At 57.7% G+C, this 57,671-nt stretch carries 53 protein-coding genes (2 of these 53 cut by a window edge); 29 read left to right on the top strand and 24 right to left on the bottom strand.

The genetic code is table 11. The annotated features are described in order from the left end of the window. The 3 genes in view from AF70_RS21040 to AF70_RS21030 are tightly spaced (each overlapping or abutting the next) and all read left to right on the top strand, a layout consistent with a single transcriptional unit that may run on beyond the window. Window positions 1-310, top strand: partial view of a DsbA family oxidoreductase gene (locus AF70_RS21040; protein WP_028939799.1) — the final stretch only. Its footprint begins 371 nt before the window's first position; only the last 310 of its 681 coding nucleotides appear in the window; the start codon falls outside the window, past its left edge; it ends in the stop codon at window positions 308-310. Then, window positions 307-633: a Rieske 2Fe-2S domain-containing protein gene (locus AF70_RS21035; RefSeq protein ID WP_026286598.1), complete on the top strand. Its 327-nt coding sequence runs from the start codon at window positions 307-309 to the stop codon at window positions 631-633. Before AF70_RS21040 ends, AF70_RS21035 begins: the two co-directional genes overlap by 4 nt. Beyond that, window positions 630-1,640 (top strand): YeiH family protein, encoded by a 1,011-nt coding sequence (locus AF70_RS21030; protein WP_028939798.1) that lies wholly within the window; start codon window positions 630-632, stop codon window positions 1,638-1,640. Before AF70_RS21035 ends, AF70_RS21030 begins: the two co-directional genes overlap by 4 nt. A gap of 158 nt (window positions 1,641-1,798) precedes the next feature. Here the strand turns inward: AF70_RS21030 and AF70_RS21025 are convergent, their stop codons facing one another. From AF70_RS21025 to AF70_RS21015, 3 genes are all read right to left on the bottom strand, one after another. Then, complete coding sequence (locus AF70_RS21025) at window positions 1,799-2,452, bottom strand: DUF2931 family protein (protein WP_028939797.1); 654 nt, start codon at window positions 2,450-2,452, stop codon at window positions 1,799-1,801. Window positions 2,453-2,454: 2 nt separating this feature from the next. Beyond that, a complete protein-coding gene (locus AF70_RS21020) occupies window positions 2,455-4,056 on the bottom strand; it encodes a DUF2235 domain-containing protein (protein ID WP_028939796.1) in 1,602 nt (533 codons plus the stop codon). A gap of 254 nt (window positions 4,057-4,310) precedes the next feature. Continuing rightward, window positions 4,311-5,348 carry an AraC family transcriptional regulator gene (locus tag AF70_RS21015; protein ID WP_028939795.1) on the bottom strand — a complete coding sequence of 346 codons (1,038 nt, stop codon included), beginning with the start codon at window positions 5,346-5,348 and terminating at the stop codon, window positions 4,311-4,313. Window positions 5,349-5,704: 356 nt separating this feature from the next. On the opposite strand from AF70_RS21015, the gene AF70_RS21010 reads away from it, so the two are divergent. The 7 genes from AF70_RS21010 (at window position 5,705) to AF70_RS20980 (ending at window position 16,480) form a co-directional block, all read left to right on the top strand. After that, window positions 5,705-6,271, top strand: a complete 567-nt coding sequence (locus AF70_RS21010; RefSeq protein WP_028939794.1) for an alpha/beta hydrolase — start codon at window positions 5,705-5,707, stop codon at window positions 6,269-6,271. Between the two features lie 127 nt (window positions 6,272-6,398). Beyond that, window positions 6,399-8,411 (top strand): DUF1302 domain-containing protein, encoded by a 2,013-nt coding sequence (locus tag AF70_RS21005; RefSeq protein WP_028939793.1) that lies wholly within the window; start codon window positions 6,399-6,401, stop codon window positions 8,409-8,411. Window positions 8,412-8,452: 41 nt separating this feature from the next. Continuing rightward, complete coding sequence (locus AF70_RS21000) at window positions 8,453-9,811, top strand: DUF1329 domain-containing protein (protein ID WP_028939792.1); 1,359 nt, start codon at window positions 8,453-8,455, stop codon at window positions 9,809-9,811. Window positions 9,812-9,961: 150 nt separating this feature from the next. Continuing rightward, window positions 9,962-11,035 carry a YCF48-related protein gene (locus AF70_RS20995; protein WP_028939791.1) on the top strand — a complete coding sequence of 358 codons (1,074 nt, stop codon included), beginning with the start codon at window positions 9,962-9,964 and terminating at the stop codon, window positions 11,033-11,035. Between the two features lie 31 nt (window positions 11,036-11,066). Further along, on the top strand, window positions 11,067-13,583 hold the full coding sequence (locus tag AF70_RS20990) for an RND family transporter (protein WP_028939790.1): 2,517 nt from the start codon (window positions 11,067-11,069) through the stop codon (window positions 13,581-13,583). Between the two features lie 7 nt (window positions 13,584-13,590). Beyond that, window positions 13,591-15,369 (top strand): acyl-CoA dehydrogenase C-terminal domain-containing protein, encoded by a 1,779-nt coding sequence (locus AF70_RS20985; protein WP_028939789.1) that lies wholly within the window; start codon window positions 13,591-13,593, stop codon window positions 15,367-15,369. 103 nt (window positions 15,370-15,472) lie between these two features. Beyond that, window positions 15,473-16,480 carry an Ldh family oxidoreductase gene (locus tag AF70_RS20980; RefSeq protein WP_019581946.1) on the top strand — a complete coding sequence of 336 codons (1,008 nt, stop codon included), beginning with the start codon at window positions 15,473-15,475 and terminating at the stop codon, window positions 16,478-16,480. Between the two features lie 195 nt (window positions 16,481-16,675). Here the strand turns inward: AF70_RS20980 and AF70_RS20975 are convergent, their stop codons facing one another. The 16 genes from AF70_RS20975 to AF70_RS20900 form a co-directional block, all read right to left on the bottom strand. Further along, on the bottom strand, window positions 16,676-18,256 hold the full coding sequence (locus AF70_RS20975) for an aldehyde dehydrogenase (NADP(+)) (RefSeq protein ID WP_028939788.1): 1,581 nt from the start codon (window positions 18,254-18,256) through the stop codon (window positions 16,676-16,678). Window positions 18,257-18,456: 200 nt separating this feature from the next. Beyond that, a complete protein-coding gene (gene abaF, locus AF70_RS20970; RefSeq protein WP_028939787.1) occupies window positions 18,457-19,854 on the bottom strand; it encodes a fosfomycin efflux MFS transporter AbaF in 1,398 nt (465 codons plus the stop codon). A 71-nt stretch (window positions 19,855-19,925) separates the two neighbouring features. Further along, window positions 19,926-20,843 (bottom strand): dihydrodipicolinate synthase family protein, encoded by a 918-nt coding sequence (locus tag AF70_RS20965; protein WP_018928306.1) that lies wholly within the window; start codon window positions 20,841-20,843, stop codon window positions 19,926-19,928. 114 nt (window positions 20,844-20,957) lie between these two features. Next, window positions 20,958-21,986 (bottom strand): proline racemase family protein, encoded by a 1,029-nt coding sequence (locus AF70_RS20960; RefSeq protein WP_028939786.1) that lies wholly within the window; start codon window positions 21,984-21,986, stop codon window positions 20,958-20,960. 25 nt (window positions 21,987-22,011) lie between these two features. Beyond that, window positions 22,012-22,734, bottom strand: a complete 723-nt coding sequence (locus AF70_RS20955) for an amino acid ABC transporter ATP-binding protein (protein WP_028939785.1) — start codon at window positions 22,732-22,734, stop codon at window positions 22,012-22,014. Then, entirely contained in the window at window positions 22,727-23,377 is a 651-nt protein-coding gene (locus AF70_RS20950; RefSeq protein ID WP_028939784.1) for an amino acid ABC transporter permease, read from the bottom strand. The genes AF70_RS20955 and AF70_RS20950 overlap by 8 nt, the downstream gene beginning before the upstream one ends. Before the next feature lie 10 nt (window positions 23,378-23,387). Next, the gene (locus tag AF70_RS20945) at window positions 23,388-24,053 is read right to left on the bottom strand and encodes an amino acid ABC transporter permease (RefSeq protein WP_018928302.1); all 666 of its coding nucleotides are present in this window, start codon (window positions 24,051-24,053) and stop codon (window positions 23,388-23,390) included. Further along, window positions 24,046-25,824, bottom strand: coding sequence for an aconitase X (locus AF70_RS20940; protein ID WP_028939783.1), 1,779 nt, complete (start codon window positions 25,822-25,824; stop codon window positions 24,046-24,048). The genes AF70_RS20945 and AF70_RS20940 overlap by 8 nt, the downstream gene beginning before the upstream one ends. 10 nt (window positions 25,825-25,834) lie before the next feature. Further along, complete coding sequence (locus AF70_RS20935; RefSeq protein ID WP_019581953.1) at window positions 25,835-26,653, bottom strand: transporter substrate-binding domain-containing protein; 819 nt, start codon at window positions 26,651-26,653, stop codon at window positions 25,835-25,837. A gap of 429 nt (window positions 26,654-27,082) precedes the next feature. Then, window positions 27,083-27,442: a DUF6124 family protein gene (locus tag AF70_RS20930; RefSeq protein ID WP_028939782.1), complete on the bottom strand. Its 360-nt coding sequence runs from the start codon at window positions 27,440-27,442 to the stop codon at window positions 27,083-27,085. A gap of 406 nt (window positions 27,443-27,848) precedes the next feature. Further along, complete coding sequence (locus tag AF70_RS20925) at window positions 27,849-28,598, bottom strand: AraC family transcriptional regulator (protein WP_028939781.1); 750 nt, start codon at window positions 28,596-28,598, stop codon at window positions 27,849-27,851. A 71-nt stretch (window positions 28,599-28,669) separates the two neighbouring features. Then, window positions 28,670-29,923, bottom strand: coding sequence for an FAD/NAD(P)-binding oxidoreductase (locus tag AF70_RS20920; protein WP_028939780.1), 1,254 nt, complete (start codon window positions 29,921-29,923; stop codon window positions 28,670-28,672). Continuing rightward, window positions 29,920-30,156 carry a (2Fe-2S)-binding protein gene (locus AF70_RS20915; protein ID WP_028939779.1) on the bottom strand — a complete coding sequence of 79 codons (237 nt, stop codon included), beginning with the start codon at window positions 30,154-30,156 and terminating at the stop codon, window positions 29,920-29,922. The genes AF70_RS20920 and AF70_RS20915 overlap by 4 nt, the downstream gene beginning before the upstream one ends. After that, entirely contained in the window at window positions 30,149-31,264 is a 1,116-nt protein-coding gene (locus tag AF70_RS20910; protein ID WP_028939778.1) for an FAD-binding oxidoreductase, read from the bottom strand. The genes AF70_RS20915 and AF70_RS20910 overlap by 8 nt, the downstream gene beginning before the upstream one ends. Then, on the bottom strand, window positions 31,261-32,193 hold the full coding sequence (locus AF70_RS20905) for a 4-hydroxyproline epimerase (protein ID WP_028939777.1): 933 nt from the start codon (window positions 32,191-32,193) through the stop codon (window positions 31,261-31,263). The genes AF70_RS20910 and AF70_RS20905 overlap by 4 nt, the downstream gene beginning before the upstream one ends. Window positions 32,194-32,298: 105 nt before the next feature. Further along, the gene (locus AF70_RS20900) at window positions 32,299-32,970 is read right to left on the bottom strand and encodes a GntR family transcriptional regulator (RefSeq protein ID WP_007935506.1); all 672 of its coding nucleotides are present in this window, start codon (window positions 32,968-32,970) and stop codon (window positions 32,299-32,301) included. A 150-nt stretch (window positions 32,971-33,120) separates the two neighbouring features. Between AF70_RS20900 and AF70_RS20895 the strand changes: the two genes are divergently transcribed. Next, on the top strand, window positions 33,121-33,468 hold the full coding sequence (locus tag AF70_RS20895; RefSeq protein WP_019581959.1) for a hypothetical protein: 348 nt from the start codon (window positions 33,121-33,123) through the stop codon (window positions 33,466-33,468). A gap of 109 nt (window positions 33,469-33,577) precedes the next feature. Here AF70_RS20895 and AF70_RS20890 read toward each other — a convergent pair whose 3' ends face one another. Next, window positions 33,578-35,701 (bottom strand): TonB-dependent siderophore receptor, encoded by a 2,124-nt coding sequence (locus AF70_RS20890; RefSeq protein ID WP_032831009.1) that lies wholly within the window; start codon window positions 35,699-35,701, stop codon window positions 33,578-33,580. Window positions 35,702-35,890: 189 nt separating this feature from the next. Between AF70_RS20890 and AF70_RS20885 the strand changes: the two genes are divergently transcribed. The 5 genes from AF70_RS20885 (at window position 35,891) to AF70_RS20865 (ending at window position 40,514) form a co-directional block, all read left to right on the top strand. After that, the gene (locus tag AF70_RS20885; RefSeq protein WP_028939775.1) at window positions 35,891-36,253 is read left to right on the top strand and encodes a metalloregulator ArsR/SmtB family transcription factor; all 363 of its coding nucleotides are present in this window, start codon (window positions 35,891-35,893) and stop codon (window positions 36,251-36,253) included. Window positions 36,254-36,300: 47 nt separating this feature from the next. Next, window positions 36,301-37,305 (top strand): ArsJ-associated glyceraldehyde-3-phosphate dehydrogenase, encoded by a 1,005-nt coding sequence (locus AF70_RS20880; protein WP_019581962.1) that lies wholly within the window; start codon window positions 36,301-36,303, stop codon window positions 37,303-37,305. Window positions 37,306-37,314: 9 nt separating this feature from the next. Further along, window positions 37,315-38,535 (top strand): organoarsenical effux MFS transporter ArsJ, encoded by a 1,221-nt coding sequence (arsJ, locus tag AF70_RS20875; RefSeq protein WP_018928291.1) that lies wholly within the window; start codon window positions 37,315-37,317, stop codon window positions 38,533-38,535. A gap of 338 nt (window positions 38,536-38,873) precedes the next feature. Continuing rightward, complete coding sequence (locus AF70_RS20870; protein ID WP_028939774.1) at window positions 38,874-39,473, top strand: trypsin-like peptidase domain-containing protein; 600 nt, start codon at window positions 38,874-38,876, stop codon at window positions 39,471-39,473. 138 nt (window positions 39,474-39,611) lie between these two features. Beyond that, window positions 39,612-40,514 carry a universal stress protein gene (locus AF70_RS20865; protein WP_028939773.1) on the top strand — a complete coding sequence of 301 codons (903 nt, stop codon included), beginning with the start codon at window positions 39,612-39,614 and terminating at the stop codon, window positions 40,512-40,514. Here AF70_RS20865 and AF70_RS20860 read toward each other — a convergent pair. After that, complete coding sequence (locus tag AF70_RS20860) at window positions 40,508-40,924, bottom strand: hypothetical protein (RefSeq protein WP_018928288.1); 417 nt, start codon at window positions 40,922-40,924, stop codon at window positions 40,508-40,510. The genes AF70_RS20865 and AF70_RS20860 overlap by 7 nt on opposite strands. A gap of 380 nt (window positions 40,925-41,304) precedes the next feature. Between AF70_RS20860 and AF70_RS20855 the strand changes: the two genes are divergently transcribed. Further along, complete coding sequence (locus AF70_RS20855; protein WP_019581965.1) at window positions 41,305-42,141, top strand: undecaprenyl-diphosphate phosphatase; 837 nt, start codon at window positions 41,305-41,307, stop codon at window positions 42,139-42,141. A 69-nt stretch (window positions 42,142-42,210) separates the two neighbouring features. On the opposite strand, the gene rfaH is transcribed toward AF70_RS20855, so the two are convergent. Genes rfaH through galU form a run of 3 tightly spaced genes read right to left on the bottom strand, consistent with a single transcriptional unit; the run spans window position 42,211 to window position 44,028 of the window. Next, window positions 42,211-42,717 carry a transcription/translation regulatory transformer protein RfaH gene (gene rfaH, locus AF70_RS20850; RefSeq protein WP_019581966.1) on the bottom strand — a complete coding sequence of 169 codons (507 nt, stop codon included), beginning with the start codon at window positions 42,715-42,717 and terminating at the stop codon, window positions 42,211-42,213. Next, a complete protein-coding gene (locus AF70_RS20845; RefSeq protein ID WP_028939772.1) occupies window positions 42,714-43,145 on the bottom strand; it encodes a hypothetical protein in 432 nt (143 codons plus the stop codon). The genes rfaH and AF70_RS20845 overlap by 4 nt, the downstream gene beginning before the upstream one ends. Before the next feature lie 49 nt (window positions 43,146-43,194). Next, a complete protein-coding gene (galU, locus tag AF70_RS20840; protein WP_018928284.1) occupies window positions 43,195-44,028 on the bottom strand; it encodes a UTP--glucose-1-phosphate uridylyltransferase GalU in 834 nt (277 codons plus the stop codon). Window positions 44,029-44,687: 659 nt separating this feature from the next. Between galU and AF70_RS20835 the strand changes: the two genes are divergently transcribed. The 12 genes from AF70_RS20835 to AF70_RS20780 form a co-directional block, all read left to right on the top strand. Next, entirely contained in the window at window positions 44,688-45,128 is a 441-nt protein-coding gene (locus tag AF70_RS20835) for a low molecular weight protein-tyrosine-phosphatase (protein ID WP_172901207.1), read from the top strand. A 46-nt stretch (window positions 45,129-45,174) separates the two neighbouring features. Next, window positions 45,175-47,400, top strand: a complete 2,226-nt coding sequence (locus tag AF70_RS20830; protein ID WP_028939771.1) for a polysaccharide biosynthesis tyrosine autokinase — start codon at window positions 45,175-45,177, stop codon at window positions 47,398-47,400. A 211-nt stretch (window positions 47,401-47,611) separates the two neighbouring features. Then, complete coding sequence (locus AF70_RS20825; RefSeq protein ID WP_028939770.1) at window positions 47,612-48,883, top strand: DUF6369 family protein; 1,272 nt, start codon at window positions 47,612-47,614, stop codon at window positions 48,881-48,883. After that, window positions 48,880-50,340 (top strand): oligosaccharide flippase family protein, encoded by a 1,461-nt coding sequence (locus AF70_RS20820; protein WP_028939769.1) that lies wholly within the window; start codon window positions 48,880-48,882, stop codon window positions 50,338-50,340. Before AF70_RS20825 ends, AF70_RS20820 begins: the two co-directional genes overlap by 4 nt. Then, window positions 50,337-51,488 (top strand): polysaccharide pyruvyl transferase family protein, encoded by a 1,152-nt coding sequence (locus AF70_RS20815; RefSeq protein ID WP_019581974.1) that lies wholly within the window; start codon window positions 50,337-50,339, stop codon window positions 51,486-51,488. Before AF70_RS20820 ends, AF70_RS20815 begins: the two co-directional genes overlap by 4 nt. A gap of 19 nt (window positions 51,489-51,507) precedes the next feature. Next, window positions 51,508-52,371: a polysaccharide lyase gene (locus AF70_RS20810; protein ID WP_026331906.1), complete on the top strand. Its 864-nt coding sequence runs from the start codon at window positions 51,508-51,510 to the stop codon at window positions 52,369-52,371. Next, entirely contained in the window at window positions 52,372-52,914 is a 543-nt protein-coding gene (locus AF70_RS20805; protein ID WP_019581976.1) for a DapH/DapD/GlmU-related protein, read from the top strand. A gap of 39 nt (window positions 52,915-52,953) precedes the next feature. Next, complete coding sequence (locus AF70_RS20800; protein ID WP_032831008.1) at window positions 52,954-53,928, top strand: hypothetical protein; 975 nt, start codon at window positions 52,954-52,956, stop codon at window positions 53,926-53,928. A gap of 35 nt (window positions 53,929-53,963) precedes the next feature. Further along, window positions 53,964-54,419, top strand: a complete 456-nt coding sequence (locus AF70_RS20795; RefSeq protein ID WP_230172850.1) for a polysaccharide biosynthesis protein — start codon at window positions 53,964-53,966, stop codon at window positions 54,417-54,419. After that, entirely contained in the window at window positions 54,420-54,896 is a 477-nt protein-coding gene (locus AF70_RS20790; RefSeq protein ID WP_028939767.1) for a glycosyltransferase, read from the top strand. A 54-nt stretch (window positions 54,897-54,950) separates the two neighbouring features. Then, on the top strand, window positions 54,951-56,378 hold the full coding sequence (locus AF70_RS20785; protein WP_019581980.1) for a mannose-1-phosphate guanylyltransferase/mannose-6-phosphate isomerase: 1,428 nt from the start codon (window positions 54,951-54,953) through the stop codon (window positions 56,376-56,378). Window positions 56,379-56,390: 12 nt separating this feature from the next. Continuing rightward, window positions 56,391-57,671, top strand: the 5' portion of a protein-coding gene (locus AF70_RS20780; RefSeq protein ID WP_019581981.1) for a UDP-glucose/GDP-mannose dehydrogenase family protein. Its footprint extends 63 nt past the window's final position; only the first 1,281 of its 1,344 coding nucleotides appear in the window; it begins with the start codon at window positions 56,391-56,393; its stop codon lies off the right edge, out of view.

The following is a 57,671-nucleotide window of genomic DNA, read 5'->3' as shown; positions in this document are numbered from 1 at the left end:
TGTTTTGCTTGAGCGTTTGTTCGCAGCCTATTTCCAGCTTCAGGGATCAGAGAGCGGTGAGGATCTGGGCAGCCAGGAGACCTTGCTTGCCATCACCCGGTCGTGTGGTTTCGACCCTGATGCCATGGCCTCCTGCCTGCAAGGCGACGGCGATCCTTACATTGGCAACGAGGCGGGAGCCGCCAGTGGCGTGCCCAGTTTTCAGTTCGACGGTCGCCTGACGGTGGTGGGCGCGCAGCCTGCCGAGGCGCTATTTGACGCCATGTGCGAAGCCTTGCTCGACAGTCATCGCGCGCGGCAACCTGCATGAGTCTTCGAATCCCCGTGCCCGCTGGAAAACTCCCGCCGGCAGGCGGTCGTGCGCTGTTCGAATGCGATGGTAAAAGCCTGGCGTTATTCAACATCGAAGGTGACCTGTTCGCCATTGACGACAGTTGTCCACACCAGGGCGCCTCGTTGTGTGGCGGGCGCCTTGAGGGGCGGGTGATCCAGTGCTGCGCCCATGGCCTGCGCTTCGATCTGCGCAGCGGTTACTTGCTCAATTCAACCCAGGTCAAAGTTGCCAACTATCCGGTCGAGACAATAGACGGCCAGGCATTCATCGTCATCGCTTGCGAGGAGCCCGCGCCATGAACGCTATCGCACTTACCCGTATCCACAGCCGAACGCGCGAATTGGCGCCAGGCTTTGTCGTCAGCTTGATCGTGGCGGCAGCCGCGTCCTTTTTGTCCGAGCATTACGGTGCGCCGGTGATGCTGTTTGCCTTGCTGTTGGGCATGGCGCTGAACTTCCTGGCCAGTGAGGGTGCCTGCAAGGCTGGCATCGAATTCACTGCACGTACTGTGTTGCGCATTGGCGTGGCCTTGCTCGGCATGCGCATCACCCTCGAACAGATTGCCGCGCTGGGCTGGAAGCCTGTGGCGCTGGTGGTGATCCTGGTGGTGGTGACAATCGGCGTCTCGGTGATCGCGGCCAAGGCGATGGGATTTCAGCGCTTGTTCGGCATGCTCACCGGCGGGGCCACTGCGATTTGTGGTGCGTCGGCGGCGCTGGCGCTGGCGGCGGCGTTGCCCAATCATCCACAGAAAGAACGTGCGACGTTGTTCACGGTGATTGGGGTGTCGGCGCTGTCGACCCTGGCAATGATCGTGTACCCGATGATTGCCAATTGGCTGTCGTTGTCGCCGCAAGTGGCGGGGGTGTTCCTGGGGGCGACCATCCACGATGTCGCCCAGGTCGTCGGCGCTGGTTACAGCCTGTCGACCGAAACTGGCGATACCGCAACAGTGGTCAAGTTGATGCGGGTGGCGATGCTGCTGCCGGTGATCGTGTGTGCGGCGATGGTCACGCGCATGCAGGGTGCCGATCCGACCGGCAAGCGACCACCGCTGCTACCGTGGTTCGCCGTCGGTTTTCTGCTGCTGGCCTGTATCAACAGCACCGGCTGGGTTGCCCCGGTGGTGCAAGGTTCGGTCAATGAACTGTCGCGTTGGTGCCTGGTGGTGTCCATCAGCGCCCTGGGCATGAAGACTCAGCTCAAGGAGCTGGCGGCGGTCGGTATCAAACCCATTCTGCTGATGGTGGGGGAGACGGTGTTCCTGGTCGTGCTGGTGTTGCTGTTGCTGCGCTGGGGGCTGTAGACACGCGACAACCTCATTCACGAGCGGCGTTGCACTGCGTTGCCTCCATGGCGCGGTGGGACTCTCGGCCGGTGTCCCTGACACCGGTTCTTTTGCGGCGACTGTGCCAGCAGTCGCCGTTTTTTTTGTTTGACCGGTTCTGGAACAACGATACGTCGTCACCAACTGCCATAGGGAATGCCAAAGCGTTCGATGTAGCGTTTGGAAGAGTCTTTGATCTTTCCGTGGTAGCCGTTGTACTTGCCTTGATAGGGGCCTAACGGCTCGATGCCGACTTGGCCACGGTCGACTTTGTGGGCACGGAAACAATCGTCCCAGACCCAGACCTGAATGATGCCGCCCGGCGCCAATCCCAGATTCAGGGCCGCACTCGGGTTGGCGGTGAACTCTGGGGTCTCGTGGCAACGTTGGGCTGTCGAGTTGCGCATGATATCGCGGGTGGACTCGGAGATATCGATCCAGCCCGCGTAGGTCTTGCGCTCGACAATCGATTGCCAGCGCACATAGAGGCGCTTCGGCAGGTCGGCGCCTGTGACGGGCTTGCCGGCCCCGCCAATACCTACCCAGCCCCGCGCATTTTCAGTTCCATTCTCGTGGTCGCTGCTACCCGCTACCCCCGCAGCGATATTGTAAAAAATTCGCCCGTTTATATCCTCGACAGCGGAGGTCTCGACCCATACCGTCATATGAGCGGGCTCGGTGAAGCCGATGTACCACCAGGATGTCCTGTAGTCGTTTTTGGCCGACAGCGGATCGACGGGTTGGCAGGCACCTATCGATATAAGCGCCAATAACAGGATCAGAATTTTCATGGTTACAGTGTCCATTCCGGTACATGAGGGTGGTGCACCCTTGCGGCATCTGCCGTTGGGATATGGGCATAGGCCAGTTCGAATCGGGTGATGCGAGGCCCCGAAAGGAAAGTCGGGGTCCAGTGCGCTGACTGGTGGATGTAGTGCAGCTTCAGCAATTGCTCCTCTGCGGCGGTAACGCGGTAATCACCGGCGACAAACCGCTCGCACATTGGCTCAAGTTCCGCGGGTGGTGCTAATTCGGGATCTTCCTGAGGATCGTCAAATTCAACCCCATGCTTTTTGGCAGCTTCATACATCACCCGCAGGTACACCCGCGACAGCCCGGCACCGATCTTACGTCGTAGCTGTAAACCGACAAATACCCGCTTTTGTTTTGGCGCGTTCTGCTCTCTTGGTTCAGGCAGCAGCTTTACCGGATCTGGGGTGATCAGTTCCAGCATCTCCATGGGCCAGCCCTTGGCGTGCCATTTCGCCCGTTCCTGTTGGGCATCGCGGTAGATCGAGGTGGTTTTTACGTCGGTGAACTCACCAACTTCCAAGGCCTGCATGGGGTTGAGTAACACGCACTCTTCGATGTCTTCGCGGTAACCACCGCCGATATCCGAGTGAGCACCCGGCAGGCTGATTTCCAGATGGTCCGGACCGACGCTGTTGAGGGCGAAGTTCGCGCGGTACTCGTCCCGTGCCACCAGTTGCAGAACATTGGGAAAGAAGCGCGGCATCAAATACAACTTGACCCCGGGGGCTACCGGGCTGCGCACATAACCCAGGTTACTCAGGCCACCCACGGAAGCGACGGTGTCGAACAGGCCGACAAACCCGATGTTGACCCCTTCACCAAAGACCTTGCTGAAGCCCCGGGCGAACAGGCTATTCGGCAAGTACAGCGTTTCCCTGAGCGGACTGTTGGTCCCTGACAGGCACAAACAGGCGAAATGTCGGGCGGCGGCCGCACCACGGCTGAAGCCGAACACGTCGAAGGTCAAGGAGCTGATCTGGATGTCCGGGAAGACCTGATGAAAGTTGCGTAACCGCCGTTTGATCTGGCCGAATGCGTCAAATACCCGAGCTTCGATACCGGTCTCACCCCGGCCCCAAGCCATGCCCAGCAGACTGTCTTGCCCGCCTGCGGTCGTGCCAATACCTTCGACATAGACTTTATCGAATGCCTTTTTTTGCTGGATGATTTTTCCCCGGTCGGTAGATGTCATGTACAAATCATGTAACCGCGCAACATTCGTCACCTCACCCCCATAGCTGCCGTCAGGGTCCTGCATATACGGCTTGCAACTCCCATCCATATCCTCCGTCGACACCGGATGATGAGCCCCGCACTTGCGCCCCATCTCCACGTTGAACGGATTATTGCCGGTGCCATCGAAAAACACCCCGATACGCAGGGTGACATTCGCGAGAGCGGCTTCCTCGCGTTTTTCCTTGGCTTCCCACTCAGCGTTGTGGTGCTCCTCCCGCGCCCGCTGTCGGGCCATCATTTCATCGTATTGAGCCTGGTTCGGTCGGTGCACGGGCCGTCGGGCACGCTCTGCCAGAGCTCGCTCGCGGCAGACGGCACAGTGGTAACCCACAAAGTCCTTTTCCATGGATGCATCCCTTTTGCGCAAAGCCCGTCCCCGGGCGCCAAATCAGTGATCGGTTTCCTGGGAACAACGGTGCGCGTTGGGGAATAGGTGACGCTGCCAGTCGCGGCTTGATCGCTTGTAGGATCGAGATGGGATGGTTGAAGCCTGAGGCTGTCAGAAAAGCCTTCAGGCAATGAATGCAGGGTATGAGGTGTGGAATGGCAGCGGACTTTTTTGCCCGCGCCAGCCATAGATGACTCGAAGGTGCGGCTAGCTCAGGACTCTTTGGAGCCAGAGAGCGGTCTTGAGATGGTTTGTTTTTGTGCGCTGCGCCATGTAGCGGGCGGCATGCCGAACTGGGTGATGAACCAGCGTGTGAAGGAGCTCGCCATGGAGTAGCCGAGCATGTCGGCGATCCGGCCCAGCGAGTAATTCGGATTGTCCAGGTAGCGCAGCACCAGGTCGCGGCGCACGTCGTTGATCAGGTCGTTGAAGGCGCAGCCGTCGTCTTTGAGGCGACGCTGCAGAGTCCGGACATTCATGCCCTGGGTCTGGGCGATCTGCTCGATGGTGGCGCGTCCCATCGGCAGCAGCAGGTAGATGGCTTTGCGCACCTCGAACAGTATCGACGGGCCTTCGTGGTTGAGCAGCGAGTCGAGGTAACTCTGGGCGTAGCGCGCCATGGCCGGGTCGGCATTGGGGTTGGTCATGTCGAGGCTGGCGTCGGAGCAGACAATGCCATTGAACTCACTGCCGAACTCCAGCGTGCAGCCGAACAGACGGCGATGCAGTTGCAGGTTGTCCGGGGGCTGGTGCGTGAAGTTGACGCTGTAGGGGTGCCAGTGGGTGCCGAGCAAGGCAGCGCACAGACGGAACATGACCCCGATGGCCAGCTCAGTGGCCTGGCGGGAAGGCATGGGCGATTCAGTGACTACCTCCTCGCGAATGATCACCATCTTGTCGGCCTCTTCAATGAAGATGGCCAGCGAATCATTCATCAGGTGACGGTAATTCACCACGACCTGCAAGGCATCACGCAGCGTACGTTGGTGGCTGAGGAGCAGGCTGACCACTCCGAAGTCCGAGAGTTGGCGCGACTCGGCCATGCTCAGGCCGAAATTCTGGCAGCCGCTGGCGGCGGCCGAGTCTTCCAGCAGGCGTACGGCGGCATCAATGGGAATGCGGTGTTCGGGCGCTTGCAGCAGGGCTTTGCTCAGGCCGACGCTGGCCAGTACATCGCGCGGGTTGAACCCCAGGTACTGAGTGACCTCCAGGTAGTTGGTCAAGACGGCGGCGCGAACAAGCTTGGGCATGCGAAAGTCTTTCCTGGGCCGGTTGCGATTCAAATGAGCGTGGCGACTATATCCAGCGCATCAGCAATTGAACAGTTGCGAGGTTGTCGAGGGCGCTCGCTCAAATCTGTCCAGGATCACCTCCGTTATCGTGGCGCAATCGACGCTCACCCGTTGATTACAGTGACCCGCAGAGAACCTGCGGGGATTTACGACCAATGGTCGCCGCGTGCCGATCCCTGGAAATTTGTCATGAAAAGAAAAGTGCCTGACGTCCAATGAAAAGCGCTTCGGGTGGGCGCTCTTTAATGTCAGTCCTACAAAAAGCCCCTGGCCAATAGAGCCAGTCGAGTCATCGAGAAAGCGAAGGTGTTGACGTGGACAAACTGCAAACTGCCGCAACCGTTCTGATCGTACCGGGCCTGCGCGAGCACGTTGCCGAGCATTGGCAAACGCTGCTTGAAGCCAGGTTGTGCAAGGTGCGCAGTGTGCCGCCGCAGGCAACCGACAAGCTCGATTGCGCCAAGCGGGTCGAAGCGATTCAACACCAGATGGAGCAGATCGATGGGCCGGTGATTCTGGTGGCCCACAGCGCGGGCGTGTTGATGGTCGCGCACTGGGCTGCGCAACACAGCCGGCCGATCAAGGGCGCGCTGCTGGCCACTCCTCCGGATCTCGATGCTGATTGGCCGCAAGGCTACCCATCCGCTGAAACCCTGCGTACCCAGGGTTGGAACCCTCTGCCAAAAGGGCCGCTGCCGTTCCGCAGTCTGGTGGCCGCCAGTACCAACGACCATCTCGCCAGCCTGGCCGCCGTCACTCAGCTGGCTGAAGGCTGGGGCAGTGAACTGCTCAACGTGGGCGATGCAGGTCATCTCAATCCGGCTGCAGGCTTTGGCCACTGGCCTCAAGCCGAAGCTCTCATCCTGGAGCTGGACCGCTAGTTCAGGCGCCGGGTGGCCCTCAGTCATCCGGCATTTGCCCTCATTCCTGAAAAACGCAACCCCCTGGAACAAGGGGGGGTGAGGGCGGCTGCGCTTAAAACAAATACAAAAAGGCGGAGACAACGCAATGCACAACAATAAGAGTCACGGGTTCGCCCCCTCGCGATGCACCTTATTGGCCTCGGCCATGCTGGCCGCAGCCGTGCCGGTTGCCTATGCGGTCGAACTGGACACAGGTAACCCGGACTGGACCGCGCGCCTGGATAACACCGTCAAGTACAACTACGGTGTGCGCACCGAAAGCGCCGACAAGCGCCTGTTGGCGACGCCGAACAACAACGATGGCGACTACAACTTCCGCAAGGCCGGAACCAACATCACCAACCGCGTTGACCTGTTGACCGAAATGGATGTGGTCTACAAGGACCACATGGGCTTTCGCGTCAGCGCCGCCAGTTGGTATGACAAGGCCTACGAGAACACCGGTTCCAATTCCAACCCCTTCGTCAATGGCAATGACGCAAGGTCGGGTCTGGTCGCCAACGATCCGCGCCTGGCCGGGGTCACGGGCGACAATGTCGGCAATGGCAGCCCCCACCTGAGCCACTACGCCGAGCGTTACTACACCGGTCCTTCCGGCGAAATCCTCGACGCCTTCGTGTTCTACAGCACCGAAGTGGGCGAGGAGTCGCTGTTGAGCGTCAAGGCCGGTCAGCACAACGTGTTCTGGGGCGAGACCATTCTCAACCCGGTGCACTCGATCAGCTACGGCCAGTCCGGGCTGGACCTGGCCAAACTGGCCGCCTCGCCGGGAACCGAAGCCAAGGAACTGTTCGTTCCGCGTAACCAGCTGTCGATGTCGTTCACCGTCAATCCCGAGTTGACCGTGGCCGCTCAGTATTTCCTCGATTGGGATGCCGCCCGCCTGCCTGAAGCCGGTACTTACTATGGCGGCTCCGATCTGGTCGGCTTCGGTGCGCAGTCGTTCCTGCTGGGCAACACCAATGGCGTGGTGCCGGGTAGCCCGTTGGGTTGTGGTCTGGCGCCCTGCAACAGTTTGACCAATGTGCGTCGCGGTCATGACCTGACGCCGGACAAGCGCGGCGACTGGGGGGTAATGGCCAAGTGGTCGCCGGCCTGGCTGGATGGCACCCTCGGTGTTTACTACCGCAATACCTCGGAAATCCTGCCGCAAGCCTGGCTGAACGCCACCGGGCTGACGTCGGCCAATCCCAACGGCACCCCGCCTGCCGGCATGGTGCCGGCGGTGGTCAACACCCTCAATTCGTTGAGCACCAGCACCTATCAACTGGCCTATGCCGACAACATTCAGATCTTTGGCCTGAGCCTGTCCAAGGATGTGGGCGGTATCAGTGTGGGTTCGGACCTGAACATTCGTCACAACATGCCGCTGGCCAGTATTCCGGCGATTGTCAGCTCGACCGGGCCGCAGGGTTTCGGTGCCGGTCTGGGCCTGCTACCGGCCCGTACGGCGGCCACCGGTGTGATCTATGACACCCCGCAAAAGGGCGACAGCCTGAGTGCCACCGGTGACACGTTGCACTGGACGCTCAACGGCCTGATGACATTCCCGAAAACACCGGTGTTCGATTCGGCCAGCCTGCTCGCCGAGTTGTACTACAGCAACCTGCTCAAGCTCGATAGCAAGAACGAAGCGCTCTACAAGGGCCAGGACACCTATCGCGGCATCGACCAGCCGACCCGGGACAACTGGGGCATCGCGGTCAACTTCACACCGACCTGGTACCAGGTATTCCCGGGGGTCGATCTCAACGCCCCGATGTCCATCAACGTCGGCCTCGCCGGCGTGTCACCGGTGTCCGGTGGCGGTGCCAAAGACACCGGCAACTATGCCTTGGGCGTGGGTGCCGTTGTGTACAACAAATACTTCATCGACCTGAAGTACGTGGATTCCTTCGGCAAGACAGACAAGTGCGACGTCAGTGGTTCGAGCACCGGCGCGGCCAATGCCGGTAGCGGAGATGGCTCCACACCCAATGCCTTTAGCGGCAATGAAAACTACGCATGTTACGGCGGTGGCTACTCGGCCTTCTCCGGTGGTGGTGCCACGACTGAGGACCGTGGCGCCGTTTACCTGACGATGAAAACCACTTTTTGATTCACCACTGGCTTACGCAAAGTAAGCAGGAGAATAACAAGATGAAATGTGTGCAAACCGTGTTAGCCGCCTCGTTTGCGATGGTTATTGCCAGCCAGGCACAGGCCGCTGTATCGACTCAGGAAGCCGCCAGGCTCGGCACCAGCCTGACCCTGGTCGGGGCTGAAAAGGCCGGGAATGCCGACGGATCCATCCCCGCCTATGACGGTGGCCTGACCACGCCGCCGGCCAGCTTCAAATCCGGTGACAGCATGCGCCCGGATCCCTTCGCCAACGAAAAGCCGCTGCTGGTGATCGACGGCAAGAACGTCGATCAGTACAAGGACCTGCTCAGTGCAACCACCGCGGAACTGGCCAAGCGTTTCCCAAGCTTCCACGTCAATGTCTACCCGACCCACCGTACCGTCTCTTTGCCCAAGGCGGTGCTGGACAACGGGGTGAAAAATGCCACCGGCGCCAAGTCCCTCGAAGGCGGGTTGGCCGTCGATAACGTGCTGCCCGGCGTGCCGTTCCCGATTCCGCAGACGGGTAACGAGGCAATGTGGAACTTCCTGTTGCGTTATCAGGGCGTCAGCATCAACTCCAAGTACGACTCCTGGAACGTCGACTCCGCAGGCATTCCGAGCCTGGCGACCACCGGGCAGGCGTTCATTTCCTATCCGATCTACGAGAACCTGGCGCAGCCGATCAGCAGCGCCGACGTGTACTACCAGATGAAGCTGTCCTACACCGGCCCTGCGCGCCGGGCCGGTGAAGCGGTGATGCTCAAGGATGCCGCCAACCCGCTGCAGCAACCGCGCCGTGCCTGGCAATACTTGCCTGGCCAGCGTCGGGTCAAGCTGGCACCGAACCTGGCTTACGACACGCCTAACCCTGGCACCGCCGGTGCCGGCACCTACGACGATGTTTTCGTGTTCAACGGTGCACTGGACCGCTACGACTGGAAGCTGGTGGGCAAGCAGGAAATGATCGTGCCCTACAACACCTACAAGCTGACCTACGCCCAGGACCCCAAGTCCCTGACCACTGCCAATCACCTGGCACCCGATTATGTGCGTTGGGAAAAACATCGCGTCTGGGTGGTGGAGGGCAATCTCAAGGCTGGCGCCCGACACATCTATCAGAAGCGTCGCTTCTACCTCGATGAAGACAGTTGGACCGCTCTGGCCTCTGACCAGTACGACGCCCGTGGTCAGCTGTACCGTGGCTCCTTCGCGTTCCTCAGCCAGAGCTACGACAAGCAAGTCCCGGACTCCACGCCCTTCATGATCTACGACCTGGTGGGTGGCTCCTACAACATCAATGGCGTGGTCGGGCCTTACGGCGGGATCAAGTACATCGAGCCGCTTTCCAAGGCGCAGTGGTCGTCGGAATCCCTGGCAGGCAGCGGGATTCGCTAAGCAAACCGTGACAACGCGTCCGAGCGTTCCGTTGCCCGCAAGGCAAGGGACCGCACGACGGTCGGCGTATGCCGATCGTTTCGGGCGCCAGGTTTGAAAGTCAGGCACACGGATGTGTGTCCCGGCGCGGTTATCCGAAGAGGACGCGGTATGTGTTCGTACAAAAATTATCTGCGGCTGGCGCTCGGCGCACTGCTTGCAATGTTGCAGGGCTTGAGCCAGGCCTCCGGTTATGTCGACGTGCTGGATCTGCCGGCCAGGGTCAGCGCCCTGGCTGTCAACAGCCCGCTATCGGGCATGGCCCGCGTCGGCGACCGTCTGGTCGCCGTCGGGCAGCGTGGCCACATTCTGTATTCCGATGATGCCGGCAAACACTGGCAGCAGGCCGCCGTGCCGGTCAGTGCCGACCTCAATGCCGTCAGTTTTCCTTCCACTACCCAAGGCTGGGCGGTGGGCGGTGACGGCGTGGTGTTGCACAGCAGTGACGCGGGTGCGACCTGGCGCAAGCAACTGGATGGCCGCGAGATCGGCGCCTTGCTGGTCAAGCATTACGGCGCGTTGGCCAGTGCAGAGCCCGGCAACGAGCAATGGCCACTGCTGGTCGCCGAAGGTGAGCGCCTGATTGCGCAGGGCGCCGACAAACCCTTGCTCGATGTCTGGTTCGCCAACGACCGCCTCGGTTATGTGGTCGGTGTGTTCAACCTGATCCTGCGCACCGAGGATGGCGGCCAGAGCTGGACACCGTTCCAGGACCGCACCGACAACCCGCAGGGCTTTCACCTCAACGCCATCGCCTCCACCGGCGATGGGCTGTACATCGCCGGTGAACAGGGCCTGTTGCTCAAATGGAACAACGCCGATCAGCGCTTCGCCGCCGTACCGACACCCTATCAGGGCAGTTTTTTCGGCGTGCTCGGTAAACCCGGCGAAGTGATTGCCTACGGCCTGCGCGGCAACGTGCTGCGCAGCACCGACGGCGGCCTCCACTGGACCCCGCTGGACAGTGGCCTGCACGTCAGCATCACCGCCGGCCTCGTCGATAACCGTGGCAACTATCGCTTGTTCACCCAGGGCGGGCAGATGCTGGTCAGCCAGGGCACAGGCGCGCAATTGCACCTGGTTCAGCAACCGGCACCGACCCCGGTGACCGGCGCCACTCAGTCCGCCGACGGTGCGCTGGTGCTGGTTGGCAGCCGTGGTGCACGGACGCTGTCCGTTGAATAAGTCCTCGAACCCTTAGAGCGAGAACCCAGACATGGGCCATACCAAACAAGAAACCATGCCGGTGATCCGCGATCTGCGGGATTTCGACCGCCATTCCGGCAATCGGCTGGAGCGGCTGGTGTTCAACTACCGTCCGCTGTTCATGCTGCTGATGGCGCTGGTCACCCTGATGCTGGGCTACATGGCCGCGACTCGCCTGGAGCTGCGTCCAAGCTTCGAAAAGATGATTCCGCAGAGCCAGCCGTACATCCAGAACTTCCTGGAAAACCGCCAGTCGCTGCGCGGTTTGGGTAACTCGGTACGGGTAGTGGTGGAGAACACTCAGGGCGATATCTTCGACCCCGGTTACCTGGACGTGCTCAAACAGGTCAACGACCGGTTGTTCCTTGCCGATGGTGTCGACCGTGCCTGGATGAAGTCGTTGTGGAGCCCGGCGGTGCGCTGGACCGAAGTCACCGAGGAAGGTTTCCAGGGCGGCCCGGTGATGCCCGATACCTACCAGGGGAAGCCGGCAGAAATAGAACAGCTGCGCCAGAACATTTCCCGCGCCGGTATCGTCGGCAGTCTGGTGGCCAGCGACTACAAATCGAGCATGCTGATCGTGCCGCTGCTGGACAAGGCCACGGCCAGCGGTCAGCGCATCGACTACCACGCCTTTTCGCAAATGCTCGAAGAACAGTTGCGCGACCAGATCGAGTTTGCCGGTGACAGTGCTGCACGCAAGGCCGGGGAGGAGGGCAAGGGCCCGTACAAAGTCCGGGTGATCGGTTTCGCCAAACTGATGGGCGACCTGATCGACGGGTTGATCCAGGTGATGATGTTCTTTGGCCTGGCCGTCGTCACTTCGCTGATCATCATTTACGCCTACACCCGATGCGTGCGCAGCACCTTGCTGGTGGTCGGCTGCTCGCTGATCGCGGTGGTCTGGCAGCTGGGCATCGTCGCCTGGCTCGGCTATGCCATCGACCCGTACTCGGTGCTCGTGCCTTTCCTGATCTTCGCCATCGGCGTGTCCCACGCGGCGCAGAAGATGAACGGCATCATGCAAGACATCGCCCGTGGCACCCACAAACTGATCGCCGCACGCTACACCTTCCGCCGCCTGTTCATTGCCGGCGTTACCGCGCTGCTGGCCGACGCCGTCGGCTTCGCGGTGCTGATGCTGATCGATATTCCGGTGATCCGGGATCTGGCAATCACCGCCAGTATCGGTGTGGCGGTGCTGATTTTCACTTCGCTGTTGCTGATGCCGGTGGCGCTGTCCTATGTCGGCGTGGGCGCCAGGGCTGCCGAGCGTGCGCTGAACATCGACACGCGCGCCGAAGGGCACAAAGGCTTCGGCAAACTGTGGGACTTGCTCGACCGCTTCACCACGGCCAAATGGGCCACGGGGGCGGTGGTGGTCGCGGTACTGCTGGGCATCGGCGGTTTCATGATCAGCCAGCAGCTGAAGATCGGCGATCTGGAAAGTGGCGCACCGGAGTTGCGTGCCGACTCTCGCTATAACCGTGATAACGCCTACATCACCAGCCACTACGCGCTGTCCAGCGACCTGTTCGCGGTGATGATCAAGACCGCGCCGGAAGGCTGCCTGAGCTACAAGACGCTGATTCTCGCCGATCGCCTGGCCTGGGAGCTGCAGCAGTATCCGGGCGTACAGGCCACGACTTCGCTGGTTAACGCGGTGCGCCAGATCACCGCCGGTACTTATGAAGGCAACCCCAAGCTCAACAGCATCCAGCGCAATCAGGACGTGCTGAACTACGCCGCGCAGCAAGCCTCGGTCAACTCCCCGGAGTTGTTCAACACCGATTGTTCGCTGATGCCAGTGATCACTTTCCTCAAGGATCACAAGGCCGAGACCCTCGATGCCGTGGTGGGCATCGCCGAAAAATTTGCCCTGGAGAACAACAGCGACGATCGCCAGTTCCTGCTGGCGGCCGGGTCGGCCGGGATTGAGGCGGCGACCAACATTGTGGTGCGCGAGGCCAATCGCACCATGCTGCTTTATGTCTATGCGGCGGTGACGCTGTTCTGTCTGATCACCTTCCGCAGTTGGCGCGCCACCCTGGTCGCCCTGTTGCCATTGGTCCTGACCTCGATCCTGTGCGAGGCGCTGATGGTGGCCATGGGTATAGGCGTGAAGGTTGCAACCCTGCCGGTGATCGCACTGGGCGTGGGCATCGGCGTGGATTACGCCTTGTACCTGCTCAGCGTGCAGTTGCATTACCAGCGTCAGGGCCTGCCGCTGAGCCAGGCCTACCGCAGCGCCGTGTCGTTTACCGGCCGGGTGGTGGGCCTGGTGGGCATCACCCTGGCGGCGGGCGTGGTGTGCTGGGTCTGGTCGCCGATCAAGTTCCAGGCCGACATGGGCATCCTGCTGACCTTCATGTTCCTGTGGAACATGCTCGGCGCGCTGATCCTGATCCCGGCCCTGTCGTACTTCTTGCTGCGTCACCCCGTTGCGCAAGCTGATGTGGCGCAAACCGCTGAAACCGATACAACCCAACGTCAGGCCATGTCGCATGCCCTGACCACTTCTGAGTAAGCCAACTATGTCTGATTACAAAGCTCCCTTGCGCGACATGCGCTTCGTACTCAACGAGGTCTTCGAGGTGTCCCGGCTCTGGGCCAGATTGCCTGGCCTGGCCGAGGTGATCGATGAAGAAACGGCCGCCGCGATCCTTGAAGAGGCCGGCAAGATCAGCGCCGAGGTGGTCGCACCGCTGAACCGCAGCAGCGACGAGCAGGGCTGCACCTGGAGCAATGGCATCGTCATCGCTCCTGAAGGTTTTGTCGCGGCTTACCAAGCGTTCGCCGCGGGCGGTTGGGTGGGTGTCGGCGGTGACCCACAGTTCGGTGGCATGGGCATGCCCAAGGCCATTTCGGCTCAGGTCGAGGAGATGGTCAACTCGGCGAGTCTGTCGTTCGGCCTGTACCCGATGCTGACCGCCGGGGCGTGCCTGTCGATCAATGCCCACGCCAGCCAGGAACTCAAGGAGCGTTATCTGCCGAACATGTATGCCGGCACCTGGACCGGTTCCATGTGCCTGACCGAGGCGCATGCCGGCACGGACCTGGGCCTGATTCGCACCCGAGCCGAGCCTCAGGCCGACGGCAGTTTCAAGATCAGTGGCAGCAAGATTTTCATCACCGGCGGCGAGCACGACCTGACCGAAAACATCATTCACCTGGTGCTGGCCAGACTGCCCGATGCCCCCGCCGGCCCCAAGGGCATTTCACTGTTTCTGGTGCCCAAGGCGCTGGTGAATGCCGACGGCTCACTGGGTGAACGCAACGCGCTGTCCTGCGGTTCAATCGAACACAAGATGGGCATCAAGGCGTCCGCGACCTGCGTGATGAACTTTGACGGCGCCACTGGCTGGATCGTCGATGCGCCGAACAAGGGGCTGGCGGCGATGTTCACCATGATGAACTACGAACGTCTGGGCGTGGGTATCCAGGGCCTGGCGTTGGGTGAGCGCTCGTACCAGAACGCCGTCGCATACGCCCGTGACCGTCTGCAAAGCCGTTCGCCGACGGGCGCGCAGAGCAAGGACAAGGCTGCCGATCCGATCATCGTGCATCCGGATGTACGGCGGATGCTGTTGACCATGAAGGCCTTGAACGAAGGCGGGCGGGCGTTTTCCAGCTACGTGGCCCTGCAACTGGATACCGCCAGGTACAGCGATGACGCGCCAACCCGCACCCGCGCCCAGGAACTGGTGTCGCTGCTGACCCCTGTGGCCAAGGCGTTCCTCACTGACATGGGGCTGGAAACCACGGTGCACGGCCAGCAGATCTTCGGCGGCCACGGATACATCCGGGAATGGGGCCAGGAGCAATTGGTTCGCGATGTGCGTATCACTCAGATCTACGAAGGCACCAACGGCATTCAGTCGCTGGACCTGGCCGGGCGCAAAATAGTCGCCAGCGGCGGGGCGCTCTACCGCTTGTTCGCCGCCGAAGTTCGCCACTACACCGCCAACGCCTGCGCTGACCTGGGTGAGTTCACCAAACCGTTGAATGCCGCGATGGACACCCTTGACGAACTGACCGCGTGGCTGCTGGATCGAGCCCAGAGCAACCCGAATGAAATCGGCGCGGCCTCGGTCGAGTACCTGCATGTGTTCGGCTATACCGCGTACGCCTACATGTGGACGCGAATGGCCAAGACTGCGATGAGTACGCACTCCAAGGACGCTTTCTATGCCAGTAAACTGGCCACCGCGCGCTTCTACTTCGCCCGCCTGCTGCCGCGCATCCACTCGCTGAGTGCATCGGCCAGGGCCGGTAGCGAATGCCTCTTTGAACTGGAAGCAGCGCAGTTTTGATCGAAAGGGCACTGTGCCCATTTCGTCACCCTCCGTCCCTAAACCGATCAAGCCACCGCTCCTTGGATAGACCACGCTGAACGGTCTGTCCAAGGAGATGACCATGATTCGACTGACCCTGATCGAAGCCCGTGAATTGGCCGAAGCGATCCTGTTGCACAACGGTTTTAACCTGGCCCATGCGCAAGCGGTGGCGGCGACGGTGATCGCCGGCGAGCGCGATGGCTGCGCCTCCCACGGTTTGTACCGGATTCTGGGCTGCGTGAATTCCCTGCGGGCCGGCAAGGTGTCGGCCAACGCCGAGCCACGGGTGATCGACCAGGCACCGTCGATTGTGCGGGTGGATGCCGGGGGTGGTTTTTCGCAGTTGGCGTTCCAGGCAGGTTTGCCGCTACTGGCGGAGAAAACCCGGGCCAACGGGATTGCGGCGTTGGCGATCAATCGCTGCGTGCATTTCTCGGCGCTGTGGGTGGAGATCGAGCAGTTGACCGCCGCCGGGCTGGTGGCGCTGGCGTGTAATCCGAGCCATGCCTGGGTGGCGCCGGCCGGGGGACGGGTGCCGGTGTTCGGCACCAATCCCATTGCCTTTGGCTGGCCACGCGTGGGGCAGGATCCGTTTGTGTTCGACTTCGCCACCAGTGCAATTGCCCGTGGCGATATCGAGTTGCATCGGCGTGCCGGCAAGGCGATTCCCGAGGGCTGGGGCGTAGACGCCGAGGGGCGGCCGAGCACCGATGCCAACGTGGTGCTCGATAGCGGCGCGATGCTGACGTTCGGTGGGCACAAGGGCTCGGCGCTGGCGGCAATGGTGGAGTTGATTGCCGGGCCTTTGATCGGTGACCTGACCAGCGCCGAGTCACTGGCTTACGACGCGGGCAGCAAGTCATCGCCCTACCATGGCGAGTTGATCATCGCGCTGGATCCGCGACGCTTTCTGGGAGCGGCCACTGAAGAGCACTTGGCCCGGGCCGAGGTGTTGTTTCAGGGGATTGAAGGGCAGGGGGCGCGCTTGCCGTCGCAACGGCGTTATGCGGCACGGGCGCACAGTTTGGTGGAGGGCGTGCAGATTCCCGAGGCGCTGTACAACGATCTGAAAGTGCTGCTGACTTGATAATCCGAACTCCTGTGGAAGCGAGCCTGTGTGGCGAGGGGGCTTGTGTGGTGAGGGGGCTTGCCCCCGTTCGGCTGCGTAGCAGTCGTAAAACCATTACATGCGGTGTACCTGATACACCGCGATTGCAGGTTTTGGGGCCGCTTCGCAACCCAACGGGGGCAAGCCCCCTCACCACACAGGAGCGTTGTGTTGTCAGACCGGTTCGCGGTGGCTGGCGCCATCGACCAGGCGGGCAATGCCCAGCGGGTTGGCGTTTTTCAGGGCGTCGGGCAGCAAGGCATCCGGGCAGTTCTGGTAGCACACCGGGCGCAGGAAACGCTCGATGGCCAGGCTGCCGACCGACGTGCCACGGGCGTCGGAGGTCGCCGGGTAAGGGCCGCCATGCACCATCGCATCGCACACTTCAACGCCGGTGGGGTAGCCATTGAACAGCACCCGGCCGGCCTTTTGTTCCAGCAGCACCAGCAGATCGGCGTGTTCGTGCAGGTCCTGCGTTTCGCCAATCAAAGTGGCGGTGAGTTGACCGTGCAAACTGTTCAGCGCTTGTTGTAACTCGGCTTTATCGGCCACTTCGACGACGAGGGTGGTCGGGCCGAACACTTCTTCCTGCAACAGCGGATCACCCTTGAGCAACAGACTGACGTCGGCCTTGAACAGTTGCGGCCGCGCTTGATTGCCGTGCTGCTCCTGGCCTGCCAGATGGCTTATCCCTGGATGGTCGACTAACGCCTGCACACCTTTTTCGTAGCTGGCGAGGGTGCCGGCGTTGAGCATGGTTTGCGCCGGCTGTTCGGCCATCAAGGCACTGAGCCGAGCGGTGAACGCGCTGAACTGTGGTGAGCGGATACCGATCACCAACCCTGGATTGGTGCAGAACTGACCGCACCCCTGAACCACCGACGCCACCAGTTCACCGGCGATTTTTTCGCCCCGTGCGCGCAGGGCTTCAGGCAATACGAGCACCGGGTTGATGCTGCTCATTTCGGCGAATACGGGAATCGGTTGTGGCCGTGCGGCGGCCATGTCACACAGGGCGCGACCGCCTTTGAGCGAGCCGGTGAAACCGACGGCCTGGATCGCCGGATGCTTGACCAGCGTTTCACCGACGCCCGCGCCGTAGATCATGTTGAACACGCCTTTAGGCATGTCGGTTTGCTCGGCGGCGCGGATGATTGCGTCGGCCACGCGTTCGGCGGTCGCCATGTGTCCGCTGTGGGCCTTGAACACCACTGGGCAACCGGCGGCCAAGGCAGCAGCGGTATCACCGCCGGCGGTGGAAAAGGCCAGCGGGAAGTTGCTGGCGCCGAACACCGCCACCGGGCCGACGCCGATCCGGTATTGACGCAGGTCGACCCGTGGCAGTGGCTGACGTTCGGGCAATGCGCGGTCGATGCGCGCACCATAGAAATCGCCCCGGCGCAGCACCTGAGCGAACAGGCGCATCTGGCCGCTGGTGCGGCTGCGTTCGCCCTGGATGCGTCCGGTTGGCAGGGCGGTTTCGCGAGTGACCAGGGCGACGAATTCGTCATCCAGGGCATCCAGTTGCGCGGCGATGGCCTCGAGAAACTCTGCACGGCGCGTCGCCGGCAAGTTACGAAAGGCGGGGTAAGCGGCAGCGGCGGCTTGGGCTGCGGCGTGCACTTCCTCGACGGTGGCTTGCATGAACGAATAGGGCAGTACTGCGCCGGTGCTGGCGTCATGGCTCTGCATCGCGATGTTGCCAGCGGCGCTGCGGGCACCGCCGATGTAGTTGTGGCCGATGATCTCGGGCATGGAAAACTCCTGTCGAAAAAGGGCAGTTTTGATTGAGGAAAAGGCGCGTCGAACACAAAACCCGTGGCGAGGGGGCTTGCCCCCGTTGGGTCGCGAAGCGGCCCTGAAAGGGATTTGCGACCGCTGCGCGGTCGAACGGGGCGATGCGGCGTTCCGACAAGCCCCCTCGCCACAAATGTTTGCCGGACTAAAGATCCGGTTCAGGCCAGCGAATCACCCCGGCGCGCAGCGGCCGGCACGGCGTTGTCCAGCGCAGCAATACGCGCAGCAGATTCGGCATCCACCTGGTGCAACGACTTGCCACGGGTTTCCCGGGTCAGGCCGACAGCCACGATAGAGACCAACGCGGCGCCCACCAGGTACCAGGCGATCGGTGTCGAGCTGTGGTACTTGTTGAGCAGGGTGATGGCGATCAGCGGCGCGAGGGATCCGGCGAAGATCGGCGCCACCTGGTAGCACAGCGAAAGGGCGGTGTAGCGCACATGGGTCGGGAACATTTCGGCCATCAGCGCCGAGTAGGGCGCATAGGTCATCGACTCGATGGCCAGGCCCAGGGTGATGGCGCTGATGATCAGCCAATTGTTGCCGGTGTCCATCATCGGGAAGCCGATGAAGCCCCAGAACGCAGTGAGCACCGCGCCGATCAGGTACACCGGTTTGCGGCCCACGATATCCGACAGATAGCCCATCAACGGGATCAGGAAAAAGTGCAGCAGGTGCGCGCCGAACATCAAAAACAGAATCTCTGAAGTGTCCTTGTGCACCACCAGTTTCAGGTAGGTGATCGAAAAGGTGACCACCGTGTAATAGAGGATGTTCTCGGCAAACCGCGCGCCGATCCCCACCAGCACCGCGCGCCAGTGATGACGCAACACTTCCACCACGCCCAGTTGTTGCTGTTTGGTCTGCGCTTGCCGGGCCTGGGCCTCCTTGAAAATCGGCGCGTCATCGACGCTGGTGCGAATCCAGTAGCCGATCAGCACCACCACCGCCGAGAACCAGAACGCCACGCGCCAGCCCCAGGCGAGGAATTGTTGCTCTGACAGGTTCGACGACAACAGCAGCAAGGCAACGGTCGCCACCAGGTTACCGGCCGGCACCCCGGCTTGCGGCCAACTGGCCCAGAAGCCTCGGCGATTGTCCGGGCAGTGCTCGGACACCAGCAGAATCGCGCCACCCCATTCGCCACCGAAGGCAAAGCCCTGGATCAGCCGCAGCAGCACCAATAACACCGGCGCGGCATAGCCGATGCTGTCGAAGCCGGGCAGGCAACCCATCAGGAACGTGGTGATGCCAACCACCACCAGGCTCAGTTGCAGCAGGCGCTTGCGGCCGAACTTGTCACCGTAGTGACCGAACACCAGACCGCCCAACGGACGGGCGAGGAAGCCGACGGCGTACAGGGCGAAGGCGGCGATGATGCCGTCGATCGGACTGTCGGTCTGACGGAAGAACAGCTGGCCGAAGACCAATGCCGAAGCGGTGCCGTAGAGAAAGAATTCATACCACTCGGCGACAGTGCCGGCCATGGCGGCGGCCACCACGCGTTTGAGTCCCGAGGGTGTGGTTGCGCTGGACGTGCTGTGAGGATTGGACATGCTGGCGTTTCCTGTAGAGGCGCGAAAACAGGTAGCCGGGCCGGACCCGCAAGGATCCGCCCGGCAATCACTCAGAGACCGACGTCCGGCAACTCCGGACGGTTGGCCATGGCCTTGGCCATGATCTGTTCGACGAACTCCCGATCAGCTTGCGGCAGTGCCAGGCGTGGCGGACGGGTCAGGGCGCTGCCGCGACCGGCGATGGCTTCGCAGAGTTTGATGCACTGCACCAGGTCGGCACGGGCATCGAGGTGCAGGATCGGCATCAGCCATTCGTAGATCGGCATGGCTTCGGCGAAGCGACCGGCCTTGGCCAGGCGGAAGATGGTTTCACCTTCTTTCGGGAACACGTTCGACATGCCCGAGACCCAGCCTTCGGCCCCCACCGCGATGCTTTCCAGCACCACGTCATCGAGACCTGCGAACAGCACGAAACGGTCGCCGACTTCATTGCGCACGTCGATGAAACGGCGGGTATCGCCAGAGGAATCCTTGAAGCACACCACGTTGTCGCAGTCGGCCAGGGAAATCAGGATGTCCGGGGTGACGTCGTTTTTGTAGATCGGCGGGTTGTTGTAAACCATCAACGGTACGTCGGCGTTCTTCGCCACGTAGCGGTAATGCTCGGCGGTCTCGAATGGCTTGGAACCGTAGACCAGCGCCGGCATCAGCATCACGCCGTCGACACCGACCCTGCGCACCGCGTTGGCCACCTTGGCCGCTTGCACACTGGTGAACTCGGCCACACCGCAAATCACCGGCACGCGGCCGCGGGAAGCGTCGACCGCAACTTCGGTCACGGCGATTTTTTCTTCGGCGGTCAATGAGGTGTTTTCCCCCACCGAACCACACACCACCAGGCCCGATACGCCGTCACGGATCACGTTGGAAATCACCTGATGGGTTTTTTCCAGGTTGATGGAGAAGTCATCGTTGAATTGAGTGGTCACCGCGGGGAAGACGCCACTCCAGTTAATGCGCTTGCTCATTGTTGCCTCCGGTTCGTTTTTGTATTTCGTATACGATATTTTAAATGCCGATGCTCGGCCAGTGGTTTTTTCAATCAATCAGGGGTTTTGGGTTGCCGTTGGTCTGGGGGAGTTTCAGGCGCCGGGCCAGGTGTCTGACAGGCGATAGCCCTGTGGCCAGGGATCGCTGGGGTCGAGCAGCAATTGGTGGGTGCCGGTGATCCAGGCCCGGCCGGAAATGCACGGGTAGATCGCCGGGCGGCCGGCCACTTCGGTCATCGAATCGATGCGGCAATGGAATTCGGAACCGAGGATCGAACGGCCGATAAAGCGCTCGCCAACCTGCATCAATCTCTTGGCCTGTAACACTGCCATACGCGCCGAACAACCAGTGCCGGTGGGCGAGCGGTCGATCTTGCCGGGTTGAATCACTACCGCGTTGGCCCCGGTGGCGATGCCATTTTCAACCACGATGGGCGCGGCAATCTGGCAGAAGGAAATATGCGACCACTCGGGGTTCAGCGGATGGACGAAGCCCAGTTGTTCATTGGCCGCGCGGGTGATTTTCAACCCGACCTCGACCAGCTCGGCCGCCTCGTCAGGGCGGATGGAAAAGCCCAGGCGTTTGGCGTCGGCGATGACAAAACTGTCGCCACCGTACGCGGTGTCGACCTGTAACGAGCCGAGGCCTTCGACTTCGATCCAGGCATCGAGGCGATCAGCGAAGGAGGGCACGTTCTTGATTTCTACCCGTTCGACCTTGCCGTCACGGCAATCGGCCACGGCCTCGATCAAGCCTCCGGGCGCTTCGAGCACCAGCCGGGTTTGCGGTTCGGTCATCGGCAAGATGCCGCTGTCGAGCAGCACCGTGGCGACGCACAGCGAGTTGGAGCCGGACATCGGTGGCGTGTCGGCCGGTTCCATGATGATCCAGGCCATTTGCGCCCGAGGGTCCTTGGCCGGCACCAGCAGGTTGACGTGGCGGAACACGCCGCCGCGGGGTTCGTTGAGAACGAAATTGCGCAGGGTTTCATCCTTGGCGATCCAGCGCGATTGTTCCCACACGGTGGCGCCCGGTGGTGGGGCGACACCGCCGACGATCACATCGCCGACTTCACCTTCGGCGTGGCAACTGACCACATGAATGACTTTCGATGAACGCATGGCTGACTCCTTTTATCGCCGGTCGTTATTTCACTGATTTGAGAAACGCCGCCGTTTCCGCATGTATCGGATTGCCGATCACCTGATCCGGCGAGCCGATCTCGTGCACCAGGCCATTGCGAAAGAACGCCACGCGGTCGGACACATCGCGGGCAAAGCGGATTTCGTGGGTCACCAGCACCATGGTCATGCCGTCTTCGGCGAGCATGCGCATGGTGTCCAGCACCTCGCCGACCAGTTGCGGGTCGAGGGCCGAGGTGGCTTCGTCGAACAGCATGTAGTCCGGCGACATGGCCAGGGCGCGGGCTATGGCCATGCGTTGCTGCTGGCCTCCGGACAACTTGCCGGGGAAGGTCTTGAGCTTGTCGCCAAGGCCCACGTGGGTCAGTTGCTGCACCGCCAGCTCTTCAGCTTCGGCCTTGCTTTTGCCCAGCACTTTGCGCGGCGCCAGCATCACGTTTTCCAGCACGGTCAGGTGCGGGAAGGCATTCCATTGCTGGAACACGATGCCGATTTTCTGCCGCAGGCGGTTGAGGTCGGTGGCGCTGTGATGGACCTCGACGCCGTCGACGCGGATGTTGCCTTTCTGGATCGGCTCCAGGCCGTTGATGCACATCAGCAGGGTCGATTTGCCGGAGCCCGAGCCGCCGATGATCGACACCACTTCGCCCTTGTCCACCGTCAGGCTGACACCCTTGACCACGGCCAGATCGCCGAAGGATTTATGTACGTTGTCGATCTCAATCATTTTCTTGCCACCTTCTTTCCAGACGAGCGCCCAGGCGTGCAACCACCAGGCTCATGACGTAATAGATAAGGCCCGCGATGCACAGCACCAGCAACGGTTCCTGAATGCGGGTGACGATGGTTTGCGAGGCGCGCAGCAGTTCGACGATGCCGATCCACATCACCAGCGCGGTGTCTTTCATCACCCCGAGCACCAGGTTCAGCCAGCCGGGGAAGGCCACGCGGGTGGCCATCGGCAGGACGATCCAGCGCAGGTCCTGCATAAAACTCAGGCCCAGCGAACGACTGGCCCGCCGCAAGGTGAACGGCACCGACAGCACGCCGCTGCGCACGATCTCGGTGAAGTACGCGGCGGTGTAGACCCCCAGCACAATGCAGCCGACGCTGAAGGCGCTGAGGTTCAAGCCGACGATGCTTTTGAGCGAGTTGAACAGCACGAACTGGATCAACAGCGGCACGCTGCGAAACACGTCCAGCACCCAGGCCAGGGGCAGGCTGGCGCGTGGCAACAGCGCTCGCAGCAGGCCAAACAACAGCCCGGCGAAGGAGCCGAGGATGATCGACCAGAACGTCAGTTGCAGGGTGACCCAGGCGCCGTCGAGCAGGAACAGCAGGTCATTCCAGGAAAAACTGGTGGAAAACATGGTCAAGCCCTCAGTAACGGAACAACCGCCAGGCCATCAGCCGGGCTGACGCGACGATCGCCTTGGCAATCAGGTAATACAGCGCCGCGGCGATGGCGAAGTATTCGAAGGTGCGGAACGTTTTGACGTTGTAGTCCTGGGTCACCCCGGTCAGGTCATTGTTCAGCCCGACGATCACCCCCAGCGACGTCATCAGCACCGCCCAGACCATCTGATTGGTCAGCGGGTAGAAGACGATCCGCAACAGCTGCGGGACGATGATCATGCGGTAGGCCTGGAAGGCACTCATGCCCAGCGAACGCGCGGCGCGCACTTGAGTGTCGGGGACGGCCTTGAGGCCGCCGCGAAAGTTCTCCGCCAGATACCCGGCATTGTTGAAGGTGATCCCGGCGAGCAGGGCGAACCATGAGCTGACGTGCAAGCCCAGCGAGCCGAGGCCGAAGTAGAGGACGTAGATCTGGAACAGCGACGGGGTGTTGCGCGCGATCGATACCCAGCCGTTGCCGATGCCGCGCAGCAGCGGGGTTTTGCTTTCGCGCATCACCGTCAGGGCCAGGGCGATCAGCACGCCGAAGATCATCGACAACGCGGCGGTCTCGAAAGTGACCCAGGCACCGGCGAGCATGTCCGGCAGGGCGCGCAGGGTGGCGCGCCATTGGAAGGTGTAATCAAACATGCGCGAGCGTCTCCAGAGGGGTGGCAATGTTCAGCCAGGCCGGCAGACGACCGCTGGCCTTGGCACTGCAAGCGGTATCGACACATTCAGCCAGGCTGGCGAAATGCACCTTGCGGCCCACCAGACCGGGTGCGTAATGGGCGTATTTGCCGGAGTTGGTCATCAAGGTTGTTGCACCCGGCGGGATCACCGGTTCGCCGAGCATGCACCAGCAGGTATCGGTGACCAGGGTCGCGCCGAAGGCTTCGATCACGGCGATATGCCCGGCTTCGCGAGCCTGCTCCAGCACGGCGCGGCCGCAGGTAATGGCGAGGACCACGTCAGGGTGTTTGTGCCGACCGAGGCACAGTCGCGCCAGGTGAGCGAACTCGCTGAGAGAGAAATGCGGGTTACCCAGCGAGACCACATCCACCCGGCTGTCGCGGGCACTGTTGAGTTCGCGCCAACTGACCAATAGATCCTTCAGACGGATTGTTTCCACGGGCAGGGCTACATCTCCCTCCAGCACCTGCGCCGGGTCGATAGCTTCCGGGGTGATCCCGGCGATATGGAACAAGGGAGCGGCAGAGGTGGTGGCAAACGCCGCGCCGAACGCCTTGAGGTCGTCCAGGCTCGGCTTGCGGTTTTCCAACCCGCGCACCAGTGGAATCCGGCTGCCCGCCAACGTGCCGATGTGGTAACCGAGCAGCGGGTAGAAGGCATCGTCCAGTTCACCCAGGGCGGGCACTTCGACCTGCAATCGGGCCTTGCGTTGTGCGTCCAGGTGGCAGCCGATCAACGGGGCGCGGCCGGTCAGGGCGATGCAGATATCCAGGTAGTCCGGGTACTTCAGGGTGCGTGCCCCCAGCACGCTGTTGGCGTAGACCACCGCGTTGGATTCGGCCCAGACGATCTGCTCGCCCGCCTTGGGTGCGCTGTCGAGCAGGTAGGGCGCACAGGTGAAACTGAGTTGCGCACCCATCGCCATATAGGCATCGCCCAAGGCGCTGGCCGGTTCGCCAAGCGCCGGGTCGATGCCCAATTCGCGCCAGCGGCGCTGGTCCACGGAAATTGAATTGAGGGTGGTGGGCACCCGCACGTTGGCGCCCCATTGCACCAGTTGTTCGGCAAAGCGCAGGCTCGCAGGTCCGGTGTAGATGCAGCCGTCGATGTGCGCCTGGGTGACATCCACCAGGCGGCGGGCACCTTGCAGTTCGGCCATGCGCAGAACAATCTGCATGGCCACTTGTGCAGCCTTGCCATGTTGGCCGTCGAGCAGCGCCCGGTCGTGTTCGGTGAGTTCGAGCGGGGCGCTTGGGTCTTGCGTTTGCAATGGGCTGTCGAGTGCCTGCCAGGCATCGCCCGGCAGGTGTTCGAACACGGTTACCGAGGCGCCGTCGACCCGAGCGAAGGCCTTGCCGCGCAACGCGGCGAAGGCCTCCCGGCCGATGCACAGCACCGGCAGGGAACGCTCGAAAATGGTCTGCGCCACGAGCACGCCCAGGGTCAGGATCTCATCGGGCTCAGCCAGCACCAGTGCGGCCGGTGCGTGGCCGTTGCTGATCAGTTCCATCAACACGCTGCTGCCGGTGCACGAGCCGCGACCGCTGGGAATGGCCAGCACGCGGCCGGCCAGGTATTCGCCGCTGAGCGGGTGGTGACGGTCAATGATCTCGCCGCTAAACGGATCGACCCCGCCCCAGAAACTCAATCCGATATCGGCGAACAGCAGGGCGCCCTCGGCGGCGCCCGCGACCAGGCTGCGACCGGTCAGAGAAGTGGGCCTAGGCATGCCGGACACCTCAGTAGTAGACCTGTGGCACGGTCAGGTTGGTCGGCGGGATTTCAGTGCCGACCCATTTGACGAACAACTCTTTGTAACGACCGGTGCGCACCTGTTGGTTGACGAACAGGTTGAGGTAGTTGAGCAGGCCATACTCGTTACGCTTGGCCCCGAGGGAGACGTAGTCGATCACGTACGGCGCGTTACCGGCGACTTTCAGGTTTTTGTATTTGCCCGATTTGAGGGTGGCGGCGGCCACGGTATTGGTGACCACGGTGGCGTCGATGTGGCCCTGGGCGACGGCCAGCAGGGTGTCGTTCTGCGACTGATAGGCGCGGAAGGTGCCGGTGCCCCAGTTCTTCACGTCTTTCTCCAGGGCGATGGCTTCATAGGTGCCGCTGGTGTTGCCCACGGGTTTGCCCTTGAGGTCATCGAAGCTGTTGATGCCGGTGTCGTCGCGGGTCAGCACCACCATCTGGAAGGCGAAGTAGGGCACGGTGAGGCCGACGGTCTTGGCCCGTTCGAGGGTGTCGGAAGTGGAGGCGACGATCACATCGGCCCGCCCGGAGACCAGTGCCGGAATACGGTCCGGGAACGGCGTCTCGACCACTTCGGCCTCGACCCCGAGGATTTTCGCCAGGTCACGGCAGTAGTCCACGTCGAAACCGGCCGGGTTGTTACCGGCATCGCGAAAACCCATGGGCGGGAAGTCCAGGGTCACGGCGCAGCGCAGCTTGCCCGAACCGATGATGTCGTCGAGCTTGTCGGCTTGGGCGGTGGCAATGAAAGAGGTACTGAGAACAGCGCTGAGGGCTACGGCAAATGCGGGGTTTTTCATAGAGGCCTCGTTGATGTGAAGTGCTGTTGGATATCGTATTGGGGATTTCGTATACGATATTAAATATAGCAATCAACGTGCCCGTTTCCAGGCCGAGGCGTGAATTTGTCGGCAGACCTTGGAAGTAGAGGTGTTGCGGTGCGTCAGGGGGATGTTGTGAGGGGCGAGGTCCGCGATGGCGGGTGTTACAGATGGGAGCAATGGTTGTGTGGGGCGCCCCTTTAAGGAACACCGGCGCCCTGTGATCACCCCGTGCTCTGACACACCCATGTGGCGAGGGGGCTTGCCCCCGTTGGGTTGCGCAGCGACCCCAAAATCTGCAACCGCAGGTTTTCAGGTACATCGCATACACCGGTTTTACGACTGCTTCGCAGCCGAACGGGGGCAAGCCCCCTCGCCACAAGAAGCCCCTTTGCCACAGATCCTTCGTTAGCCCTGCGGATCGAGGTTATCCAGCACTCGATTCACCGCCAATTCACCGAGCATGACCACCGATTGAATCCCCAACATCACGTTGCGATGGGGCATGTCCATCAACCCGGCGAACTCACTGAGCATCATGCTGGCTGACGCCAGGGATTCGCAGGCATTGACCAGCAGGGTTTCGTTATCGACCTTCTCACCCACATGGTAAATGGTGCTGGGTTTGCGCTTGGTGTCTTTGGGGATGGGCGGTTTGAGGTAGTGGTCCAGGGCGCGGTCGGCGGCTGCGTGGAGTTTTTTCGAATCGAGGGATTCGTAGGGGGAAACGTCGTCGGTTTCCGGAGGATTTGGCGTTGGTTTGAACATAGATGGAGCTCCATATGTGATTAGAGGAGCCATCACTCTCGCTACCAAACGAAGAGGTGGTGGCCATACGAAGGTTGGTAGACCGGCCCACATGGCAAAACCGGCGTGCCCGAGGGCACCCTACGCATGGCCACCATAAATACAAATGCTGAAGAAGCACCTGCATAAGGTGAAGCTATGCGACATGTGAACGGCGGGCTACCAAACCCGATCGCTGTTTTTCAGCGACAGGGAAACGATATAGCCCGGGCCACAGGCGCACTAGCCGGCGGATTCTGGCGTAGTCGTAGGTAGAGGCGCAAGGATGTGTAGCCTGGGTGAGTGTCTGGAGATGTCTATTAAACATCGCCTGTTTATTGGTCTTACTGTGGGTTGATCATTCCCATGCTCCGCGTGGGAACGATCCTTAGCGCTGAGTATCGCGATACTGGCTCGGTGATAGACCGGTCAACGCACGAAACTGCCGGCTGAACGCACTGTGGTCAGTGTAACCGCAGCGCAGGGCGATCTCGGTGATCGGCAACTCGGTGTGCAGCAACAGCCGCGAACCTTCTTCCAGGCGCGCCTTGTTGATCATCTGCCGTGGCGTGAGCTGGAACACCCGTTTGCAGTGACGCTCCAGTTGCGCCACGGAGTAACCGGCGATGGCGGTCAGTTCGGCAAGGCTGATGGGGCGGGCGAAGTGGCTGCGGATGTGCGCATCCACCGCGGCGAGTTTCTGGAATGCGGGGTGATTGGACTGTGGCGATTGCAGGTCGCGGGAGATCCCGGCCAGGCCCACGATGTGACCCTGTTCATCCTTCAAGGCGAGTTTGTGGGTCAGGCACCAGATCGGCTGGTTGCCGTAATACAGGTGCAGTTCCAGTTGGTCGGCCATCTCGCGGCCGCTGGACAGCACCCGCCGATCCTGTTCGGTGTACAGCGGGCCGAAGCGTTCCGGGAAGACCATCTCGGCGGTGAGCCCCAGCAGATCTTCGCGATGTTTGAAACCGCAACGCCGGGCCAGGGTCTGGTTGACGAAGGCGTAGCGAGCTTCGCGGTCCTTGATGAAAAACACCACGTCCGCCAGGGTGTCGAGCAGCGGCGCAATCGGCTGCAGGCTGTTCAACAGCGTGGGCAGATCGCAGGGTTTGAAGGTGCTGAGCGAGGGGTACATGGCGCTGGGGTCTGAGGGCGACCCCGGGATCATAGAGGCTCGACAGCGCGGCTGAAACCCCCGAGGGGGTTTCAGGCTGGCGGGGTGTCGTCCAGGCACATCAAGGTCTCGATTCGTGCCGGGCTGAAGGGCGGGCGGGGGGCCGAGGGTTGCCAGCCAAACAGGTGCTGCACCGCGCCACCACACACCCGGCCCTGACAGGCGCCCATGCCACAGCGACTGGCCAGTTTGGCTTCACGCCAGTCGGTGTGCCCGGTCAATGCGCCGTAGGGCACGTCTTCGCAGCGGCAGACCAGGGTGTCGGGGCGGGCCAGGGATTTGAGTTGCGGGTCGAGGGCGAAGGCCTGATTCAGTGCCTTGGCGAAACCCTGCCAGCGTGCCCGGCGTGGCCACAACTGGCGTGCCGCTTCAAGGTCACCGACCGCCGCGTGGCCAGCAATGGCACCTTCGACCAACGCCAGTTCACTGCCACCAAACCCGGTGCATTCTCCCGCCGCATAATGATCGACGCGACTGGCCTGCCAGGCATCCACGGCCAACGCCTGACCCTCGATGGCGTAACCCAGTGCCTGGCCCAATTGAATGTTCGGGATCAAGCCGAAACCACAGGCTAACCGATCACATTCAAGTTCGATGATTTTGCCCTGCTGTTGCAGGCGCACACCTTCCAGCCGGTCAGTGCCAAGGGCGGCCAGCACATGAGTTGCAGTGCGGTAATGGCGGTCGAACAGGCTGAACGATTGCAGCCATTTGCCAGGCCAGCGGGGCAGTTGCGCGGCGAAACCGGCGACGGCGGTGCGCGAGGCTTGCTCGGCGATGCGCTGGATCTGCGCGCCGTGTTTTTTCGCGGTGGCGGCACTGGCCAGCAACAGCGGGCCGCTGCCGGCGATCACCACGCGCTCACCCTGCACCGGCAGGCCCGCCTTGATCAGCGCCTGCAAGCCACCAGCGCCGGTCACGCCGGGCAACGTCCAGCCGGGGAAGGGCAGCAGCAACTCGCGGGCGCCGGTGCACAGAATCAGCTTGTCGTAACTGATCAGCCAACCGGCATCGTCATTTTCGACCAGCAGTTGTTTTGGGCCGGGACTGGCGATCACCCGGGTGCCGGCGTGACGGCGGATGTTGCTGCACGCCTGCAAACGTTCACGCAGGCGACGGGCCTGATCGGGCACATTGGCTTGCGGACCATCACGCCAGATTTGCCCGCCCGGCAGCGGATTGTCGTCGAGCATGACGATGCGTGCGCCACTGGGGGCCGCGGCAAGAGCAGCGGCCATGCCAGCGGGGCCGGCTCCGATGATCAGCAGATCGGCGTATTCGTTCATGGGCATGTCTGCACCTGCATGCCGTCACGGCACAGAGTCTGGCAGGCCAGGCGTCGCTGGCCGTCGATGGTCACCCGGCATTCCTGGCAGATGCCCATGCCGCACAGCGGTGCGCGGCGTTGGCCACTGACCGAAGTGCGCGTGCAGCCGTCGCTGCCCAGCGCCAAGGCAGCGGCGACGCTGGTGCCCTCGGCCACCTTCAAGGCGCGGCCATCCAGCAGTAATTCAGGCATAGGCGGGTTCTCCGAGGAAACGCTGGGGCAGATACGGTTGCGCGGCCAGTGGCGGGGTTTCGTTGAACAGCTGCGCCACCAGCAAGTCGGCCGTGCCGGGGGCCGTGGTGACGCCCAACCCTTCGTGCCCGACCGCCAGCCACAAGCCCTGCTGCTGTGGGTGCTGGCCAACCAGCGGCAGGCCGTCGGGGCTGGCGGCGCGAAAACCGGTCCAGGCGCGGATGCCGTTGAGCCGGGCCAGCCCTGGCATGTACTCGGCGGCACGCTTGAGCATTTTCGCCAGCATCCAGCCTTCGACCTGCGGGTCGGTGGTGCCGAATTGCCGTGAGGCACCGATGAACAATTGCCCGGTCGGGCGCGGCTGAATATTGCAGGCGGTGGATGGCCCGGTGGCGTTGTGGGCGCTGGTGACGTAACCCAGTTCCACCAGGGTGTGAGTGACCGTGCGGGGGTAGCGGTCGGTAATCAGCAGGTGGCCTTTTTTCGGCTCGATGGGCAACTCCGGGCACAGGTCGCTGGCCTGAATGCCGTTGGCCAACACCACCGCTTCGGCCCGCAACCAATGGCCGTCATCGAGGCAAACGCGATTTCCATCGACCGCGCTGACCCGCGCCCGGTGCTGACGGATGTTCGGTGTGTCGAGCATCCAGCGGGCCGTCGCCGGCGCATACAGAATGCCGTCGCCATTGATCAGCAAGCCGCCTTCCAGATCCTCGCGCAGTTCCGGCTCACGCTGACGCAAGGCACTGGCGCTGACCAGTTCACACGCCACGCCCTGGGCTTTCAGGTTCAGGTATTTGCTGTGGGCGACCGCCATTTCCTCGGCGTTGGCCGCCAGCCACAGTGTGCCGTTGTTGCGGTAGGCGCAGCCGTCGGGCAGGTCCGGCGCCAGTTCACGCCAGCGTTGCAGGGAATATTGGCTCAGGGCCAATTCGGCCGGGTTGTCATCGAGCACCAGCAGGTGGCCCATGCCTGCCGCCGTCGCACCGTGCAGGCCGGCGTCCAGCACCAGCACCTGCAAGCCACGACGGGCCAGTGCCTGGGCGCAGGCGGCGCCGATGATGCCGGCACCGATCACGATCACATCGGCCACCAGGCCCTCGCTCATGGGCGAATGCCCCAGGCGAACGGGTCATCCTGTTCGATGATCAAACTGGCTTCGGCGCTGATAAAGGCACGGCCACGAATAGTCGGCACGATGCGCTCGCCTTGCCATTCATAAGAACCTTCGAACTCGCTGCCGATGACACTGGCCTGACGCCAGATCTGCCCCGGTTGCAACTTGTCGTCGGCCGCCAGGCACGCCAGTTTGGCACTGGTGCCGGTGCCGCACGGTGAGCGGTCATAGGCTTTGCCGGGGCATAGGACAAAGTTGCGGCTGTCGGCTTGATCGTCATCGGCGAACAGCTCGATATGGTCGATCAACCCGCCGTCTTCGCCACGAATGCCTTGGGCTTCCAGCGCTTGTTGCACGGCGTAGGTATAAGCGGTCAGCGCGTCGAGGTTGTCGCCGGCGACCCTCAGGCCATGCTCGGCGATCAGGAAAAACCAGTTGCCGCCCCAGGCAATATCGCCGACCACCTGGCCGATGCCCGGCACCTGCAACGCCAGAGCTTTGCGGTAACGGTAGGCTGGCACATTGCGCACGCTCACCGAGTGGTCTTCGTGCAGGGTCGCCTGCACCGTCCCCACCGGCGTCTCGATGCGGTGCACGCCGGGGCCGATCTTGCCCAGATGCGCCAACGACGCCACCAGGCCGATGGTGCCGTGGCCGCACATGCCCAGGTAACCGCTGTTGTTGAAGAAAATCACCCCGGCACAGGCGCTCGGGTCTACCGGTGTGCAGAGCAGGGCACCCACCAGCACATCGCTGCCTCGTGGTTCCAGCACGCAGGCGGCGCGCCATTGATCGTGATGGTCGGCCAGCAACTTACGCCGTTCAGCCATGCTGCCGGTGCCCAGGTCAGGAAAACCGGCGGTCACCAGGCGGGTCGGTTCGCCGCCGGTGTGGGAGTCGATCACGATGATGCGTTTCATGGGAGGGCCACGTCCGTTCAGATGAGTGAACGCAAGAGTGGCCTGTGCAGCGGGGTGCCGGCTTGATGGATTTATCCTGTGCCGATGACGAAATCGGCACAGCGCTTAGTGAGCGTGGGGCAGGTGTTCGAACAGGGTCTTGCAGACCCCGGCAATGTGTTCGTCCAGCAGCTTCACCGCCAGCTCCACATCGCCGGCACGGCAGGCCGCGAGGATCTCACGGTGTTCGTGATCGGCCCGTTCCTTGCCAGCCGACAGGCTCATTTGCATGCGCAGGTAGCGCTCCAGCTTGTCGTTGACCGAACGAATCAGGCTGACCAGAAACGGCCGTTGTGCCGGTTCGTAAAGGCAGGCGTGCAGCTCCCAATTGAGCTCGGCCCAGCGGCCCACGTCGTCCTCGCCGATGAATTCCTGACAGATGCGCTCGGCCCGGGCGAAGGTTTCTTCGGTCATGTTGGGAATGGCCAGGCGCAGTATTTTGTCTTCCAGCAACATGCGCACTTCGAACATCTGCGCCAGCTCGGCATCGGAAACCCGCGTGACCATCGCCCCTCGATTGCGCTGGAACATCACCAGCCCTTCGGCTTCCAGCCGCTTGAGGGCCTCGCGCACCGGAATCTTGCTGACGTTGAACTGGCGGGCAATGTCGTCCTGGCGAATCGGCTCATCTTCGGCGAAATGCCCGGCGACGATCGCGTCGCGCAGATGACGGGTGATGATTTCCGAGGTCGAAGGCGTATTGCCAAGGTCGGGAGCGTTGAGTTTGGGTAGGTTCACGGCGGCGGTCGTTTGGAAGTGAGATAGCGATAGGGTATACGAAATCCTTTCGCTGATCTTCCTTGGGCCGTATGAACCTCAGGACGTATGCTGTACCCCGGATCGCTTCGCCACGCAGTGCAGGCTCGACCAATCCCGACTTCAAGGAACATGGATGTGAGAAACAAATACGCAGCGGGTCTGTTTTTTTTACTGACGATTGTGGCTGTTCAATGTGCTTATTCCAGCGGTATGGACGAGTCCGTCGAGAACGCCTCACTGCTCAGCAAAATACTGGATGGGAATGACACGATGAACTTGACCCAGGCTAGCGAATACTCAGCCGAGAATCGTTCGGTCAACATCGATGTAGATCACTCTCCGGAGGAGGCCAAAAAACTTTGCTCCGAAATCAGTGCCATCGTTGAGTATCACGACTTGGTTTTTGCCCCAGGCTGGACTGTGCAGATGACCACCCCAAGCACTGATGGTGCCGTTATCGCAGTCTGCCCGCTTTAAAACGAATGCCTGTCAGTAAACTGCGCAAAACGCGTGGGGGCGAGCAGACTCGCTCCCACGGGTATTTTGCTTACCTGACCGGCAAGGGCGTTTGATTTCAGGTGTTCAGTCAGAACCGGTAGTTGGTACTCAACTCCAGGGTCCGTGGCGCTCCAGGGGTGATCAGGTCCACGGAGCCATGGGCCGAGGCGTAATAGTCCTTGTCGAAGACGTTACGCAAACGCAGCGCCATGTCCCACTTCGGCAGGTTATAGAGCAATGCCGCGTCCACGGTGGTGTAGGCGGGCATGACCACCCGGTTGTCCAGGGCGGTGTAGCGGTCATCGACATAGTTCGCGCCCATGCCGACACGCCAGGTGTTGGTCAGCGAGCGCACCAGCCAGAGGTTGGCACTGTGACGCGGGGTCAGGGTCGGTGTCTGGCCTTCGTTGGCGACGCCATTGGTCCGGTTGTTGGACTTGGTGATCTCGGCATCCAGGTAGGCGTAGCCGGCATAGACCTGCCACTTCTCGCTCAACTGCCCGCTGGCGGTCAGTTCCAGGCCGTCGGTGCGCTGCTCGCCCGACAGGACCAGTTTGGTCGGGTTCGCCGGGTCGGTGGTTTTCATGTTGGTGCGTTCCAGGCGGAACAGCGCCGCCGTCAACGCCAGGCGATTGTCGAGCAGGTCCCACTTGCCGCCGATTTCGAAGTTAGTGGTTTGCTCCGGTTCAAGGTCCTGGTTGGTGGTGCTCAGGGCGAAGACTTCGGAAGACGGCTGGTAAGAGCGACTCACCGAAATGTAGTAGGACTGGACCTGATCAGGCTGGTAGACCAGGCCTGCACGCGGGCTCCAGGTGTTGTCGGTTCGAGACATGGTGGCGCGGGTCAGGTCATCCGAATATTCCTGGTCGAACACGTCATGGCGCACGCCCAGCAGCGCTTTCCAGTTCGGGGTCAGTTCAATCAGATCCTGGACGTAGAAACCGGCCGTGTCCTGGGTATTGGTGCCCTTGGCGGTTTGCCGATTGGCCTGGAACGGTACGTCGACCAGAGCATCGCGGTACACCGGAACCCGCGCTACGTTGTTCTGGCTGAAGACGGATTGATCCTTGACCTGGCGCCCCAGTTCCACACCATAGAGCAGGTTGTGGTTCATCCCGGCGAGCGTGGCCTGTTGCTTGAGTTCGGTCTGGTTGAACCAGCCGTCTTCCTTGCGCTGCACGTTGCCGCGGTTGAGCTTGACCAGCAATTCGCCGTTGGGGGCAGTGACGAAGCGTGTCGGGCTGGAGTCGGCGAGGGTGTTGTTGCGATCCAGGTCGTAGTGGTAGTAGCGGCTGGTGTTGCTCAGGGTGAAGTCGTCGTTGAGGCGGTAGTCGACGCCCGCCGTGAACGAGAACACTTCGCTGCGAGTGTAATCATCATCCGGGTCGGCGGCGCCGAAGCGCTTGTCCCGGTCGACATTGACCGGACGGTTGCCCAGCGCGGGGATGCCGAAGTCGATCAGGCGTTTATCGTAGAGGTACGTGGCGCCCAGATTCAGCTCAAGATCATCGGAGAGCTTGAAGTAGGCCGAAGGCGCAATGGCCTTGCGGTCGATGTAACCGTCATCGCGGAAGGTGTCGCTGTTTTCCAGTGCGCCAGTTACCCGGAAAGCCTTGTCGTTTTGCTGCTGATCGGCCCAGCCCGCATCGAACTGCGTGCGCTTTTTGCCTTCGCTGTCGAAGCTGACACCCACTTCCTGCTTGGGAGTGAAGTTGGGTTTCTTACTGATGCTGTTGATCAGGCCACCGGATGAACCGCGGCCATAGAGCACCGCTGCCGGCCCCTTGATCACTTCCACCCGCTCGACGTTAGACAGATCGCGGAAGTACAGCGCGTCGTCGCGGACGCCATCGACGTACATGTCGCCAATCGCACTGAAGCCGCGAATGGTGACCTGATCGCGCTGGCCATCGCCATTGGAAAGACCGATGCCAGGAACGTTTTTCAGCACGTCTTCCATCGATCGCGCGCCCTGGTCCTTGATCACGCTCTGCGGGATCACGTTCACCGTTTGCGGAATGTCGCGCAGTGGGGCATCGATCTTCAGCGCACTGCGGTTGTCGGTCGGCCTGTAACTTTGCTCGCTGTAATCACTGGTCACAGCGGTGGCAGGCAAGGTGACTGCCGATTGGGTTTCTGCCTGTAAATCGGGGACTGCCAACAGCCCCAGCAGCGAGAGAGAGGCGGGGTAAATGCGCGGTAAAGCCACCATGAGCTCCTTTTTGTATTTGATGCTAATGATAACGATTACCTTTTGTAAGTAAATAAATATCATTCAGCTACGAAATCGACACGCGAACTGTTGGCGCTTTACCGCACATACGGAAAAACATATATTCGGCCAAGCGCATATAAGCTGATGCTCCGTTGTGACGCATAGCCCAAACCAGCGAGAACCGAAATGTCTGACTCTCTGACGCCAACCGCCGTTTTCAAATGCCTGGCTGACGACAACCGCGTCCGCATGATGCTGCTCATCGCCCGTGAGGGAGAGTTGTGTGTTTGCGAGCTGACCTGCGCGTTGAACGAGAGCCAGCCGAAAATCTCCAGGCACCTGGCGCAGTTGCGCACCTGCGGATTGCTGGCGGACCGTCGGCAAGGTCAATGGGTTTACTACCGATTGCACCCGACTCTTCCTGACTGGGTGAATCAGATGCTGATCGTGGCACTCGAAGCCAACACGCGCTGGTTGAGCCCCGATGCCAAACGCCTTGAACAAATGGGCGACCGTCCTGAGCGGGCAGCCGCCTGCTGTCCGGCTTGATGATTGCCAAAGCACCCTCCCTGACAACCGCTACAGAGCACCTCGACATGACTATCAAAGTGGGCATCAATGGTTTTGGCCGCATCGGTCGTCTCGCCATGCGCGCCGCCTGGCACTGGCCAGAGTTTGAGTTCGTGCAGATCAACGACCCGGCAGGCGACGCGGCGACGCATGCGCACCTGCTGAACTTCGATTCGGTGCATGGTCGCTGGAATGATCAAGCCAGCGCCGAAGGTAACTGCATTGTCATCGACGGCAAGCGCATCAAGGTTTCTGCCAACAAGGCGATTGCCGATACCGATTGGTCGGGCTGCGATCTGGTGATTGAAGCCAGCGGGAAGATGAAGACTGTCGCGGTGCTTCAGGCGTACCTCGACCAGGGCGTCAAGCGCGTGGTGGTCAGTGCTCCGGTGAAAGAAGAGGGCGCGCTGAACATCGTCATGGGCGTCAACCATCAACTGTTCAATCCGGCGGAACATCGCATCGTTACCGCTGCGTCGTGCACCACCAATTGCCTCGCGCCAGTGGTCAAGGTGATCCATGAAGCGCTAGGCATTCGCCACGGCTCGATCACCACCATTCACGACTTGACCAACACCCAAAGCATTCTCGACCAACCCCACAAGGATCTGCGTCGCGCGCGGGCTTCGGGCATGAGCCTGATCCCGACCAGCACCGGTTCGGCCACCGCCATCGCGGAAATTTTCCCGGAGCTGCGCGGGCGACTGAATGGCCACGCGGTGCGCGTACCGTTGGCCAATGCTTCGCTGACTGATTGTGTGTTCGAGGTCGAGCGCGTCACCACGGTTGACGAAGTGAATCGGTTTCTCAAGGACGCGTCCGAGAACGAACTCAAAGGTATTCTCGGTTTCGAGGAGCGCCCGCTGGTGTCCATCGACTACCGCACCGATCCGCGCTCATCGATCATCGATGCGCTGTCGACCATGGTCATCAACGGCACCCAGGTCAAAATCTATGCCTGGTACGACAACGAATGGGGTTACGCGAACCGCACCGTTGAATTGGCCAGGATGGTCGGTCTGGCCGTTTAAGGAGCGTTGATGAAAGCCTTGTCAGCCCTCGCGCCGTCAGTGCGGCAATACCTGCTTGTTACGGGCAATTACTGGGCTTTTACCCTCACCGACGGTGCCTTGCGCATGTTGGTGGTGCTGCACTTTCACGGGTTGGGCTACAGCCCTTTGCAAATCGCGGCGTTGTTTCTGTTCTACGAACTCTTTGGCGTGATCACCAACCTGCTGGGCGGTTATCTCGGTGCGCGACTGGGGCTGAACCGGACCATGAACATCGGGCTGGGAATGCAGGTTGTGGCGCTGTTGATGCTGACGGTGCCAGTCACCTGGCTGACGATTCCTTGGGTGATGGGGGCTCAGGCGCTGTCGGGGATCGCCAAAGACCTGAACAAGATGAGCGCCAAAAGCTCGATCAAGCTGCTGGTGCCTGACGGGCAACAGGGCACGCTTTATCAATGGATAGCCATCCTCACCGGCTCGAAGAATGCCCTCAAGGGCGTCGGTTTCTTTCTCGGCGGGGCATTGCTCGCCCTGATCGGTTTCAGAGGGGCGCTGCTGGCCATGGCAGGCGTTCTTTCGCTGATCTGGCTCGGCAGCCTGATCCTGTTGAAAAAGGACCTGGGCAAGGCGAAAGCCAAGCCCAGGTTCCGCGACATCCTCTCCAAGAGCCGGGCCATCAACATCTTGTCGGCGGCACGGATGTTCCTGTTCGGTGCCCGCGATGTCTGGTTCGTCGTGGCTTTACCGGTGTACTTGAGCAGCGTTTTTGGCTGGGACTTCTGGAAGGTCGGTGGATTCCTCGCGGCCTGGGTGATTGGCTACGGCATTGTGCAATCGCTCGCGCCGCGGATCACCGGCAAGCAACGAGGGCATGTCCCGGATGGTCGCGCGGCGTTTCTTTGGGCGGTTGCCTTGGCAGGCCTGCCAGCGGCAATCGCGCTGGGGCTGAACACCGGGTTGTCCCCGCAGTGGGTGCTGTTGGGTGGTTTGATGATCTTTGGTGCGTTGTTCGCGGTGAATTCCTCGCTGCACAGCTACCTGATCGTGTCCTACGCCAAGGAAGACGGTGTATCGCTGGATGTGGGCTTCTACTACATGTCCAACGCCATGGGACGGCTGATCGGCACCGTGCTCTCCGGTTGGGTTTTTCAGGTCTTCGGGCTGGAAGCGTGTTTATGGATATCCAGCGCATTTGTTATTTTCGCGGCACTGATTTCTGTTAGGTTGCCGCGGCATTCCAACGTGCTCTAAATCGCTCTAAAAGTGCTGTTTCACGGGTTTTACACTTATTAAGTGCAACTTCCATTTATATTTATTTTGGCGCATGTGACATTTTTCAGGCGCCAAATATTTGAAGTTTTTTATATGTAACGAAAAGCGATTGTTCTTAGCGCAATTAATTCATACACACGCTTACAACCTAGGCCATACATTACCCACCAGAACGGGCAGCGAGGAAAAACCACAACAACCTGATCACTAAAAATCTGACACAACAAAAACTAAAATCTCCTTATAAGTCGGTGAACATCATGATTAAAATCATGACCTACTTTTTAATAGGAGCTGGTATTGCAGGATGCAACGGTATGGTAAAACCCGACTTGTCGGGGCCTGCCAATGATTCATATTTCTCAGTCTTCTCAGGCTTTCCCTTGCCTTATCTGTACACCGCCTCGGCCGTGCAATGGAACGAGGATTACGCCGTTACCACCCGCCACACCCCACTCATTCGCAACGTGATATACAGTTGCAGCACCGGTTGCGACCTGGTCTTCATCAAGCACAAGGCCGACGGCCATTATCCGTCATGGCGCGCACCGCGCGTGGGTGAGCACATCACTGCCGTGGGAACGAGCCCGTATATGACAACGGTCAGCGGGCAAGGCAAGGTGTATCCGGCGCCTTTCATCAACAGTGATGAAGGCAGCGGCGAACGCTATGCCATCCATGATGCCCCGATGATCAAGGGAATGTCGGGTGGGCCCGTTATCGCCAATGACGGCAGCATTGTCGGTATTAATGTCGGATTCTTCTCCACCACACTTCACGATGTGAGTTTTCACCCTGGGGTAAAGGGCGCTGAGCGGATCAGTATCTTTATTCCTTACTCGATCATTCAGCGTGAGTGGGGGTTGATGCAGGCACAGCTTAATGATCAGCACGGCACGAGATATGCTCAGAAGTAGTGTTGGGTTGTCACCCGGTTGGTATGGGGTGACAGCTCTTTAGCTCGTTATTGAATCCAGGCGTATATTGATAGTGTCGATCCCGTTAGTTGAGGCGATAGCAGGTCGTCGGTGGTGACGGGGGTCTGGAGGTGTTACATGAGCCAATATCAACGACTCTTTCTGATAGCCGGCCCAGCCATGCGTCACACTCCAGCGTTGGAACGAGCTGTCGCCATCGCCGAAGCCACTGGCGCAGCGCTGCACATCACGGTGTTTATCGAAGACTCTCACCTTTTGGGTTTGATGAGCGCCGGTGCGCGGTTTCGTGAGGCCTGTCAGCAAGAGAACGAAAAGTGGCTGAAGGATGAAGCCGATCTGATACGCGGACGCGGGGTCACGGTAAGCACCGAAGTGCTTATAACCCGCAGCGCGTTGCAAGAGATCCTTCGGCATGTGGCAGAAATGCAGCCGGATCTGGTGATCAAGGACGTGCAGCACGAGTCTGCACTCAAACGCGTTTTCGTTACGCCTCTGGATTGGCACCTGTTGCGCGAATGTCCGGTGCCTGTGCATCTGGTCAGCGAAGTCAGGTGTCCGCTGCCGCGGGTGATCGTGGCGGCGGTCGATCCGTCGCAACCCGAGACGCAGATCACCGGCATCAACGACCGCATCATCCAGGCAGCGAACGGATTGGCCATGCAATGCAACGCAGAACTGCATTTGCTGTATGCCTATGATCTATCGCTGACGCATATAGCCGACGCAGGCGCTGGGGCAGTGACGATGCCAGGCTTCAACAGTGACCTGCGCAAGTCTCTGCATCAGTCATTCATCGCATTGGCTGACCACTTTGGCGTGCCCACCGAGCGACAACACTTCGTTGCGGGCGCGCCCGGCAAAGCGCTGGCTGACTTTGCAGCGCATCACCAGGCCGATGTGATCGTCATGGGCAATGCGCATCGCAAGGGGTTGGGCAAGTGGGTGGGCAGTACGACGGAGCATGTGCTGTATCGAGTGCCCTGCAACATCTTCGCGGTCACGGGGCCAGCGGATCAGTGAATGGAGTCGTTGTTAAATGATTCGCGAGGGACGCCTCGGCGACCGGGGCGGTTTTTTTTGTGGGCACGTGCCGAGATGTCCTCGAAGGTATCGCTATCGGTTGCCGCAAGGAGCTTGCCACCGTCCTTCAGGGTGGCCATGAAGGTCACTTCCGTGTTGTTGCCCGCGAGCAGATAGCCAGCGATGGCACCGACCGGCCCCAACAACATTGCGCCCGCAATGCCCAGGCCGATGGCGCTCTTTATATTCTTGTTGGAATCCGTGTTCTGGATCGTTAGATCTTTAAATTCCGAGACCGGGAAGCTTTTCCCCAGTCGTGGCTTAAGGGCCGTTTTGAGCGTGATGGTACCCGAGTGATATTCCCCGTCGCACTGCGGGAAGTCACCAGCGAGCACTATGATCTTTGCCATGTGGAATGTTCTCTTGGGCGATCATTTTTGGGGTAGCCATTGCGCGCGTCCAAACTCAAAACGTCAACGAGCTGACGATGAGTGGCAGCCATGGATTTGCAACACACAAGTATCAGTCTTCCGGGTCAATTTCTTCTTCAGGCGTCCATCTGGCGTCGGGCCGGGCGGGGGTAGGATCGTCCGGCATGGTTATCCCTCCAGTCATGAACGCAAAGCGTAGCAGGCGGATAGGGCCGTCGAGGTGTTCATAGCCCTGGTCATGGACGTTTTATAACGTTTGGCTCAAGCCGGCGGGTAATGCGTTTTAATTCTCCGTTGACCCGACAGATGCTCGGAACCAACAACAGACCTTTCAGCCGAGAGGGGTTAACGGGGGATTAATGGACTTCTGGACCACCACGCAAGTATCGATTCTAGGGCTGGTTGAAGGACTCACAGAGTTTTTGCCGATCTCCAGTACAGGCCACCAGATTATTGCCGCGGACTTGCTCGACTTTGGCGGTGAGCGAGCCATGGCGTTCAATATCATTATTCAGTTGGGCGCTATTCTGGCGGTCGTCTGGGAGTTCCGTCGCAAGATTCTGGACATCACCACGGGTTTGCCGACCCAGCGAAATGCACAACGTTTCACTCTGAATTTGTTGATCGGTTTTTTGCCGGCGGTGGTCCTGGGGGTGATGTTCGCCGACAAAATCCATCAGTATCTGTTCAACCCGATTACCGTGGCCGTGGCGCTGGTGATCGGCGGGATCATCATGTTATGGGCCGAACAGCGCGAGCACGTGGTAGTGGTCGATCACGTGGACGAGATGCGCTGGACCGATGCCTTGAAAGTCGGATGTGCACAATGCCTGGCGATGATTCCCGGCACTTCGCGCTCAGGGTCGACGATTATCGGCGGGTTGCTGTTTGGCCTGTCACGCAAGACGGCCACCGAGTTTTCGTTCTTCCTGGCGATGCCGACAATGGTGGGTGCCGCGGTGTACTCGGGCTATAAATATCGCGACCTGTTCCAGGCCGCAGATTTGCCGGTGTTTGCCCTGGGGTTTGTCGCCGCTTTCGTCTTTGCGATGATTGCCGTGCGCGGGTTGCTCAAGTTCATCGCCAACCACAGTTATGCGGTGTTTGCCTGGTACCGGATCGCCTTCGGTTTACTGATTCTGGCGACGTGGTTTTTGGGTTGGGTGGACTGGAATCACCTCTCGGAAGGGGCGTAGGTTTTCCCGTGTTGATAAAAAACGCCGCTTGTTGTTAAGCGGCGTTTTTGTGTGAGCAGCTAAAAGCATCTAAAGCTTGTTGACCCGCGCCAGTGGCAGGCTGATTTGCTGTTCACGCTGCAGCAAATTCATCATCAGCAGCACCCGTTCTTCGCCGTCCATGGCCAGGAACACCGCTTCGAGATCGCAGAACGGACCTTCAGTGATGCGCACCGCATCTCCGTGTTTCAACAGCGTGGTCACGATCGCCTGGCTGTCCGGTTCCTGGAGTTCGTCGATCAGCGCATCGCGGATCGGCAATGGCTGACCGCCAAACCCGACGACCCGCGAAACGCCGCGGGTCGAGCGCAGTGGACCCCAGCTGTCCTGAAGGCTCAGTTGAATGAACAGGTAGCCCGGAAACAGCGACTCGCTGATCACTCGACGCTGCCCGCGCAACATGCGCTCACGTCTGTAGGTCTTGCGAAAGCAGGCATAGCCTTGGCGCTGCAAATGTTCTTCGGCGCGCTCATCTTGTTTGGGCTTGCACTGGACCAGGTACCAGGCTTTGGTGGCGTGTTCGGCAATCGCGTTCATTCAAATGCCCTCCCTGCATCGATCTGCTCCAGCAGCTCGGTAGTTTTGCGCTGCAGGAGCGAGCTGTCGCCCCGACTTTCCACGGTCAGGCAAGCTACGCAACCCTCGCCCGAGAGGCGCAAGCTGAAGCGCCAGTCGGCAAAGACCAGGTTCAGCCCGCTGCTCTCATTGAGGTCGAGGGCATCGCGGGCGTAACGCTGCTTGATGCTCGCCAACAGCGCCGGACCATCCTTGACTTGGCGGCGGATCTCCCCGGAAGAGGGAAACGCGCCGATGCGTTCCACCAGCAGTACCGGTGGTTTTCGCACGCGAGGGGAAATCAGTTCCGACGCATAGGCGCGCACGATGCGGTACGCGAGGTTGTGCTTAAGGTCAGCGCTATACGGGTGGCGACTCTCATCTGCCTTGAAACCGCTCAACGTATTCATAGAGGCTTCGTCCATAAGGTGATAAAGACCATATCGGGGGACAGCAACATCACAGGGCGTTTTGATGCAGATGCTCGAAGCAGAAGTTGGTGGCTTCGATATAACCTTCGGCACCGCCACAGTCGAAGCGTCGACCCTCGAACTTGTAAGCCAGTACGCAGCCGTTCTGGGCCTGCTTCATCAGCGCATCGGTGATCTGGATTTCACCGCCCTTGCCAGGTTCGGTGTCAGCGATCAGGTCAAAGATGTCGGGGGTCAGAATGTATCGACCGATGATCGCCAGGTTGGACGGAGCGTCTTCCGGACGGGGTTTTTCGACCATGCTGTTGACCCGGTAAATCCCCTCGCGAATCAACTCGCCGGCAATCACGCCGTACTTCTGAGTCTGCTCGCGGGGTACTTCCTGGATCGCCACGATCGAACAGCGGAACTGCTCATAAAGCTTGAGCATTTGCGCCAGAACTCCATCCCCCTCCAGGTTCAGGCACAGGTCGTCGGCCAGCACCACGGCGAATGGTTCATCACCGATCAACGAGCGGCCGCTGAGAATGGCGTGCCCCAGGCCTTTCATTTCCACCTGACGGGTGTAGGAAAAGCTGCAGGTATCGATCAGCTCGCGAGTGCCGTGCAGGAACTTTTCCTTATCGGTGCCACGAATCTGGTGCTCCAGCTCGTAGCTGGTATCGAAATGATCCTCCAGCGCGCGCTTGCCGCGACCGGTGACGATGGCCATGTGTTGCAGGCCAGCGTCACGCGCTTCCTCGACGGCGTACTGGATCAGCGGCTTACTGACGATCGGCAGCATCTCCTTCGGCATGGCCTTGGTGGCGGGTAAAAAGCGGGTCCCATAACCGGCGGCGGGGAACAGGCATTTACGAATCATGGAAGCGTCCTTGAAAGTAGACTGATGGAATAGCTGATGGCAGTAGGAAAGGTTCGATCCAGGCTGGCCGAACCGGTCACGCTGGGGAGTGCGGGCTCGAAGCGGCCCGGTCACTCGAGAAAAATGTTCGCAACGCGCCAGGGGCTGCGAATGGTCTGCACGCCATGCTTCTCGCCAGGCGCGGGCAGGGGAGGCATCGAGCAGCCGATTGGCCGGCGAGCATGCCCGGTTGTTCCACGGCATGCTCGTGACGTAACCCGCTGTAAATAGAGTTATTGCCCAAGGCGTCCCTTACCCAACTACTAACCAAATGTTCGACACCCTGGCAATGCACTAGCGGAACGGCTATACATTAGCCATTCGCTATTTCAGTGTAATTTAGATTGAACGGTCGCCATAAAACGACAACTGTTAGAAATTGTCTGGATAAATTCGATAACTGTTATTTTCACACTCTGGAGAGTGTGGTGTTATTTTTTGTCTGGATAAAAAGTTGGGGGCTGTTCAAACGTCATGGTAATAAATACGCATTGATTGTTTGAAAGTTTCAGTCGCAGTTCCTGGCCATTATAAGTGCCCGGGCTCATTCGTAATTTAAAGCTCTTATGTTCGGCAAGTGCTAGGTCACCGCCAATGTTGACAAGACGGGGAAGGTCATCTTGCTTAAAAGGGTTTTGATTGTCTGTGTTGGCAATATATGCCGCAGTCCCACCGCGGAGCATTTGCTGCGCGGGGCACTCGTCCATTCCGATATTCAGGTCAGTTCGGCCGGCCTTGCCGCCCTGACGGGCAAGCCCATCGAGCCGACAGCACACGCCGTACTCACGGAGCATGGTCATCTGCCCCATGAGCACCAGGCCGTTCAACTTACGTCTCAAGCCGTTAGTGAGGCGGACTTGATACTGGTGATGGAGCGGCGGCATGTCAGTGGCGTGCTCAACATTGCCCCTGAAGCGCGGGGCAAAGTGTTGCTGTTGGGCAAATGGCAGGACGATCGAGAGATCAGCGACCCCTACCGTCAAGGCAAACCTGCTTTTGTGCACGCTTATGCGTTGATCGAAGAAGCCGTACACGCATGGGCACAGCGTCTGGCACGCTGATGGCCACTTCCTTTTTGAATCGTAATCAAGGCAAAGAATCCGACTTATGCAGCAAGCACCGGTAGTCAACGTGCGGGACGACGACAATGACGAGATTGATCTTCTCGGCCTGTTTGGAACACTCATCGACCATAGATGGCTGATTGCCGCGATTACCGGTGCCTTTATGGTGGCTGGGGCCGCGTATGCGGTGCTGGCGACACCGGTATTTCAGGCGAATGCGCTGTTACAGGTCGAAGCGAAGAAGAACGACTTACTGGGCTTCTCCGATATCGGCAGCATGCTGGGCAAGGAGTCTCCTTCGGCCACCGAAATCGAGTTGATCCAGTCCCGCTCCGTGATTGGTAAAACTGTCGATAACTTGAAACTTGATATTGTCATACAGCCGAAGTATTTCCCGGTTTTCGGAGAGTTCCTGGCGCGTCGATTCCAGAATAAAAATCCCGGTGAAATAGCCGAACCCTTGTTGGGGTTGAACAGTTTCGCCTGGGGAGGGGAGTCGCTGAAGATATTCAAACTGGATCTCCCCGACTCGCAACTGGGCAAGAAATTGACCCTGACCGCGGGTGAAAATGGTCATTTCACGTTGGTGGATGAAGATGACAATCTATTGGCGTCCAGCCGGGCCGGAGAGCTTTTCGAGCAAAATGGCGTAACGTTTCAAATAGAGGAACTGCACGCCAATCCTGGAACCCGCTTCCGCATTATCCGTAACCCCCGCCTGACCAGTATCCTCGACTATCAAGAGTCCCTGGATGTGGCCGAGCGTGGAAAAGAGTCGGGCATGATCGGTCTGGCGCTGGAAAGCACAGATCCGGACCAGGCGATTAAAATACTCAATGAAATCGCCGCTATATATGTACGGCAAAACGTAGAGCGCACTTCAGCAGAAGCTGCGCAGAGCCTGGCGTTTCTCAAAGAGCAACTTCCTGAGGTCAAGAAGGACCTGGAAAAAGCCGGCAAAGCGTTGAATGAGTACCAGACGCGCAGCAAGTCCGTGGACATCACGCTCGAAACCAAAGCCATACTCGATCAGATAGTCGGGCTCGATACCAGCATTTCCGAATTGAAGCTGCAGCAAGCCGAGATGGACCGCAAGTTCACCCGTCAACATCCTGCCTATCGCGCATTGTTGACCCAGATCGGTGAGTTGAGCAGCAAGCAGAAAAGTTTGGCGTCCAAGGTGGAAGGCCTTCCTTCCACCCAGCAAGAACTGCTGAGCCTTACCCGGGATGTAGAGGTCGGTACGGCCATTTACACCCAGCTGCTGAATAAGTCTCAGGAACTGGATGTGATGCGCGCGGGCACCGTCGGTAACGTACGCCTGATCGACACTGCGGACGTCAATTTCCTCAAACCGGTCAAGCCGAAAAAAATCCTGATTGTATTGATCGCCACTATTCTTGGCGGCTTCCTGGCAGTGGCCCTGGTGCTGGTACGCAAGGCACTGAACCGCGGGCTGGAGAGTCCGGAAGCCATCGAGCAACTTGGGTTGCCGGTCTATGCGTCGATTCCCTACAGCATTTTGCAGAAAGCTGAAGAAGATAAAGTCTCCCGCGGACGAGGGCGCTCCAATGGGACTTCATTGCTGGCCGTCACTCATCCTACCGATCTGGCAATCGAGGCATTGCGCAGTTTGCGTACCAGTTTGCACTTCGCCATGCATGAGGCCGACAACAACCGCCTGATGATTTCCGGGCCTAGCCCTCAGGTGGGTAAAACGTTTGTCTCGGTCAACCTCGCGGCGGTGATAGCACAAACCGGGCTGCGGGTATTGTTGATCGATGTCGACATGCGCAAAGGCTATTTGCACAAAGTGTTAGGTGTTTCCTCAGACAATGGGCTCTCCGATATCCTGGCCCGGCGCTGTGATATGGCCACCGCCATCCACAAGACCCCGGTCGATAACTTTGATTTTGTCAGTCGAGGCCAGATTCCGCCCAATCCTTCCGAGTTACTGATGCACGCCAATTTCAGCGCGCTATTGGAGCAGGTGAGCAAGCAATACGATCTGGTGATTCTCGATACGCCGCCACTACTGGCGGTGACAGATGCGGCGATTGTCGGGCGTCTGTCCGGAACCAATTTGATCGTGACGCGCTATGGCCTGAACCCGGCGAAAGAAATCGAGTTGACCGTCCGCCGGTTCACCCAGAACGGCGTTGCAATTAAAGGCGCAATCTTTAACGGTGTGGAGAAAAAGGCTTCCAATAAATATGGCTACAGTGATTATGGTTATTACCACTATGCCTACGCCTCTGACAAAAACTGATGGGTATTGAACAGGTCGCATCATAAGTTCAGATGTTCGATAGCGCTGTTGTTGTGCTTGGGTTTTTATCGCTATTGCTGCACCGGATCATTAGCCAATGGGCATGATCAAACCGATATTTCATGGAAGCGCTACGTCCTGAGGAAGATGACGAAAAATCCTGGGGCGGTAGCGTGTCAAATGACAACATCAGCATAAAGAATATCAAACTATGTTTTACCTATTGTCTCTTATGGCTTTGTCAGCGGGTTTGCTTGCAGTAAAAGCCCCGAAATACTCAATTATATTTTTTGGCGTAATGCTGTCTGTTATCCCTACCGGGAATTCCTATAGCGAAATTATATCCTTAAAGGGGATCTATTTTTTCGATTTTTATATAGCTGGCGGACTGGGGGCGCTGTTAATAAGGCAGGTCGTGACACAAAGAACTCAATTAACAGTGCCTGCCGGCCTTCTTTTTGGATGTGGGCTCTACGTGGTGTTGCTCGCGTGTGGCTTAATAGGATCTCCGAGTAAATACCTATTAAAAGACACTCGACCATTTATAATGATCCTGTCATTTATTGTGCTCGCGAACATTGTTTCGCTGGCAGCGAAAACATTGACGCTGCAAACAATACTGAAAATATTGATTGCGATGACCGCCTTTAATATATTGGATATCGCTTGGCTGCGATTGGGTCTGTACAGTTTTCAAGACGTCTACTATGAAGAAAACGCCTACAGGTACCTTGATGGCGGTACATACGCAGCCGTTGCATATCTAATATATTATTTTATAGATCCACGCATATTTGAAGATAAGAAAAATCTGGCGAGGATCTGTTTGATGACCTCATTCCTCTGTCTGTTCATCGCCAATTCGAGATTTATCTTTGTTTCTGTTTTTGCAGCTATCATCATTCACCAATATACAAAGCCTGCCCGAATGATGGGTGTCATGCTATTAGGTTCGGTTGTATTGTTGGCCTTTATTGAAGTCAGTAACATGATTGGTGCTGATCGAATCAATGATGCGTTGTCATCTGAAGGCTTGGCAGTTCAGCTAACCACTCGCTTCAGCCCTGCGCTGGACTTGATAAGAAATATGAACCCCATGCACTACTTTGTCGGGCTAGGGGCCGGAACCCCTTTTGAAATTCCCTGGTTTGAATACCGTGGTCTCGATGACAAAAACTCGAATATCGACAGTGCGTACTTAACGTATTTTGTCAAATACGGGGTCATCGGCTTGTACTTGCTATTCGTATTTACTACGTCCATAACTCACCACTTAAAAACCCGTGTAGCGGTATCAATAGCCACCTTTCTGGCGCTGATGTTCATCGTATCGGCCACACCTTATCAGCCGTACGCTATCGGAATTGCTTATAGCGCAATCATTTTACGTGCCCTTTCGGAAAACACCGCCAGGCAACGTAAAAAAGCACTGACACTTCATCAACCGCTGATCACTCCACCTTTACAGGTTGAAGCCAGATGAACAATATGCTGTTGAAAAAATTTGTGTCCAGCACTGCGTGGAGTTTCATATCAGCAGTGGCTACGAAAGTCTCGGTTGTCATTACGGGTATCTTGGTCGCCAGAGTACTGGGTGCACAATCATTTGGAGAATATGGCCTGATACAAAGCGCCATTGTCATGCTCGCCAATGTGGCCGCCCAAGCCACAACGACGGCGACGGCTAAACATATTGGTCAGTTTAAAGAGACGTCTCCGGAAAAAACGGGCAGGGGTATCGCTTTAACGCTGATTTTTTCCTTATCCTTTAGTTTAATGATCATTGGCGTCGCCCTGTTTTTTCCGCTTTTCTTCTCCACCATTATTCTCGGCTCCGACAATCTGAAATATGTATCACTGATTGTATTGAGCACCATCACCTTCATCATTTTATCTGGATGGACCCAAGGCTGTTTAACTGGCTGGGGGCAATATCGGTCTATTGCGACGATCAATGGAATTATCGCCATCGTCGGGATCCCGGCAACTTACTTCTTGACGACAAAATTCAGACTCAATGGTGCGCTGCTGGGGTTGGCGTGCTCTCAACTGTTAATCGTGTTCTTTAGCGCGCTTGCATGCTGGAAAACATTGAAGGCAAAGAATACGGCGCTCAGTTTCAAAGGGGCAATGACTGAAAAGCATACCGTTCTTTCGGTCGGACTCCCGGTCTTGCTGACAGGACTGATGGTCGCTCCAATGAATTGGTTCGCGAATAAATTGCTGGCAGAAACAAGTAACGGGTTCGCCGCGTTAGGCATGTATGCAGCTGCCATGCAATGGAATGCAATATTCTCACATGTCTCCGTGGTATTAGGCTCCGTACTTGTCCCGATGCTAGCCGCAACGCTAGGAGGAAAAAGCCGGAAATTAGACGCCTTGAATTTTCTGTCTGGCTGGCTAATTGTATTGATCATTATACAGCCGGTCATCATGTTCCCCGAACTGCTGGCAAAACTCTATGGCAACAGCTTTCTCGGTCGGGATTTTGAAATAACGTTAATTCTGGTCATTCTGGGCTCGCTGCTAAGTGCATTTAAATCCGGCGTTTCAAGAAAAATGATCGTGATGGATTTAGCGTGGTACAGCGTCATGAGTAATATTTTGTGGGGTGTATTGTTCATATCCGGGGCCCTGCTCCTGAGGGAAGAAGGCGCCATCGGAATTGCCAAAGCATTCATTGGCTCGCAATTAATACACTTCCTGCTAGGCTTACCCTATTTCATATACAAAAAAATATTACCCTTGGAGTTGCTTGTCACCCCGAGAATATTGATTTTGTGGACATTGCCTTTTGTCAGTTTCATCTCAAGTGCTTACGTTGAAAGTGTCCTGTACCGACTGATGATAGTGGTCGTGATTTTTATCTATATTCTAGCGACGACATTTACCTTGAATACTATGTTTAATGAACCCGTAGAGATTGGAAGCCCAGCATGAATTCCAGTAAAGTTTATATCCGTGGTGCTTACGGCCCAGGCAATCTAGGTGATGACATATTGATGCTGTGCGTCATCAATATTCTGAAAAAAAGATACAAAGAGTCGGACATTGCCGTGGGGGTGGATCATCCAGCTGTCGCCAAAAATTTTAACCCGCGCATAAAATGGTTGCATATCAAGGAGCCCGTCAAAGCAGACTTGGTGGTTTTAGGGGGTGGCGGTCAGTTTTTCTCGTTCATTCCTCCCGCCAGGAAGGCTTCCTCAATTCAACTTAAGGTGTCAAAACTTTACAAAAGCATAAAAGCCCAAACGGATTTGAAATCCACTCTTTTACGTTTGTATGTAGGGATGCGCGGCGGGATAGACAAAATATTCTTTCATCGTCGTCTTGCTGCATTCTGTATCGGTTTAGGCCCGTTTGATGGTGGCGGCAAGCCGCTGAATCGCGCAGTCAATGTCATTAATCGTTGTGACTATATTTCCGTCAGGGATGGTACAAGCCAAAAGCATTGCAATGCTTTTGGTAAATCGGATGTCGACGTGTACACCGATCCGACCTTGCTTTCTGACCTATGGATCTCTAATACCGATCTGAAGATAAACAGCGTAAATAAGAACAAATACCTGTCATTTATCCTGCGGGATTGGCCGCATGATGCGAATGGGCAAAAATTCATCGAGGCTATGGTTCAGGCCGCTCATGAACTGTCCAAGCGTGGAGAGCATGTTCGTCTGGTGTCACTGTATAAAGAGCGCGACCAGCATCTTATCGATAAGCACCACACGTTTGAGTGGTTGTGCTGGGATGCCGCCGTCGATACGCCAGAGACGTTCATGGCGAAATTGATAGTTGAATCCGACGTCATTATCAGCGCCAGGGCGCATGGCGTACTTTTGCCTGCTTCCTTAGGCTATCCAACCATTGCAGTTGAAATCGAAAACAAGCTAAAAAAAGTACATGAGATGCTTCCTCGCGGCACCAAGCTGGTCAGCGCCCCTGACCATAACCTGATCATGGCGACCATTGGCGAATTCAGGCAAGCCAGAGAGCAAATGGCAGAGCACCTCAAACAAGAGATTTCACAGAGATCATCCATCGCACAAAATGCTGTTGATGATTTTTTGGCATGGGTCGATAAGAAATAAAATCAGAGGGGCAACTTACGTGAAAAAAAAAGCCTCGACGTTAATCGCTTTAGCCCTCTCTCTGCATGTGGCTACGAGCAGTGCATCCGATATAAATGACCGCTGTGAACAAAATGTTGAAAACATCTACCCAACACTTCCAGAAGATTCACAGGTGTTCGCCAGTCGTCATGGCAACAGGCGCGCACAGGACAACATAAAAGGCAGTGCTAATTTAACAAACAAAACCTACAGTCATGAAATAAAAGACATTACGGTGCATTATCCCGCCGGGTCGTACGATCCAGGTTCGATGGTCCGGTTGGGGTTGCCCTATGGGGGGATTGAATTCAAATCCAAGCTCAAGCAGCCGGGTAGGGAATGCCTGATTCTTACGTATGAATTGAAATTCGATAAGAACTTTAATTTTGTAAAAGGCGGAAAACTTCCAGGGCTCTACGGCGGCACAGGCAATACCGGCGGAAAAATACCTAATGGCCATGATGGTTTTTCCACTCGCTACATATGGAAAGAAAACGGTGTCGGTGCAATCTATGCTTATTTACCCACCAGCAAAACATGGGGCACAGCGATAGGCCTGGGTTCCTGGACGTTTAGTGTCGGCCAGTGGCATACATTGGAACAACTCGTAAAGTTGAATACGCCGGGTCGCGCCGATGGCGTGATTTCTATTTGGTATGATAAGAAACTGGTGCACTCCGAAACCGGGTTGACGTTCAGAGACACTAAGAACCTGACGATCGATGGACTGCTATTTTCTACGTTCTTCGGTGGAAACAATGCATCCTTCGCCACACCTGCCAGTACCAATATACAGTTCAGAAATTTCGTAATGAGTTCACATCGCATCGCTAATACATCAGGGCAGAGTGCAGGTAACTAGATGAAGAACTTGAAGCTCAATATCAAGAAGGTCGCCGTGGCCTTGTTTAATACGGCGCTTAACCTGGTTTTCTTTTTCAGTTTGAGACGCTCACTGCTAAGGGCGACGGGCTGCCGTATTGGCGTTAAAACCACTGTCCATAGGAAAGTCGTTTTTTTTTCATTCGGTAAGTTCTCAGTAGGAAAAAACTGCACCATAAATTACAACTGTTACATGGATAATAGAGCGGGAATTCGCATCGGCGACAATGTCAATATATCTCATGGCACAAGGATTTATACACTGGGGCACGATATCGACGACCCCATGAGTCACACGGTCGGGAAGCCGGTTGTCATTGAAGATAACGTTTGGATCTTTCCCAGTGTGATGATTATGCCAGGCGTCAAAATAGGAAAAGGTGCAGTCATTTATCCTGGTAGCGTTGTTACACGCAATATTGAAGAGTATTCGATTGTGGGAGGGAATCCGGCTAAACATATTCGCTTCAGAAATAAACACATTCAGTACAGCGCGGATTTTCCTATTTGGTTTGCATTGTAGTGCCCAGTTTTCTTTACTATTCTTACGCAGGATTCAGAAGTGAAATCATTAATGATCGCATGGGTCGGCTATCAACGACGCGCCGACACAATGAAAAAATATTGGGCGTATGACATTCTACATCTACCTAATAAATTCAAAAAAAAATATGCACGTCCATTGGATTATTTAATTAAGGCTTTTAAAACTATTAAATCGCTTTTTGTCGGTGCGCCGGAGGTTCTTTGGGTCCAGTTGCCGCCGAGCCCTGTGTTGCACATAGCACTGGCCTACAAGTTTTTTATTAATAGGCGCCTCAAGATTATTGCTGATGTACATAATAGTTTGTTGCGCAAGCAATGGATAACCTTCCCGGGCACAGTGTCCTTGCTCAATAAAATTGACGCCGTTGTGGTTCATAACTTCAAAGTCAAAGAGGAGTTGTCCCGCTCAGGCGTTAATGTGGAAAATATTTTCATCCTGGAGGATTTGCCGTGTGATTTTAATACTCCTCCTGCCAGTGATCATCAGACACCCTACGTGCTTTTTCCCTGTTCTTTCGATGTCGACGAGCCGATAGAAATCGTTATTAAGGCAGCCAAAGAAATGCCGCATGTAGACTTTTTTATCACCGGGAGGTACGGAGGAAAGTTGTCCGGAGCTCTCATCGCGTCAATGCCAGACAATATAAAGCTTACGGGTTTTCTGAGTAAATTGACTTTCGAACAACTGCTGTGCAACGCAAACGTCGTTCTCGGCCTGACAACGCGCGACAATGTCCAGTTGAGTGTGGCAAACGAAGCGGTTAGCGCCGGCAGGCCGATGGCACTTTCGAACACACCAGTACTGCGATCATTGTTTTCGGACGCTGCTGTATTTGTTGATACGTTAGACCCCCTGTCAATAAAGTTCGGACTTTCTCAACTCCTCGAAAATGAAGAGCTCTATAAGGAAAAGTCAGCGTTGTTGAAAGCCAAGCGAATAACACGTTGGGAGGGGCAGGCGGAGTTATTGAAAGCAGCTGTTGTTATCTAATGATGTCTATTAATCCTGACAGAAAGGGATTCGTCATGAATCAATCGTATGATGTTTTACTGATTTGTTCCGGAGGTGGGCACTGGGTACAAATGAGCAAACTGCTTCCAGCGTTTGACGGCCAAAAAGTCAACATTGCTACCGTCGATACAAGCGTTCGCTCACAGTACCCACTTCACGATTTTGTTAAAGTTCCCGATTTCAATAGAAGTGAGCCCTTCAAAATAATTAAAGGGTTCTGTCAGATCTTCAACATCGTTTACCAAAGTAAAGCGAAATATGTCATCTCTACGGGAGCTGCACCGGGTCTGCTGGGTTTGATCACGGCAAAGATCATGGGAAAAAAAACGCTGTGGATTGATAGTATCGCGAATCCAAAAAAAATATCGTTGTCCGGCAGAATAGCTTCTTGTTTTGTAGATGAAATACTCACGCAATGGCCCACTCTTTCAGAAAACGGCAGGGCTCAATATAAAGGGAGGGTTGTTTAAATGATATTCTGCAGCGTTGGTACTCAAGCACCCTTTGAGAGAATGCTCAGCTATTTAAGTGAATGGAGTCATGCAAACCCCCATATCCCTATTGTTGCCCAAGTCGGCAATGATGAAAGGGACTTGGGGCACATTAGCGCATTCAAGACAATAGCCGAACCTTTTTTCTCCGAAAACTTCAACGCCTCAACAGTTGTCGTTTCTCATGCGGGCATGGGTAATATCATTCGCTCGCTTGAGCTGGGAAAGCCAATAGTTATTGTGCCCCGGGATAGTAGCCGTGGTGAACACATTAATAACCATCAGTACGACACTGTCGAGAATTTTTCGGGCTTTCCATCTGTTTTCATTGCCCATGATAAAGACGAGTTTTTTTCGGCTATCGATTCGGCACTCAATTACAGCAATGCTGAAATTCCTTTGGATTTCACAGAAAGAGATCGTTTAATCAGTTATGTAAAGTCATTTGCGTCTTGACTCCTCGCTGTTTGTCGGCGCTCTCTTATCACTTTTAATTATTGAGTAATCGCTATGATTCCAGTTATTTTGTCTGGTGGTTCAGGCACACGTCTGTGGCCGCTTTCAAGAGCACTCAAGCCAAAACAGTTTATGTCGATACACGGTGATCTGAGTTTATTTCAAGCTACTTTGGATAGAATAAAGAATCTGTCTGCAGAGGGAGATAGCTTAAGTCCTCCGATAATCGTTTGTAACGAAGAGCATCGCTTTATCGTGGCTGAGCAAAGCAGATCACTGGATATAAAGCCACAAAAAATACTATTGGAACCCTCTGCGCGAAATACCGCGCCCGCTATAGCGGCTGCGACACTGACAGCCCTGGAGGACGGGGATGATCCTATCCTGTTGGTTTTGGCTGCAGACCATGTAATAGCCGACGTTGATGCTTTTAAGGCTTCCTTGGCGTTGGCTAAGTTGGAAGTCAATAAAGGTAGAATTGTTACCTTTGGGGTTGTACCCACTAAGCCAGAGACGGGTTACGGCTATATCCGTACTCAAACGGGTGCTGCCGACGGCGCTGCGCACGTCGATGCTTTTATAGAAAAGCCCGATCTGGAAACAGCACAAAGCTACCTTGCACAAGGAAACTATTTCTGGAATAGCGGAATGTTTATGTTCCGGGCTTCCGTCATGAAATCGGAACTGGAGCGCTTGAGTCCTGACATCATTGTCGCAGCAGAGCTTTCTCTCGCCAACGCAACGCATGACCAGGATTTCACCAGGCTCAGTCAGGTGGATTTCGTGAACGCGCCCAATGTGTCCATTGATTATGCGGTCATGGAAAAAACCGACATCGCTTCAGTCGTTACCCTCAACTCCAGTTGGAGCGATCTTGGTGCATGGGATTCGGTTTGGGAGGCGGGAACGAAGGATGAAAATGAAAACTGCACACAAGGGGATGTGTTGCTGCAAGGCGTTACTAACAGCTATGTCCACTCCAGTCATCGTCTAGTTACTGTTCTGGGTATAAGTGATGTCGTTGTCGTCGAGACGTCGGACGCGATATTGGTGACGACCAAGGACCACTCTCAAGACGTCAAGAAAATAGTGTCTGAACTCACTAAAAATAATCGAGTCGAGGGGGCTAGTCATCGTGAAGTCTATCGGCCGTGGGGGAAATATGACTCAGTGGACCAAGGTCATAGATATCAAGTGAAGCGAATCACCGTCAAACCGGGGCATAAACTTTCCGTTCAGCTTCACCATCATCGGGCAGAACACTGGATCGTGGTCTCAGGAACCGCAAATGTGCAAATCGCTGACAAACAGGTGTTGTTGACCGAAAACCAATCTACCTTCATACCCATCGGGGTTGTGCACTCCCTTGAAAACCCGGGGAGAATTCCTCTTGAGTTGATAGAAGTTCAATCAGGTTCTTACTTAGGCGAAGATGACATCGTTCGTTTTGAAGATCGCTATGGTCGCCTCGAGCTCGTTTAAAGGATTATTAAAATGAATGTTACGGTTTTTGGAATAGGTTATGTGGGCCTCGTGCAGGCCGCTGTACTTGCTGACGCAGGTCATGACGTATGTTGCGTAGACGTCGATGCTATTAAAGTCGAGAACCTGAAGAATGGAATTATTCCTATCTATGAGCCTGGGTTGAGTGCTCTTGTAGAAAAATGCCATGAAGCAGGACGTTTACATTTCACAACTGATGCCGCACAAGGCGTGCGTCATGGTGAAATCCAATTTATTGCAGTCGGTACGCCTCCAGACGACGATGGCAGTGCTGATTTAAAATACGTGCTGTCTGTTGCCACCACCATCGCACTCAACATGACGGAGGCTAAAATTATTGTTAACAAGTCTACTGTGCCTGTTGGTACGGCGGATAAAGTCAGAGCTAAAGTTTCCGAAGTATTGACGTCCCGGGACCTTGAGGTGGAGTTTCACGTTATCTCCAATCCCGAGTTCCTGAAGGAAGGTTCTGCGGTGGCAGACTGCACCCGTCCCGATAGAATTATCATAGGCAGTGATAGCAGTTACGCGGTGGACCGAATGAGGCAACTCTATGAGCCTTTCAACAGAAACCACGAAAAAATCATCACGATGGACATCAGAAGTGCTGAACTGACGAAGTATGCGGCCAACTGTCTACTGGCAACAAAAATTTCATTCATGAATGAAATGGCCAATTTTGCCGAGCGATTGGGCGCGGACATTGAGGCCGTTCGTAAAGGCATCGGCTCTGATCCACGGATTGGCTACGATTTTATCTACCCCGGCTGTGGCTATGGCGGCTCCTGTTTCCCAAAAGATGTACAAGCCCTGGAACGCACCGCGTCGTCGATCGGCTATAAAGCAACGCTTTTGTCAGCCGTAGAGGAAGTCAACAAGCGACAAAAGGAACATCTCTTCGAGCATATCCAACATCACTTCGATGGGCAGCTGGAGGGAAAAACGTTTGCTATTTGGGGCTTGGCTTTCAAGCCCAATACAGACGATATGCGAGAAGCATCCAGTCGCGTCCTGATTGAACAGTTGCGTAGCGTTGGCGCCAGAGTACAAGCCTTCGACCCCGAAGCGATGGCCGAAACACAACGCATTTACGGGATGAATGAAGACTTGCTTTTAATGGGGACTAAAGAAGCCGCGCTTCAAGGTGCTGATGCCTTGATCATTGTCACAGAATGGCGCGAATTCAAAGCTCCCGACATGGACCTTATAAAGGAAAAATTGAGCGCTCCTGTCATATTTGACGGTCGTAACATATTTGATCCTCACCGCATG

The organism is Pseudomonas sp. KD5 (assembly GCF_012932895.1).
Taxonomy (GTDB): Bacteria; Pseudomonadota; Gammaproteobacteria; order Pseudomonadales; family Pseudomonadaceae; genus Aquipseudomonas.
The sequence above is the reverse complement of the archived record's forward strand: the minus strand, read 5'-3'. Positions and strand labels throughout refer to the sequence as shown.

Bases quoted from the DNA above. Each gene is read 5' to 3' on its own strand.
- AF70_RS21035 (WP_026286598.1), top strand. From the start codon at position 307: ATGAGTCTTCGAATCCCCGTGCCCGCTGGAAAACTCCCGCCGGCAGGC.
- AF70_RS21030 (WP_028939798.1), top strand. From the start codon at position 630: ATGAACGCTATCGCACTTACCCGTATCCACAGCCGAACGCGCGAATTG.
- AF70_RS21025 (WP_028939797.1), bottom strand. From the start codon at position 2,452: ATGAAAATTCTGATCCTGTTATTGGCGCTTATATCGATAGGTGCCTGC.
- AF70_RS21020 (WP_028939796.1), bottom strand. From the start codon at position 4,056: ATGGAAAAGGACTTTGTGGGTTACCACTGTGCCGTCTGCCGCGAGCGA.
- AF70_RS21015 (WP_028939795.1), bottom strand. From the start codon at position 5,348: ATGCCCAAGCTTGTTCGCGCCGCCGTCTTGACCAACTACCTGGAGGTC.
- AF70_RS21005 (WP_028939793.1), top strand. From the start codon at position 6,399: ATGCACAACAATAAGAGTCACGGGTTCGCCCCCTCGCGATGCACCTTA.
- AF70_RS21000 (WP_028939792.1), top strand. From the start codon at position 8,453: ATGAAATGTGTGCAAACCGTGTTAGCCGCCTCGTTTGCGATGGTTATT.
- AF70_RS20995 (WP_028939791.1), top strand. From the start codon at position 9,962: ATGTGTTCGTACAAAAATTATCTGCGGCTGGCGCTCGGCGCACTGCTT.
- AF70_RS20990 (WP_028939790.1), top strand. From the start codon at position 11,067: ATGGGCCATACCAAACAAGAAACCATGCCGGTGATCCGCGATCTGCGG.
- AF70_RS20985 (WP_028939789.1), top strand. From the start codon at position 13,591: ATGTCTGATTACAAAGCTCCCTTGCGCGACATGCGCTTCGTACTCAAC.
- AF70_RS20980 (WP_019581946.1), top strand. From the start codon at position 15,473: ATGATTCGACTGACCCTGATCGAAGCCCGTGAATTGGCCGAAGCGATC.
- AF70_RS20975 (WP_028939788.1), bottom strand. From the start codon at position 18,256: ATGCCCGAGATCATCGGCCACAACTACATCGGCGGTGCCCGCAGCGCC.
- abaF (WP_028939787.1), bottom strand. From the start codon at position 19,854: ATGTCCAATCCTCACAGCACGTCCAGCGCAACCACACCCTCGGGACTC.
- AF70_RS20965 (WP_018928306.1), bottom strand. From the start codon at position 20,843: ATGAGCAAGCGCATTAACTGGAGTGGCGTCTTCCCCGCGGTGACCACT.
- AF70_RS20960 (WP_028939786.1), bottom strand. From the start codon at position 21,986: ATGCGTTCATCGAAAGTCATTCATGTGGTCAGTTGCCACGCCGAAGGT.
- AF70_RS20955 (WP_028939785.1), bottom strand. From the start codon at position 22,734: ATGATTGAGATCGACAACGTACATAAATCCTTCGGCGATCTGGCCGTG.
- AF70_RS20950 (WP_028939784.1), bottom strand. From the start codon at position 23,377: ATGTTTTCCACCAGTTTTTCCTGGAATGACCTGCTGTTCCTGCTCGAC.
- AF70_RS20945 (WP_018928302.1), bottom strand. From the start codon at position 24,053: ATGTTTGATTACACCTTCCAATGGCGCGCCACCCTGCGCGCCCTGCCG.
- AF70_RS20940 (WP_028939783.1), bottom strand. From the start codon at position 25,824: ATGCCTAGGCCCACTTCTCTGACCGGTCGCAGCCTGGTCGCGGGCGCC.
- AF70_RS20935 (WP_019581953.1), bottom strand. From the start codon at position 26,653: ATGAAAAACCCCGCATTTGCCGTAGCCCTCAGCGCTGTTCTCAGTACC.
- AF70_RS20930 (WP_028939782.1), bottom strand. From the start codon at position 27,442: ATGTTCAAACCAACGCCAAATCCTCCGGAAACCGACGACGTTTCCCCC.
- AF70_RS20925 (WP_028939781.1), bottom strand. From the start codon at position 28,598: ATGTACCCCTCGCTCAGCACCTTCAAACCCTGCGATCTGCCCACGCTG.
- AF70_RS20920 (WP_028939780.1), bottom strand. From the start codon at position 29,923: ATGAACGAATACGCCGATCTGCTGATCATCGGAGCCGGCCCCGCTGGC.
- AF70_RS20915 (WP_028939779.1), bottom strand. From the start codon at position 30,156: ATGCCTGAATTACTGCTGGATGGCCGCGCCTTGAAGGTGGCCGAGGGC.
- AF70_RS20910 (WP_028939778.1), bottom strand. From the start codon at position 31,264: ATGAGCGAGGGCCTGGTGGCCGATGTGATCGTGATCGGTGCCGGCATC.
- AF70_RS20905 (WP_028939777.1), bottom strand. From the start codon at position 32,193: ATGAAACGCATCATCGTGATCGACTCCCACACCGGCGGCGAACCGACC.
- AF70_RS20895 (WP_019581959.1), top strand. From the start codon at position 33,121: ATGGATGTGAGAAACAAATACGCAGCGGGTCTGTTTTTTTTACTGACG.
- AF70_RS20890 (WP_032831009.1), bottom strand. From the start codon at position 35,701: ATGGTGGCTTTACCGCGCATTTACCCCGCCTCTCTCTCGCTGCTGGGG.
- AF70_RS20885 (WP_028939775.1), top strand. From the start codon at position 35,891: ATGTCTGACTCTCTGACGCCAACCGCCGTTTTCAAATGCCTGGCTGAC.
- AF70_RS20880 (WP_019581962.1), top strand. From the start codon at position 36,301: ATGACTATCAAAGTGGGCATCAATGGTTTTGGCCGCATCGGTCGTCTC.
- arsJ (WP_018928291.1), top strand. From the start codon at position 37,315: ATGAAAGCCTTGTCAGCCCTCGCGCCGTCAGTGCGGCAATACCTGCTT.
- AF70_RS20870 (WP_028939774.1), top strand. From the start codon at position 38,874: ATGGTAAAACCCGACTTGTCGGGGCCTGCCAATGATTCATATTTCTCA.
- AF70_RS20865 (WP_028939773.1), top strand. From the start codon at position 39,612: ATGAGCCAATATCAACGACTCTTTCTGATAGCCGGCCCAGCCATGCGT.
- AF70_RS20860 (WP_018928288.1), bottom strand. From the start codon at position 40,924: ATGGCAAAGATCATAGTGCTCGCTGGTGACTTCCCGCAGTGCGACGGG.
- AF70_RS20855 (WP_019581965.1), top strand. From the start codon at position 41,305: ATGGACTTCTGGACCACCACGCAAGTATCGATTCTAGGGCTGGTTGAA.
- rfaH (WP_019581966.1), bottom strand. From the start codon at position 42,717: ATGAACGCGATTGCCGAACACGCCACCAAAGCCTGGTACCTGGTCCAG.
- AF70_RS20845 (WP_028939772.1), bottom strand. From the start codon at position 43,145: ATGAATACGTTGAGCGGTTTCAAGGCAGATGAGAGTCGCCACCCGTAT.
- galU (WP_018928284.1), bottom strand. From the start codon at position 44,028: ATGATTCGTAAATGCCTGTTCCCCGCCGCCGGTTATGGGACCCGCTTT.
- AF70_RS20830 (WP_028939771.1), top strand. From the start codon at position 45,175: ATGCAGCAAGCACCGGTAGTCAACGTGCGGGACGACGACAATGACGAG.
- AF70_RS20825 (WP_028939770.1), top strand. From the start codon at position 47,612: ATGTTTTACCTATTGTCTCTTATGGCTTTGTCAGCGGGTTTGCTTGCA.
- AF70_RS20820 (WP_028939769.1), top strand. From the start codon at position 48,880: ATGAACAATATGCTGTTGAAAAAATTTGTGTCCAGCACTGCGTGGAGT.
- AF70_RS20815 (WP_019581974.1), top strand. From the start codon at position 50,337: ATGAATTCCAGTAAAGTTTATATCCGTGGTGCTTACGGCCCAGGCAAT.
- AF70_RS20805 (WP_019581976.1), top strand. From the start codon at position 52,372: ATGAAGAACTTGAAGCTCAATATCAAGAAGGTCGCCGTGGCCTTGTTT.
- AF70_RS20795 (WP_230172850.1), top strand. From the start codon at position 53,964: ATGAATCAATCGTATGATGTTTTACTGATTTGTTCCGGAGGTGGGCAC.
- AF70_RS20790 (WP_028939767.1), top strand. From the start codon at position 54,420: ATGATATTCTGCAGCGTTGGTACTCAAGCACCCTTTGAGAGAATGCTC.
- AF70_RS20785 (WP_019581980.1), top strand. From the start codon at position 54,951: ATGATTCCAGTTATTTTGTCTGGTGGTTCAGGCACACGTCTGTGGCCG.